Source organism: Pseudomonas sp. GD04015 (assembly GCF_029837675.1).
GTDB classification, from domain to species: domain Bacteria; phylum Pseudomonadota; class Gammaproteobacteria; order Pseudomonadales; family Pseudomonadaceae; genus Aquipseudomonas; species Aquipseudomonas paralcaligenes.
In genome coordinates this window covers 56,055-111,379 of the sequence record NZ_JAOEEE010000009.1, presented here as the reverse complement: position 1 = coordinate 111,379, position 55,325 = coordinate 56,055, and the positions used below count along the sequence as shown (strand labels likewise).

General features: G+C 66.8%; 56 protein-coding genes and 1 pseudogene (2 of these 57 cut by a window edge). 26 read left to right on the top strand and 31 right to left on the bottom strand.

The features are described 5' to 3' along the window. The 5 genes from leuS to N7640_RS10550 all read left to right on the top strand — a co-directional run. A protein-coding gene (gene leuS / locus N7640_RS10570; protein ID WP_279902773.1) for a leucine--tRNA ligase crosses the window boundary here: on the top strand, positions 1–1,015 show its end. The gene continues 1,598 nt to the left of window position 1, outside the view; only the last 1,015 of its 2,613 coding nucleotides appear in the window; its start codon lies off the left edge, out of view; the stop codon is at positions 1,013–1,015. A gap of 59 nt (positions 1,016–1,074) precedes the next feature. Beyond that, a complete protein-coding gene (gene lptE, locus N7640_RS10565; protein WP_220811928.1) occupies positions 1,075–1,686 on the top strand; it encodes an LPS assembly lipoprotein LptE in 612 nt (203 codons plus the stop codon). 44 nt (positions 1,687–1,730) lie between these two features. Then, entirely contained in the window at positions 1,731–2,765 is a 1,035-nt protein-coding gene (gene holA / locus N7640_RS10560; protein ID WP_220811927.1) for a DNA polymerase III subunit delta, read from the top strand. Between the two features lie 138 nt (positions 2,766–2,903). After that, positions 2,904–3,071, top strand: a complete 168-nt coding sequence (gene arfA / locus N7640_RS10555) for an alternative ribosome rescue factor ArfA (protein ID WP_220811926.1) — start codon at positions 2,904–2,906, stop codon at positions 3,069–3,071. A gap of 84 nt (positions 3,072–3,155) precedes the next feature. Next, the gene (locus N7640_RS10550; protein ID WP_279902774.1) at positions 3,156–4,451 is read left to right on the top strand and encodes a lytic murein transglycosylase; all 1,296 of its coding nucleotides are present in this window, start codon (positions 3,156–3,158) and stop codon (positions 4,449–4,451) included. Between the two features lie 75 nt (positions 4,452–4,526). Here the strand turns inward: N7640_RS10550 and N7640_RS10545 are convergent, their stop codons facing one another. Next, the gene (locus N7640_RS10545) at positions 4,527–5,408 is read right to left on the bottom strand and encodes a 3-methyladenine DNA glycosylase 2 (protein WP_279902775.1); all 882 of its coding nucleotides are present in this window, start codon (positions 5,406–5,408) and stop codon (positions 4,527–4,529) included. Positions 5,409–5,530: 122 nt separating this feature from the next. Between N7640_RS10545 and N7640_RS10540 the strand changes: the two genes are divergently transcribed. Both N7640_RS10540 and lipA read left to right on the top strand, forming a co-directional pair. After that, on the top strand, positions 5,531–6,847 hold the full coding sequence (locus N7640_RS10540; RefSeq protein WP_279902776.1) for a PAS domain-containing methyl-accepting chemotaxis protein: 1,317 nt from the start codon (positions 5,531–5,533) through the stop codon (positions 6,845–6,847). A gap of 160 nt (positions 6,848–7,007) precedes the next feature. Next, positions 7,008–8,060: a lipoyl synthase gene (gene lipA / locus N7640_RS10535; RefSeq protein WP_279902777.1), complete on the top strand. Its 1,053-nt coding sequence runs from the start codon at positions 7,008–7,010 to the stop codon at positions 8,058–8,060. A gap of 174 nt (positions 8,061–8,234) precedes the next feature. Here the strand turns inward: lipA and lipB are convergent, their stop codons facing one another. The 11 genes from lipB to N7640_RS10480 all read right to left on the bottom strand — a co-directional run bounded on the left by lipB (position 8,235) and on the right by N7640_RS10480 (position 18,373). Next, a complete protein-coding gene (gene lipB / locus N7640_RS10530; protein ID WP_279902778.1) occupies positions 8,235–8,852 on the bottom strand; it encodes a lipoyl(octanoyl) transferase LipB in 618 nt (205 codons plus the stop codon). Then, entirely contained in the window at positions 8,852–9,130 is a 279-nt protein-coding gene (locus tag N7640_RS10525; RefSeq protein WP_220811914.1) for a DUF493 domain-containing protein, read from the bottom strand. Before N7640_RS10525 ends, lipB begins: the two co-directional genes overlap by 1 nt. Before the next feature lie 130 nt (positions 9,131–9,260). Further along, entirely contained in the window at positions 9,261–10,436 is a 1,176-nt protein-coding gene (locus tag N7640_RS10520) for a D-alanyl-D-alanine carboxypeptidase family protein (RefSeq protein WP_220811912.1), read from the bottom strand. Positions 10,437–10,526: 90 nt separating this feature from the next. After that, positions 10,527–11,531, bottom strand: a complete 1,005-nt coding sequence (locus N7640_RS10515) for a septal ring lytic transglycosylase RlpA family protein (protein ID WP_279902779.1) — start codon at positions 11,529–11,531, stop codon at positions 10,527–10,529. Further along, positions 11,528–12,514, bottom strand: a complete 987-nt coding sequence (mltB, locus tag N7640_RS10510) for a lytic murein transglycosylase B (RefSeq protein ID WP_220811908.1) — start codon at positions 12,512–12,514, stop codon at positions 11,528–11,530. The genes N7640_RS10515 and mltB overlap by 4 nt, the downstream gene beginning before the upstream one ends. A gap of 26 nt (positions 12,515–12,540) precedes the next feature. Beyond that, positions 12,541–13,689 carry a rod shape-determining protein RodA gene (gene rodA / locus N7640_RS10505; RefSeq protein ID WP_279902780.1) on the bottom strand — a complete coding sequence of 383 codons (1,149 nt, stop codon included), beginning with the start codon at positions 13,687–13,689 and terminating at the stop codon, positions 12,541–12,543. Further along, positions 13,686–15,614 carry a penicillin-binding protein 2 gene (mrdA, locus tag N7640_RS10500; protein WP_279902781.1) on the bottom strand — a complete coding sequence of 643 codons (1,929 nt, stop codon included), beginning with the start codon at positions 15,612–15,614 and terminating at the stop codon, positions 13,686–13,688. Before mrdA ends, rodA begins: the two co-directional genes overlap by 4 nt. A gap of 9 nt (positions 15,615–15,623) precedes the next feature. Beyond that, positions 15,624–16,091, bottom strand: coding sequence for a 23S rRNA (pseudouridine(1915)-N(3))-methyltransferase RlmH (rlmH, locus tag N7640_RS10495; RefSeq protein ID WP_279902782.1), 468 nt, complete (start codon positions 16,089–16,091; stop codon positions 15,624–15,626). Beyond that, positions 16,091–16,450, bottom strand: a complete 360-nt coding sequence (gene rsfS / locus N7640_RS10490) for a ribosome silencing factor (RefSeq protein ID WP_192321419.1) — start codon at positions 16,448–16,450, stop codon at positions 16,091–16,093. The genes rlmH and rsfS overlap by 1 nt, the downstream gene beginning before the upstream one ends. 7 nt (positions 16,451–16,457) lie before the next feature. Further along, entirely contained in the window at positions 16,458–17,108 is a 651-nt protein-coding gene (nadD, locus tag N7640_RS10485) for a nicotinate-nucleotide adenylyltransferase (RefSeq protein WP_220811900.1), read from the bottom strand. Beyond that, the gene (locus N7640_RS10480) at positions 17,108–18,373 is read right to left on the bottom strand and encodes a glutamate-5-semialdehyde dehydrogenase (protein WP_279902784.1); all 1,266 of its coding nucleotides are present in this window, start codon (positions 18,371–18,373) and stop codon (positions 17,108–17,110) included. Before N7640_RS10480 ends, nadD begins: the two co-directional genes overlap by 1 nt. Positions 18,374–18,708: 335 nt before the next feature. Here N7640_RS10480 and N7640_RS10475 point away from each other — a divergent pair, with 335 nt between their 5' ends. Next, positions 18,709–19,404 carry a DNA-3-methyladenine glycosylase gene (locus N7640_RS10475; RefSeq protein ID WP_279902785.1) on the top strand — a complete coding sequence of 232 codons (696 nt, stop codon included), beginning with the start codon at positions 18,709–18,711 and terminating at the stop codon, positions 19,402–19,404. Between the two features lie 2 nt (positions 19,405–19,406). Continuing rightward, on the top strand, positions 19,407–20,723 hold the full coding sequence (locus N7640_RS10470; protein ID WP_279902787.1) for a bifunctional DedA family/phosphatase PAP2 family protein: 1,317 nt from the start codon (positions 19,407–19,409) through the stop codon (positions 20,721–20,723). 87 nt (positions 20,724–20,810) lie between these two features. Here N7640_RS10470 and N7640_RS10465 read toward each other — a convergent pair whose 3' ends face one another. The 3 genes from N7640_RS10465 to N7640_RS10455 are packed head-to-tail and all read right to left on the bottom strand — an operon-like array spanning position 20,811 to position 22,487. Beyond that, positions 20,811–21,401 carry an LON peptidase substrate-binding domain-containing protein gene (locus N7640_RS10465; protein ID WP_279902788.1) on the bottom strand — a complete coding sequence of 197 codons (591 nt, stop codon included), beginning with the start codon at positions 21,399–21,401 and terminating at the stop codon, positions 20,811–20,813. A gap of 10 nt (positions 21,402–21,411) precedes the next feature. Then, complete coding sequence (locus N7640_RS10460; RefSeq protein ID WP_279902790.1) at positions 21,412–22,128, bottom strand: LrgB family protein; 717 nt, start codon at positions 22,126–22,128, stop codon at positions 21,412–21,414. Continuing rightward, complete coding sequence (locus tag N7640_RS10455) at positions 22,125–22,487, bottom strand: CidA/LrgA family protein (protein WP_279902791.1); 363 nt, start codon at positions 22,485–22,487, stop codon at positions 22,125–22,127. Before N7640_RS10455 ends, N7640_RS10460 begins: the two co-directional genes overlap by 4 nt. Before the next feature lie 162 nt (positions 22,488–22,649). Here N7640_RS10455 and N7640_RS10450 point away from each other — a divergent pair, with 162 nt between their 5' ends. From N7640_RS10450 to N7640_RS10430, 5 genes are all read left to right on the top strand, one after another. Continuing rightward, a complete protein-coding gene (locus tag N7640_RS10450) occupies positions 22,650–23,105 on the top strand; it encodes a MaoC family dehydratase (protein ID WP_220811886.1) in 456 nt (151 codons plus the stop codon). Between the two features lie 84 nt (positions 23,106–23,189). Beyond that, complete coding sequence (locus N7640_RS10445) at positions 23,190–24,899, top strand: C13 family peptidase (protein ID WP_279902792.1); 1,710 nt, start codon at positions 23,190–23,192, stop codon at positions 24,897–24,899. Between the two features lie 215 nt (positions 24,900–25,114). After that, positions 25,115–25,756 (top strand): oxidoreductase, encoded by a 642-nt coding sequence (locus tag N7640_RS10440; RefSeq protein ID WP_279902793.1) that lies wholly within the window; start codon positions 25,115–25,117, stop codon positions 25,754–25,756. Further along, positions 25,756–26,367, top strand: coding sequence for a class I SAM-dependent methyltransferase (locus N7640_RS10435; RefSeq protein WP_279902794.1), 612 nt, complete (start codon positions 25,756–25,758; stop codon positions 26,365–26,367). Before N7640_RS10440 ends, N7640_RS10435 begins: the two co-directional genes overlap by 1 nt. Positions 26,368–26,434: 67 nt before the next feature. Next, on the top strand, positions 26,435–26,902 hold the full coding sequence (locus N7640_RS10430; protein ID WP_279902796.1) for a YbaK/EbsC family protein: 468 nt from the start codon (positions 26,435–26,437) through the stop codon (positions 26,900–26,902). 12 nt (positions 26,903–26,914) lie between these two features. Here the strand turns inward: N7640_RS10430 and N7640_RS10425 are convergent, their stop codons facing one another. The 3 genes from N7640_RS10425 to mpl all read right to left on the bottom strand — a co-directional run bounded on the left by N7640_RS10425 (position 26,915) and on the right by mpl (position 29,342). Further along, positions 26,915–27,205: a YceK/YidQ family lipoprotein gene (locus tag N7640_RS10425; protein WP_279902798.1), complete on the bottom strand. Its 291-nt coding sequence runs from the start codon at positions 27,203–27,205 to the stop codon at positions 26,915–26,917. Between the two features lie 2 nt (positions 27,206–27,207). Next, positions 27,208–27,840, bottom strand: a complete 633-nt coding sequence (gene ubiX / locus N7640_RS10420; RefSeq protein ID WP_220811875.1) for a flavin prenyltransferase UbiX — start codon at positions 27,838–27,840, stop codon at positions 27,208–27,210. Positions 27,841–27,989: 149 nt separating this feature from the next. Beyond that, positions 27,990–29,342, bottom strand: coding sequence for a UDP-N-acetylmuramate:L-alanyl-gamma-D-glutamyl-meso-diaminopimelate ligase (gene mpl / locus N7640_RS10415; protein ID WP_279902799.1), 1,353 nt, complete (start codon positions 29,340–29,342; stop codon positions 27,990–27,992). Between the two features lie 218 nt (positions 29,343–29,560). Here mpl and N7640_RS10410 point away from each other — a divergent pair, with 218 nt between their 5' ends. The 4 genes from N7640_RS10410 (at position 29,561) to N7640_RS10395 (ending at position 32,884) form a co-directional block, all read left to right on the top strand. After that, the gene (locus N7640_RS10410; protein WP_220811871.1) at positions 29,561–30,013 is read left to right on the top strand and encodes a GNAT family N-acetyltransferase; all 453 of its coding nucleotides are present in this window, start codon (positions 29,561–29,563) and stop codon (positions 30,011–30,013) included. A 42-nt stretch (positions 30,014–30,055) separates the two neighbouring features. Next, complete coding sequence (locus tag N7640_RS10405; RefSeq protein WP_279902800.1) at positions 30,056–30,874, top strand: zinc-dependent peptidase; 819 nt, start codon at positions 30,056–30,058, stop codon at positions 30,872–30,874. A gap of 78 nt (positions 30,875–30,952) precedes the next feature. Further along, positions 30,953–31,480, top strand: coding sequence for an inorganic diphosphatase (ppa, locus tag N7640_RS10400; RefSeq protein ID WP_220811867.1), 528 nt, complete (start codon positions 30,953–30,955; stop codon positions 31,478–31,480). Between the two features lie 201 nt (positions 31,481–31,681). Beyond that, positions 31,682–32,884 (top strand): integrase arm-type DNA-binding domain-containing protein, encoded by a 1,203-nt coding sequence (locus tag N7640_RS10395; RefSeq protein ID WP_279902801.1) that lies wholly within the window; start codon positions 31,682–31,684, stop codon positions 32,882–32,884. A gap of 115 nt (positions 32,885–32,999) precedes the next feature. Here N7640_RS10395 and N7640_RS10390 read toward each other — a convergent pair. Both N7640_RS10390 and N7640_RS10385 read right to left on the bottom strand, forming a co-directional pair. Further along, a pseudogene (locus tag N7640_RS10390) lies at positions 33,000–33,098 on the bottom strand (IS5/IS1182 family transposase); the annotation flags it as partial. A 97-nt stretch (positions 33,099–33,195) separates the two neighbouring features. Beyond that, complete coding sequence (locus N7640_RS10385) at positions 33,196–33,390, bottom strand: hypothetical protein (protein ID WP_279902802.1); 195 nt, start codon at positions 33,388–33,390, stop codon at positions 33,196–33,198. A 33-nt stretch (positions 33,391–33,423) separates the two neighbouring features. Between N7640_RS10385 and N7640_RS10380 the strand changes: the two genes are divergently transcribed. Next, positions 33,424–34,020, top strand: coding sequence for an RNA 2'-phosphotransferase (locus N7640_RS10380; RefSeq protein WP_279902803.1), 597 nt, complete (start codon positions 33,424–33,426; stop codon positions 34,018–34,020). Here the strand turns inward: N7640_RS10380 and N7640_RS10375 are convergent. From N7640_RS10375 to tssI, 4 genes are read right to left on the bottom strand one after another with little or no spacing between them, the layout of a single operon-like run. Beyond that, positions 33,969–34,418 (bottom strand): hypothetical protein, encoded by a 450-nt coding sequence (locus tag N7640_RS10375; RefSeq protein WP_279902804.1) that lies wholly within the window; start codon positions 34,416–34,418, stop codon positions 33,969–33,971. The two genes, N7640_RS10380 and N7640_RS10375, sit on opposite strands and share 52 nt — an antisense overlap. Continuing rightward, a complete protein-coding gene (locus N7640_RS10370) occupies positions 34,415–39,691 on the bottom strand; it encodes an RHS repeat-associated core domain-containing protein (protein WP_279902805.1) in 5,277 nt (1,758 codons plus the stop codon). Before N7640_RS10370 ends, N7640_RS10375 begins: the two co-directional genes overlap by 4 nt. Further along, entirely contained in the window at positions 39,684–40,802 is a 1,119-nt protein-coding gene (locus N7640_RS10365) for a DUF2169 domain-containing protein (protein ID WP_279902806.1), read from the bottom strand. The genes N7640_RS10370 and N7640_RS10365 overlap by 8 nt, the downstream gene beginning before the upstream one ends. Further along, the gene (gene tssI / locus N7640_RS10360) at positions 40,802–43,126 is read right to left on the bottom strand and encodes a type VI secretion system tip protein TssI/VgrG (protein WP_279906193.1); all 2,325 of its coding nucleotides are present in this window, start codon (positions 43,124–43,126) and stop codon (positions 40,802–40,804) included. Before tssI ends, N7640_RS10365 begins: the two co-directional genes overlap by 1 nt. Positions 43,127–43,522: 396 nt before the next feature. Here tssI and N7640_RS10355 point away from each other — a divergent pair, with 396 nt between their 5' ends. The 4 genes from N7640_RS10355 (at position 43,523) to N7640_RS10340 (ending at position 46,573) form a co-directional block, all read left to right on the top strand. Further along, positions 43,523–44,461, top strand: coding sequence for an NAD-dependent epimerase/dehydratase family protein (locus N7640_RS10355; protein ID WP_279905159.1), 939 nt, complete (start codon positions 43,523–43,525; stop codon positions 44,459–44,461). A 214-nt stretch (positions 44,462–44,675) separates the two neighbouring features. Then, on the top strand, positions 44,676–45,131 hold the full coding sequence (locus N7640_RS10350; RefSeq protein ID WP_279905161.1) for a nuclear transport factor 2 family protein: 456 nt from the start codon (positions 44,676–44,678) through the stop codon (positions 45,129–45,131). Continuing rightward, positions 45,124–45,555, top strand: coding sequence for a PaaI family thioesterase (locus N7640_RS10345; RefSeq protein ID WP_279905163.1), 432 nt, complete (start codon positions 45,124–45,126; stop codon positions 45,553–45,555). Before N7640_RS10350 ends, N7640_RS10345 begins: the two co-directional genes overlap by 8 nt. 4 nt (positions 45,556–45,559) lie before the next feature. Continuing rightward, complete coding sequence (locus N7640_RS10340; protein ID WP_279905164.1) at positions 45,560–46,573, top strand: alcohol dehydrogenase catalytic domain-containing protein; 1,014 nt, start codon at positions 45,560–45,562, stop codon at positions 46,571–46,573. Positions 46,574–46,578: 5 nt separating this feature from the next. Here N7640_RS10340 and N7640_RS10335 read toward each other — a convergent pair whose 3' ends face one another. After that, entirely contained in the window at positions 46,579–47,046 is a 468-nt protein-coding gene (locus N7640_RS10335; protein ID WP_279905166.1) for a MarR family transcriptional regulator, read from the bottom strand. Between the two features lie 90 nt (positions 47,047–47,136). Here N7640_RS10335 and N7640_RS10330 point away from each other — a divergent pair, with 90 nt between their 5' ends. The 3 genes from N7640_RS10330 (at position 47,137) to N7640_RS10320 (ending at position 50,224) form a co-directional block, all read left to right on the top strand. Beyond that, positions 47,137–47,745: a glutathione S-transferase N-terminal domain-containing protein gene (locus N7640_RS10330; RefSeq protein WP_279905167.1), complete on the top strand. Its 609-nt coding sequence runs from the start codon at positions 47,137–47,139 to the stop codon at positions 47,743–47,745. Between the two features lie 204 nt (positions 47,746–47,949). Next, positions 47,950–48,861 carry a hypothetical protein gene (locus N7640_RS10325; protein WP_279905168.1) on the top strand — a complete coding sequence of 304 codons (912 nt, stop codon included), beginning with the start codon at positions 47,950–47,952 and terminating at the stop codon, positions 48,859–48,861. A 28-nt stretch (positions 48,862–48,889) separates the two neighbouring features. Continuing rightward, entirely contained in the window at positions 48,890–50,224 is a 1,335-nt protein-coding gene (locus N7640_RS10320; protein ID WP_279905169.1) for an MFS transporter, read from the top strand. 7 nt (positions 50,225–50,231) lie between these two features. Here the strand turns inward: N7640_RS10320 and N7640_RS10315 are convergent, their stop codons facing one another. From N7640_RS10315 to N7640_RS10290, 6 genes are all read right to left on the bottom strand, one after another. Beyond that, on the bottom strand, positions 50,232–51,257 hold the full coding sequence (locus N7640_RS10315; RefSeq protein WP_279905171.1) for an AraC family transcriptional regulator: 1,026 nt from the start codon (positions 51,255–51,257) through the stop codon (positions 50,232–50,234). Positions 51,258–51,386: 129 nt separating this feature from the next. Then, on the bottom strand, positions 51,387–52,325 hold the full coding sequence (locus N7640_RS10310) for an alpha/beta fold hydrolase (RefSeq protein WP_279905172.1): 939 nt from the start codon (positions 52,323–52,325) through the stop codon (positions 51,387–51,389). Continuing rightward, complete coding sequence (locus N7640_RS10305) at positions 52,322–53,821, bottom strand: NAD(P)/FAD-dependent oxidoreductase (RefSeq protein WP_279905173.1); 1,500 nt, start codon at positions 53,819–53,821, stop codon at positions 52,322–52,324. The genes N7640_RS10310 and N7640_RS10305 overlap by 4 nt, the downstream gene beginning before the upstream one ends. A gap of 160 nt (positions 53,822–53,981) precedes the next feature. Then, on the bottom strand, positions 53,982–54,269 hold the full coding sequence (locus N7640_RS10300) for a hypothetical protein (protein WP_279905174.1): 288 nt from the start codon (positions 54,267–54,269) through the stop codon (positions 53,982–53,984). Between the two features lie 35 nt (positions 54,270–54,304). After that, the gene (locus N7640_RS10295; protein ID WP_279905175.1) at positions 54,305–55,144 is read right to left on the bottom strand and encodes an SDR family NAD(P)-dependent oxidoreductase; all 840 of its coding nucleotides are present in this window, start codon (positions 55,142–55,144) and stop codon (positions 54,305–54,307) included. After that, a protein-coding gene (locus tag N7640_RS10290; RefSeq protein WP_279905176.1) for an SDR family NAD(P)-dependent oxidoreductase crosses the window boundary here: on the bottom strand, positions 55,141–55,325 show its end. It continues 709 nt past the right edge of the window; only the last 185 of its 894 coding nucleotides appear in the window; its start codon lies beyond the right edge, outside the window — the gene reads right to left on this strand; it ends in the stop codon at positions 55,141–55,143. The genes N7640_RS10295 and N7640_RS10290 overlap by 4 nt, the downstream gene beginning before the upstream one ends.

Genomic DNA, 55,325 nt, shown 5'->3' with positions numbered 1-55,325 from the left:
GGACCAGTACATCGGCGGCATCGAGCACGCCATCCTCCACCTGCTCTACGCGCGCTTCTTCCACAAGCTGATGCGCGACGAGGGCCTGGTCAGCTCCAACGAGCCGTTCAAGAACCTGCTGACCCAAGGCATGGTGGTCGCCGAGACCTACTACCGCATCCTGGAAAACGGCGGCAAGGACTGGTTCAACCCGGCCGACGTCGAAGTCGAGCGTGACGCCAAGGCCAAGGTTATCGGTGCCAAGCTGAAGGCCGACGGCCTGCCGGTGGAGATCGGCGGCACCGAGAAGATGTCCAAGTCGAAGAACAACGGCGTCGACCCGCAGGACATGATCGACCAGTACGGTGCCGACACCTGCCGCCTGTTCATGATGTTCGCCTCGCCGCCCGACATGAGCTGCGAGTGGTCGGACGCCGGCGTCGAAGGCGCCAACCGCTTCCTGCGCCGCGTCTGGCGTCTGGCCCACGGCCATGTCAGCGCCGGCCTGCCGGGCGCGCTGGACGTGGCCTCGCTGTCCGACGAGCAGAAGGCCGTGCGTCGCGCCATCCACCTGGCCATCAAGCAGGCCAGCAACGACGTGGGCCAGCACCACAAGTTCAACACCGCCATCGCCCAGGTGATGACCCTGATGAACGTGCTGGAGAAGGCCCCGACCGCCAGCGAACAGGACCGCGCCCTGCTGCAGGAAGGCCTGGAGACCGTGGCCCTGCTGCTGGCGCCGATCACCCCGCACATCTGCCATGAGCTGTGGCAACAGCTGGGCAAGACCGGCGCCGTCATCGACGCCGCCTGGCCGGTACTGGACGAGTCGGCCCTGGTGCAGGACAGCCTGATCCTGGTCATCCAGGTCAACGGCAAGCTGCGCGGCCAGATCGAAGTGCCGGCCAGCGCCAGCCGCGAGGAGGTCGAGGCCGCCGCCCGCGCCAACGAGAACGTGCTGCGCTTCACCGAGGGCGTGACCATCCGCAAGGTCATCGTCGTGCCGGGCAAGCTGGTCAACATCGTCGCTAATTGAAACGGTCGCCAACTGATTCAGCCCGGCGCTGCGGCGCCGGTTTCTCAAGGGGAAACACAATGATGAAACGGAACATGCTGGTCATCGGCCTCACCGTCCTGCTCAGCGCCTGCGGCTTCCAGTTGCGCGGCACCGGCGGCGGCGAGTTCGCCCTCGGGGAAATCGACCTGCAGGCGCGCAACGCCTACGGCGAAACCGCCAAGCAACTGAAACAGTACCTCGAGAACAGCGGCGTGAAGGTCCACAACGGCGCCCCCTACCGCCTGTACCTGGCCAACGAGCAGGAAACCCAGCGTACCGCCAGCTTCACCAGCAACGCGCGCAGCGCCGAATACCAGCTGACCACCCGCCTGGATTACGAAGTGCGTGGCGAGAAGAACCTGCTGCTGTTCAAGGACTGGCTGGCCGTGCAGAGCGTCTACGTGCACGACGAGAACAACCTGATCGGCTCCAGCCAGGAGTCCGGCCAGCTGCGCCAGGAAATGCGCCGTGAACTGATCCAGCAGCTGTCCCTGCGCCTGCAGCAGCTGACCCCGGCCCAGCTCGAGCAGCTGCAGCAGGAAGCCGAGGCCCGCGCCGCCGCCGAGGCGGAGGCCGCTGCCGCCGCGCGCCGCGCCCAGCAGGAGTCGGCGCCGCTGCAGTCGCCGATCCAGCTGCCGATCAGCCAGTAGGACGAGAAGGGCCGGGCGACCGGCCCTTTTCACGAGCGCTTCCGATGAAACTGAACGGCGCACAACTCGGCAAACACCTGCAGGGCGGCCTGGCCCCGGTCTACGTGGTCAGTGGAGACGAGCCGCTGCTGTGCCAGGAAGCCGAGGACGCCATCCGCGCCGCCACCCGCCAGCAGGGCTTCGGCGAGCGCCAGGTGTTCCACGCCGAGGCCAGCTTCGACTGGGGCCTGCTCTACGAGGCCGGCGCCAGCCTGTCGCTGTTCGCCGAGAAGCGCCTGATCGAGCTGCGCATCGCCAACGGCAAGCCCGGCGACAAGGGCACCGCCGCCATCCTCGAATACCTGGGACGCCCGCCGGAAGACACGGTGCTGCTGATCAGCCTGCCCAAGCTCGACGGCGCGACGCAGAAGACCAAGTGGGCCAAGGCCCTGATCGATGGGCCGCACAGCCAGTTCGTGCAAATCTGGCCGGTCGAGGTCGCCCAGTTGCCCAACTGGGTCCGCCAGCGCCTGTCCCAGGCCGGCCTGGCGGCCACCCAGGAAGCGGTCGAACTGATCGCCGCGCGGGTGGAAGGCAACCTGCTGGCCGCCGCCCAGGAAATCGAGAAGCTCAAGCTTCTGGCCGAGGGCAACCAGATCGACGCCGGCACCGTGCAGGCGGCGGTGGCCGACAGCGCCCGCTACGACGTGTTCGGCCTGGTAGACGCCGTGCTGAACGGCGAGGCCAGCCACGCCCTGCGCATCCTCGAAGGCTTGCGCGGCGAAGGCGTGGAACCGCTGTTCATCGTCGTCATGCTGTCCCGCGAGTTGCGCCAGCTGGCCGGCCTGGCCCTGCAATTCAGCCAGGGCGTACCGCTGGAGAAGGCCTTCGCCGCGGCCCGCCCGCCGATCTGGGACAAGCGCCGCCCGCTGGTCGGCAAGGCGCTGCAGCGCCATACCGCGGCGCGCTGGAACCAGCTGCTGATCGACGCACAGCGCATCGACGCACAGGTCAAGGGCCAGGCCGCCGGCGATCCCTGGAGCAGCCTGGCGCGCCTGGCCCTGCTGATGGCCGGCCAGCGCCTGGCGCTGAGCGAATAACCCCCCACGAAATACGTGCCCGCCGTAGGGTGCGCCGCGCGCACCGCGTCTCTCCCCTTCCGCCCACTGGACATTTTTCGTACAGCGGCGCATAGTCCGCGCCGCCCGCAGCGTCGCGGGTCAGCTGAGGATCATCCGATGAGCAAGAAAGCCCCCAAGCGGCCGAACAAGGCCAAGTCCATCGTCGCCCAGCCACTGTTCCGCAGCCGCCAGGAACAGCCGAAGAAAGGCAAAGGCAGCTACCGCCGCGAAGCCTCCCACTGGGAGGCTTCCTGCTTTCTGGGCCTGGTGAAATCCGCGGCCTGATCCACCCGCGAGACGCCGACGGGGTTCTGAAAACCGCCCGGCATGGTAAGGTCGCGGTCTGATTGGCAAGACCGAGAGGCCTCGATGTTCCAGCTTTCCGCCAATGGCCGCCTGAGCTGCCTGCTCGCCGGCGCCGCTATCTTCCTGGGCGCCTGCGCCGAGACTCCGAATCCCGCCCCCCAGCTGACCTCCGCCAAGCTCGTCGCGCAGCCGCAGCAGGCCGAGCCGAGCGCGCCCGTGGCCAAGGAAGAAGCCGAACCGGCCCCCGCCCTGAGCTTCGACGACTGGCGCGACCGCTTCCGCCTCAAGGCCCTCGCCAGCGGCATTCCGGAAGACCTGTTCGACCAGGTCTTCGCTGGCGTGACGCCGGACATGAGCGTGGTGACCGCCGACCGTGCCCAGCCGGAGTTCAGCCGGCCGGTGTGGGAGTACCTGGACGGCGCCATCTCGCCGGTGCGGGTGCGCAAGGGCCAGGCTCTGCTGGCCCAGCATGCCGCCACGCTGGACGCCATCGAGGAGCGCTACGGCGTCGACCGCGAAACGCTGGTCGCCATCTGGGGCATGGAGAGCAGCTTCGGCCAGTTCATGGGCGAACAGTCGGTGATCCGCTCCCTGGCCACCCTGGCCTACGAGGGGCGCCGCCCGCAGTTCGCCGAGGACCAGTTGCTGGCCGCCCTGCAGATACTGCAGAGCGGTGACATCACCAGCACCGGCCTGCGCGGTTCCTGGGCGGGGGCCATGGGCCAGACCCAGTTCATCCCCACCACCTACCTGACCCATGCCGTGGACTTCGACGGCGACGGCCGCCGCGACATCTGGAACTCCAGCGCCGACGCCCTGGCCTCGGCCGCCCATTACCTGCAGGCCTCCGGCTGGCAGAAGGGCCACGCCTGGGGCATCCCGGTGGCGCTGCCCAGCGGCTTCGACTACGCCCTGGCCGACACCGAGATCCGCAAGACCTACGCCCAGTGGCAAGCGTTCGGGGTGAAGGGCACGCCCCCCAGCGTCGCCCCGGACGACACCGGCTACCTGCTGCTGCCGGCCGGCCATCGCGGCCCGGCCTTCCTGGTGTTCCGCAACTTCGGCGCCATCCTCAAGTACAACAACTCGTCATCCTATGCCCTGGCCGTGGGCCTGCTCGGCCAGCGCCTGAACGGCGCTGCACCGCTGCAGGCCACCTGGCCGAAGGACGAGCGCCCGCTGGGCCGCAGCGAGCGCATCGAACTGCAGGAAAGCCTGGCCGCCAAGGGCTACGAGCCCGGCGCGGCCGACGGCATCATCGGCGCCAACACCCGCCGTGCCGTGCGCGCCTTCCAGCAGAGCCTGGGCCTGCCGGCCGACGGCTACCCGACCCCGGCGCTGCTGCAACGGCTGCGCTGAGCAAAGGCTGCTGCACGTAGGCCGGGCGCTGTTGGAGAGAGGCCCGGCTCGCGGGCCTTTGCGACTTCCGAGAACTTACGGCATGGCCCAGAGATGGGCCGCCACCAGCGCCCGCCAGGGCGCGAAGGGCAGCAGCCAGTCGCGCACGAAGGGCTGGTCGAGCTTCTCCTCCGCCCCCAGCAGGCGCTGCAGCTGGCGCCGCACCGCCGCATCGCCGTGCAGCGAGCCGTCCAGCCGGGCGAAGCCGCGCAGCAGGGCGTAGTCCACCGTCCACGGGCCGATGCCCTTGAGCGCCAGCAGCCGCTGGCCTATGGCCTCGGCCGGCTCGTCCTGCAGCCATTCGTCCAGGGGCAACCGCCCTTCCACCACCTCGCGGGCGAGCCGCAGCAACGTCCCGCTCTTGGCCCGGGAGAAGCCGGCCTGGCCCAGGGCATCCTCGTCCAGCGCCGCCACCGCCGCCGCGTCCGGATAGCAGAACAACCCGCTGGAATGGCGCAGGCCGGCCAGCTGGATCAGCTTGCGACGCAGGGAGATGGCCACCGCCAGGCTGATCTGCTGTCCGCTGATGGCCCAGCTCAGGGCCTCGAACGGCGAGGCCGACTGCGGCACGCGCAGCCCCCGGTTGGCGGCGATCAGCGCGCCCAGCAGTGGATGCGCACCGTGCTCGGCCTCGAACGCCTGCACCGTCTGAGTCAGGCCAAGCATGTGCTCGGCCAGCCTTCGCAGTACCTGCGGATCGATGGCGACCTCGCCGTCCACCTCCAGGCTCACCCCCGCCCCGCCGTCCTCGAAGCGCAGGGCCAGGCGGGCCGGAATGCCCTGCCAGAGAATGCCCTTGTCCAGGCCGGCGTCCGTCACCCGCTCGGCCAGGCCCTGGGCATCGCGGCGATGGAAGTTCAGCAGGTCGTAGGTCCGGTAGTCGGCCGGCAATTCCAGGGTCAGGTCGAGACGGTTCATGCGGGGCTCGCAAAGCCAGATGGTTTATCGGACGGGCTGCTAATCTGCAAGCGACGAGCACGCTCAAGGATGGCTGAATCCAGCCGAAGCACTGGTACCCCTCAACCCAAAGGGAATCACCGATGTTCAATCAGCGTCTGAAAGAGGAACTGGCCAAGCTGCGCGACGAGCTCGCCAGTACCCGGCAGATCAAGGACTCCCTGTACAGCGAAATGCTGGTGCTGGAGCTGGACCCGGGCGGACGCGTGCGCTACGCCAACGACAATATCCTGCAGGCGCTGCATTATCGACGCGAGCAACTGGTCGGCCAATCCCTCGACGCGCTGATCCCGCCCACCTTCCACAGCCACCCCAACCATCCCGCCCTGCAGGCGGCCCTGCGCAACCGCGAGCACTGGAGCGGCGCCTTCCGCCTGCTCCGTGGCGACGGGCGCGAGGCCTGGCTGCGGGCCATCTGGCAGCCGGTCAACGACGGCAAGGGCCAGCTCCAGTACTTCACCCTGTGCGCCAACGACCTGACCGACACCATCGAGACGGCGAAGGAGCGGGAGGGCCTGATCAACGCGCTGCTGCGCTCCACGGCGGTCATCGAGTTCAACCTGGGCGGCGAAGTGCTGACCGCCAACCAGCGCTTCCTCGATGGCATGGGCTACCGCCTGGAGCAGATCCGCGGCAAGCACCACCGCATGTTCTGCGAGCCGGAGGAATCCAGCTCCCAGGACTACCGCGAGTTCTGGGCGCGGCTGAACCGCGGCGAGTACGTCGCCGGGCGCTTCAAGCGCGTCGACAGCCACGGCCGCCCCGTGTGGCTGGAAGCCTCCTACAACCCGGTGCTGGACGCCCACGACCGCCTGTACAAGGTGGTCAAGTTCGCCACCGTCATCACCGACCAGATCAACCAGGAACAGGCCGTGGCCGAAGCGGCCAACATCGCCTACGGCATCTCCCGGCATACCGACGAGAGCGCCAGCAAGGGAGCGGCGGTGGTGCAGCAGACGGTGGAGGTGATGCGCCAGATCGCCGAGAAGGTGCAGGAGGCGGCCGAAGGCATCGAGGCGCTGGATCGCCAGTCGCTGCTGATCAGTACCATCATGCAGACCATCCGCGGCATCGCCGACCAGACCAACCTGCTGGCCCTCAACGCCGCCATCGAGGCGGCGCGGGCCGGCGACCAGGGCCGCGGCTTCGCGGTGGTGGCCGACGAGGTGCGTCAGCTGGCCGGGCGCACCAGCCAGGCGACCGAGGAGATCGTCGACGTGGTGCAGAAGAACCAGGCCCTGGCCCAAGCCGCCGTGTCGAGCATGGCCAGCAGTCGCCAGCAGGCCGAGCAGGGCCTGCAGCTCGCCAACGAGGCTGGCGCGGTGATCGTCGAGATCCAGGATGGCGCACAGCAGGTGGTCCAGGCCATCGGCCAGTTCGCCAGCCAGCTCAAGACCTGACGCAGCGGCGCAACGAAAAGCCCCGGCATACGGGCCTGGCGGCTGGTCGTACAGGCGACGCTCGCGCCCCCGCCGGCAGCCTCTGGAAGCCCATCCCATGGTAGACTTCACCCCGGCCACAAGCCCCACCACCGAAGCCCCTACCGGAGCCGAGAGTTCGATGTCCGATACCGCCTCGCCCAAGCCCGTATCCAGCGGCGAAAAATTCCGCAATTCCCAGGGAATCACCGCGATCAAGGATGGCCAGAAGCGCCGCGCTTCTGCCGAACCCCAGATCGTCGAGCCCAAGCCGAGCTGGTTGCGGGTCAAGGCGCCGAGCGGCAGCCGCTTCGACGCGGTCAAGCGCAATGTCGGCGAGCATCGCCTCAGCACCGTCTGCCAGGAATCCCACTGCCCGAACATGGGCGAATGCTGGTCCAACGGCACCGCCACCATCATGCTGATGGGCTCGGTCTGCACCCGTGCCTGCCGCTTCTGCGCGGTCGACACCGGCAACCCGAACGGCTGGCTGGACCTGGAAGAGCCGCAGAACACCGCCAAGTCGGTGGAGCTGATGGCCCTGCGCTACATCGTGCTGACCTCGGTAGACCGCGACGACCTGCCCGACGGCGGCGCCGCCCACTATGCGGCCTGCGTCCAGGCGATCAAGGCCAACACGCCGCAGGTGGTGGTGGAAGCCCTGACGCCGGACTTCGACGGCGACCACGAGGCCATCGCCCGCGTGGTGGATTCCGGCCTGGAGGTCTTCGCCCAGAACGTCGAGACGGTCAAACGCCTGACCCATGAGGTGCGCGATCCCCGTGCCGGTTACGAGAAGACCCTCAAGGTGCTGGAGCATGCCAAGCGCCATCGCCCCTCGATCATCACCAAGACCAGCCTGATGCTGGGCCTGGGCGAGACCGACGAGGAAATCCTGCAGACCATGGACGACCTGCGCGCCATCGGCGTGGATATCCTCACCCTCGGCCAGTACCTGCAGCCCACCCGCAACCACCTGCCGGTCAAGCGCTGGGTCAGCCCCGAGGAATTCAACCGCTTCCGCGACATCGGCCTGGAGAAAGGCTTCATGGAAGTCGCCGCCGGCCCGCTGGTGCGCTCCAGCTACCGCGCCGACCGGGTGTTCGAGAAGAACAACCTGGGCCTGGCCGCACCCGCCCCGGTGCCCGGCCAGCAGCAGGACAGCAGCCTGATTCCGGCGCTCAACCTGCACTGACAGCGCCACCCCTCTGTCGGCGCGTCTTGCCTGGCTTAAGCCCTTACTCTCAAACCCGTCACCCCGGCGCAGGCCGGGGCCCAGAAAACCGTCAGGCGACTCGGAGCGGGCGGCTGGATACCGGCCTGCGCCGGTATGACGGGCTTGTTAGCGTGGTGATACTTCGAAAGGCTTTCAGGCGTAACCCAGGCGCTCGCGCAAGGCGCTCTCCAGGCGCTGAGCCACCTCGTCGAGCGAGGGCGGGGTTTCGAGCAGATCCCTGAGCTGGACCATCCTCAGGCCGGCATAACCGCACGGGTTGATGCGCTGGAACGGCGACATGTCCATGTCGACGTTCAGGGCCAGGCCGTGGAACGAGCAGCCATTGCGCACCCGCAGGCCCAGCGAGGCGATCTTGTCGCCGCCGACGTAGACGCCCGGGGCATCGGCCTTCGGCGCCGCCTCGACGCCATAGCTGGCCAGCACATCGACCAGCGCCCGCTCCATGGCGGTGACCAGTTCGCGCACCCCCAGCTTCTGGCGGCGCAGGTTCAGCATCAGGTAGGCCACCAACTGGCCGGGGCCGTGGTAGGTGACCTGGCCACCGCGCTCGACCTGGACCACCGGGATGTCGCCGGGCGCCAGCAGGTGCTCCGGCTTGCCGGCCTGGCCCTGGGTGAACACCCGGGGATGCTGCAGCAGCCAGATTTCGTCGGGAGTCCGCTCGTCGCGCTCGGCGGTGAAGCTGCGCATGGCTTCCAGGGTCGGCAGGTATTCCACCAAGCCCAGGTGCCGCACCACGAGCTCCGCCACTAGAGCACCATGTGTACGCGGCCGGTGGCTTTCAGATCGCCGTGGATCGCCTGCAGTTGCTCGATGCCGGTGGCGGTGATCAGCACCTGCACGGAGAGGAAGCGGCCATTGCGGCTGTCGCGCACCACCAGGGTGTCGACGTCGAAGCCCGGCGCGTGGCGCTGGATGATCTCGACCACCAGATCGGAGAAGCCTTCGCCGGCCTCGCCGATCACCTTGATCGGGTAGCGCTCGCAGGGGAATTCGATTTTCGGGGCTTGTACTTCGGTATCTGTCATCGCGGTCGCTCCGGGTGTGTCACCCGTGAAATGCGAACGCCCCGATTCCGGGGCGTCCTGGTGAGTCTGTCGATTCAGATCCCTGATCTGGGACCCAAACGGCGGCGTTTCAAGGCCGCCAGGCGACTCTTTAGTTGAACAGTCCGTAGAAGAACAGGCGGATGCTATCCCACAGGCGGCGGAAGAAGCCACCCTCCTCCACCGGCTCCAGGGCGATCAGGTTGGCGGTGTGCACCAGCTCCTCGCCCAGCTTGACCTCGACCTTGCCGACCACATCGCCCGGCTTGAGCGGCGCTTCCAGCTGCGGTTCGAGCGCCATGGTGGCCTTGAGCTGCTTGGCCTGGCCCTTGGGCAGGGTCAGGCTGAGGTCCTCGGCCAGGCCGGCCTTGACCTGGCGGGTGGTGCCCTTCCAGACCTGGGCCTGGGCGACTTCCTGGCCCTTCTTGTAGAAGGTCTGGGTCTCGAAGAAGCGGAAGCCGTAGGTCAGCAGCTTCTGGGTCTCGGCGGCGCGGACCTTCTCGCTGTCGGTACCGAACACCGAGGTGATCATCCGTGCGCCGTCGCGCACGGCGGACGCCACCAGGCAGTAGCCGGCTTCCTGGGTGTGGCCGGTCTTCAGGCCGTCCACGGTGCTGTCGCGCCACAGCAGCAGGTTGCGGTTGCCCTGCTTGATGTTGTTCCAGAGGAATTCCTTCTGCGAGTAGATCGCGTAGTGAGCCTGGTCCTCGTGGATGATGGCGCGGGCCAGGATGGCCATGTCGTGGGCGCTGGAGTAGTGCTCCGGGTGCGGCAGGCCGGTGGCGTTCATGAAGTGGGAGTTCTTCATGCCCAGCCGCTCGGCGGCGGCGTTCATCATGTCGGCGAAGGCGTCCTCGCTGCCGGCGATGTACTCGGCGATGGCGATGCTGGCGTCGTTGCCGGACTGGATGATGATGCCGTGCAGCAGGTCGTCCACCGTCACCTGGCTGTTCAGCGGCAGGAACATGGTGGAGCCGCCGGACGCGGCGCCGCCGGTGCGCCAGGCGTGCTCGCTGACGGTCACTAGGTCCTGCTCGCCGATCTTGCCCTTGCGGATTTCCAGGGTGGCGATGTAGGCGGTCATCAGTTTGGTCAGGCTGGCCGGCGGCAGGCGCTGGTCGCCGTTGTTCTCCACCAGCACCTTGCCGCTGGCGGCGTCCATAAGCACGTAGGACTTGGCGGCCAGTTGCGGCGGCGAGGGAATCGCCGAGTCGGCGGAGGCGGCGAGCGGGGCGATCAGCAGGGTGGCAAGCAGGGCAAGGCGTTGGGCAAAGCGGGAGATGTTCATCCGTCTCTCTGAATAGCTGTTCAACAATGGCACAGGCGGACCGGAATCCGCCTGCATTCACCGCCGCCACGGAGGCGACGGACGAAGTTGCTAGTCCGGCCTGACCAGGGCCGGGTCGCCGAGGTTGGCCAGACGCACGCTGTCCTGCAGCTGCTGGGCCTCAGCCTGGGTTTCGACCGGCCCCATGCGCACCCGGTGCAAGATCTGCTGGTTGCGTACCACCGAGCTGATAAACACCTTGGCAGGCACCGTTTGGCTCAACTTGGCCTTGAGTAGTTCCGCAGCGTCCGGATTGGCGAAGGCGCCCACTTGGAGATACAGGCCAGACGCTGCGGGCGAAGCGTTTTTTTTTACGTCGATCTGCACCGGCAGCACGGCGGCCGCGTGCTGCGCGGGCGGCGGCGTGTACTGCTCGATCGGCTGGGCCTGGGCAACCGCCACCGGGGCCGTCGGCGCGGGCTGGGCGGCCATCTTCGGCTGGGCCAGCACCATCGGCACCGGACGCCCCTGGGCCGCCCACCATTCGTGCGGATCGATGCCCTCGACCTTGACCCGGGCGGTGCCGCTCTCGGCATAGCCGAGCTTCTTCGCCGCGGCGAAGGACAGGTCGATGATGCGATCGGAATAGAACGGGCCGCGGTCGTTGACCCGCAGGATCACGCTCTGGCCGTTGTCCAGGTTGGTCACCCGCACGTAGCTCGGCAGCGGCAGGGTCTTGTGCGCGGCGGTCATGCCGTACAGGTCGTAGGCTTCGCCGTTGGCGGTAGCCTGGCCGTGGAACTTGGTGCCATACCAGGAGGCGGTGCCGGTGGCCGCGTAGCGGCGCCCGTCCTGGATCGGGTAGTAGGTCTTGCCCAGCACCGTGTAGGGGTTGGCCTTGTAGTTGCCGTAGTGCGGCATCGGCACCGCGTCGGGGATGCGCGAAACGTCGACGTCCCACCAGGGCGCGCCATCACGGTGCGGACGGTTGTAGGCGGAAGGGCCGGAGATCGGCTGGGAGCCCGGCTCGACGGGTTGCGGGGCGCGGTTGTTGGAGCAGCTGACCAGCGCCAGGCCGAGGCCCGTGGCGGTCAGGATGCGCAGGACGGACTTCAAGGACGACCCCGCTTGGCGACCAGCTCGCCGGACAGTTGGTGGACGGCCATGGCGTACATGGCGCTGCGGTTGTAGCGGGTGATCACGTAGAAGTTGGGCAGGCCCATCCAGTACTCCTGGCCCTCGGCGCCGTCGAAGCGGAAGGCGGTGACCGGGATGTCGTCGCGCAGCACGTCGGCGCTGACCCAGCCCAGGGCGCGCAGCTCGCCGACGTTCTTCACCGGGTCGAGGCCCTGGGTCAGGCCGCTGTCGGCCTGCTCGCCCTTGACCTGGGCGCGGCTGACCACCGGTCCGCCGCTGACCCAGCCGTGGCGCTTGAAGTAGCTGGCGACGCTGCCGATGGCATCGACCGGATTGGTCCAGATGTCGATGTGGCCATCGCCGTCGAAGTCCACGGCGTAGGCGCGGAAGCTGCTCGGCATGAACTGCGGCAGCCCCATGGCACCGGCGTAGGAGCCTTTCAGGGTCAGCGGGTCGACCTGCTGCTCGCGGGTCAGGATGAGGAATTCGCGCAGCTGCTGGCAGAAGAATTCGGCACGCGGCGGGTAGTCGAAGCACAGGGTGGAGAGCGCATCGAGCACCCGCCAGCTGCCGGTGTTGCCGCCGTAGAAGGTTTCCACGCCGATGATCGAGACGATCACTTCGGCCGGCACCCCGTACTCCTGCTCGGCACGGGCCAGGGCCTCGGCGTGCTTGTTCCAGAAGTCCACGCCCTTGCTGATGCGCGCTTCGGTGATGAAGATCGGCCGGTATTCCTTCCACGGCTTGACCTTCTCGGCCGGGCGGGAGATGGCATCGAGGATCGCCTGCTTGCGCTCCACCTGGTCGAACAGCGCGGTCAGCTGCTCGCCGGCGAAGCCATAGTCGCGGGTCATCTCGCCGATGAACTCGGCGACCCTGGGCGAGCCCTGGTATTCCCCGGCGGCCTGGACCTGGCCGGCCAGACCGAGCATCGCCATCGCGGCGACTCCCCAGCTACGCATTGCTTGATTCAAATTCTGCACTCTTGTCATGACTGGGCGATCCACTTGCGGTGCGTCTGGATCGCCATCAAAACCCCAAACCCGGACAACAGCGTCACCAGATGGGTTCCGCCGTAGCTAATGAAGGGCAGGGGCACCCCCACCACCGGCAACAGACCGCTCACCATGCCGATGTTAACGAATACGTAGACGAAGAACGTCATGGTCATGCTGCCGGCCAGCAACTTGCCGAACAGCGTCTGCGCCTGGGCCGTGATCACCAGTCCGCGGGCGATCAGCAGCAGGTAGACCAGCAGCAGGATACACACTCCGACCATGCCGAACTCCTCGCTCAGCACGGCAATGATAAAGTCCGTGTGGCTTTCCGGCAAAAAATCCAGGTGCGACTGGGTGCCGAGCAGCCAGCCCTTGCCGAACACGCCGCCGGAACCGATGGCCGCCTTGGATTGGATGATGTTCCAGCCGGTGCCCAGCGGGTCGCTCTCCGGGTCGAGGAAGGTCAGCACCCGCTGCTTCTGATACTCGCGCAGGACGAAGAACCACATGCCCACCGCGATGGGCGCCACCGCCGCCGCCGCGCCGATGATCCAGCGCCACTGCAGGCCGGCCATGAACAGCACGAAGGCGCCCGAGGCGAGGATCAGCAGGCCGGTGCCCAGGTCCGGCTGCTTCAGGATCAGCACGAAGGGGATCAGAATCAGCACCAGGCTGATGGCGATGTGCTTGAGCTTGGGCGGCAGATTGTGCCGGGCCAGGTACCAGGCGATGGTCGCCGGCATGATGATCTTCATGAATTCCGAGGGCTGGAAGCGGATCACCCCGGGAATGTTGATCCAGCGGGTGGCGCCCATGGCCGTGTGGCCCATCACCTCCACCGCCGTGAGCAGGCCGACGCCGGCCAGGTAGGCCAGCGGCACCCAGCGCGCCATGAAACGCGGCTCGAACTGGGCGATGACGATGGCGGCCACCAGGCCGATGCCGAACGAGGTGCCCTGCTTGATCACCAGGTCCCAGTTCTTGCCGCTGGCCGAATAGAGGACGAACAGGCTGCCGGCGCACAGCACCAGCAGGATCAGCAGCAGCCAGCCGTCGATGTGCAGGCGCTGCAGCAGGCTGGCGCGGCGCTTGAACACGTCCTGGTCGGAAATGGTGCGGTCGAAATCCTGGCGTTTCATCGCTGTACGCTGGCCTCCTGGGTGGCGGCGGGCGCCAGCGGGCGGAACTCGGGTTTGAGCTGGCCGTCCTCGCCCAGCAGCCAGGCGTCCATCACCTGCTTGACCACAGGCGCCGCGACACCGGAGCCGGACTCGCCGTTCTCCACCATCACCGCCACCGCGATCTTCGGGTCCTCCGCCGGCGCGAAGGCGACGAACAGAGCGTGGTCGCGGTGGCGCTCGGCGATCTTGCTGCGGTCGTACTTCTCGCCCTGCTTGATGGCGACCACCTGGGCCGTGCCGCTCTTGCCGGCGATGCGGTACACCGAGGTGGCGCCGACCTTGGCCGCGGTGCCGCGCGGACCGTGCATCACCATTTCCATGCCGTTGCGCCCGTAGTCCCAGAACTTCGGGTCGCGCAGCTGGATGTCCGGCGGAGTCGCCACGTGGGGCATCAGGTCCTGCTCCATCAGCTCGTGGGGGGACATGCCGTCGGCCTGCTTGAGCAGGTGCGGGCGTATCCACTTGCCGCGGGTCGCCATCAGGGTCACCGCCTGGGCCAGCTGCAGCGGCGTGGTCTGCATGTAGCCCTGGCCGATGCCGAGGATCAGCGTCTCGCCCGGGTACCAGGCCTGGCGGTAGCGGGCCCGCTTCCACTCGCGCGACGGCATCAGCCCGGAGGCTTCCTCGAACATGTCCAGCGACACACGCTGGCCGAGGCCGAAGCGCGTCATGTATTCGTGCATGCGGTCCACGCCCATCTTGTGGGCGAGGTCGTAGAAGTAGGTGTCGTTGGACCGCATGATGGCGAACTCCAGGTTCACCGAGCCGTCGCCCGAGCGGTTCCAGTTGCGGTACTTGTGGGTGTTGCCGGGCAGTTGATAGAAACCGGGGTCGTAGACCCGGGTCTGCGGGGTGACGACGCCGGCGTCCAGGCCGGCTACCGCCACCATCGGCTTGATGGTCGAGCCCGGCGGGTACAGGCCGCGCAGCACCCGGTTGTACAGCGGCCGGTCGATGGAGTCGCGCAGGTCGGCATAGGCCTGGAAGCCGATGCCGGTGACGAAGGGGTTGGGGTCGAAGCTGGGCTGACTGACCATGGCCAGCACGTCGCCGGTGGCCGGCTCGATGGCCACCACGGCGCCGCGACGCCCGCCCAGCGCGTCCTCGGCAGCCTCCTGCAGGTTCACGTCGAGGGTCAGGGTCAGGTCCAAGCCGGGCGCCGGATCGGTGCGCTTGAGCACCCGCAGCACACGGCCCCGGGCATTGGTCTCGACTTCCTCGTAGCCCACTTCGCCATGCAACAGATCTTCGTAGAAGCGCTCGACGCCGGTCTTGCCGATGTGGTGGGTACCGGCGTAGTCGGCCGAGTCGAGTTCCTTGAGTTCCTTCTCATTGATGCGCCCGACGTAGCCGACCGAGTGGGCGAAGTGCCCCTTCTGCGGGTAGTGGCGCACCAACTGGGCGCTGACGTCCACACCGGGCAGGCGGAACTGGTTCACCGCGATGCGGGCGATCTGCTCCTCGGTCAGCTCGAACAGCACCGGCACCGGCTCGAACGGCCGCCGCCCCTGGCGCATGCGCTTCTCGAACAGGGCGCGGTCGTCGGCAGTGAGCTGCAGCACCTCGACGATCACGTCCAGCACCTGGTGCCAGTCGCCGGCACGCTCGCGGGTCACGGTCAGGCTGAAGCTGGGCCGGTTGTCGGCGATGATCACTCCGTTGCGGTCGAAGATCAGCCCGCGGGTAGGCGGGATCGGCTGCACGTGGATGCGGTTGTTCTCGGCCAGGGTCGAGTGGTGCTCGTACTGGATCACCTGCAGGTAGTACATGCGGGCGATCAGCACGCAGGTCAGCAACAGCACGGTGATGCCGCCGACGACGACGCGACGACGCACCAAGCGGGCGTCCTTCTCGTGGTCCTTCAGGCGGATCGGTTGCGGCATGGCGACTGCTTATTTGTGGTACGGATGCCCGGACAACACGGTCCAGGCACGGTAGATCTGCTCGCCGACCAGGATGCGCACCAGCGGGTGCGGCAGGGTCAGCGGCGACAGCGACCAGCGCTGCTCGCTGCGCGCACAGACCTCGGGCGCCAGCCCCTCGGGGCCGCCGACCATCAGGTTGACGGTGCGCGCATCCAGGCGCCAGCGGTCCAGCTCGACGGCCAGCTGCTCGGTGCTCCAGGGCTTGCCTGTGACCTCCAGGGTGACGATGCGTTCGCCGGGCTGGACCTTGCCCAGCATGGCCTCGCCTTCCTGGCGGATCAGGCGGGCGACGTCGGCGTTCTTGCCGCGGGTGGTCAGCGGAATCTCCACCAGCTCCAGCGGCAGCTCGGATGGCAGGCGCTTGACGTACTCCTGCCAGCCCTCCTCCACCCAGCGCGGCATGCGCGAGCCGACGGCGATCAGCCTGATACGCACTACTCGGCCGGGTCCTGGTGCTGTGCGCGGCTCTGCTCGGCGCCCTGCCACAGGCGCTCCAGGTCGTAGAACTGGCGGGTGGCGACCTGCATCACGTGGACCACCACGTCACCCAGGTCGAGCAGGGCCCACTCGCCACCGTCCAGACCCTCGTTGCCGATCGGGCGCACGCCCTGCTCCTTGACCTTGTCCAGCACCTCGTTGGCCATCGACTTGACGTGGCGGCTGGAGGTGCCGCTGGCGATCACCATGAAATCGGTGACGCTGGTCTTGCCGCGCACATCGATGGTGGTGATGTCCTGACCTTTCAGGTCTTCCAGGGCCGCGACGGCGACCTTGACCAGTTCTTCGTTTTGCATCGTTACCTCATGAATCGGTTTTCGCACGGTACAGATCGTGCGTATGGATATAGGCCAGCACGGCGTCGGGCACCAGAAAACGCACCGAACGCCCCTGCGCCAGCAACTGGCGAACCAGGGTGGCGGACACCGCGAGCGACGTCTGCCAGATGAAACTGATCTGCCCGCCGGGCCCCGAGAGGCTGTGCGGGTCGGTCACGCTGCGCGCGGCGAGCAGGTCGCGCAGGGCCTCGGGCGGCTCGCTGTCGGCATCCGGCCGCTGCAGCACGAGGATGTGGCAGTGGTTCAGCAACTCCTGCCAGCGATGCCAGGTCGGCAGCCCGCAGAAGGCATCCCAGCCCAGCAGGAGGAACAGCTGGTCGTCCGCCGCCAGCTCGCCGCGCACCGACTCCAGGGTGTCGTAGGTGAACGACGGCTTGTCGCGCCGCAGCTCACGGTCGTCGACCCGCAGCACCGGCTCGCCGGCCACCGCCAGTTCGACCATGGCCAGGCGCTGCTCGGCGGTGGCCTGGGGTGCCTCGCGGTGCGGCGGACGGGCGCTGGGGATCAGCCGCAGTTCGTCCAGCGCCATGTGCTCGGCCACTTCCAGCGCGCCGCGCAGGTGGGCGATGTGCACCGGGTTGAAGGTGCCACCCAGGATTCCGAGGCGACGCGCCATCAGGTACGAATATGCCCGTCGCCGAACACCACGTACTTCTCGCTGGTCAGGCCTTCCAGGCCGACCGGGCCGCGAGCGTGCAGCTTGTCGGTGGAGATGCCGATCTCCGCGCCCAGGCCGTACTCGAAGCCGTCGGCGAAACGGGTCGAGGCGTTGACCATCACCGAGGCGGAATCCACCTCGGTGAGGAAGCGCCGCGCATCGCTGAAGTTCTCGGTGATGATCGCGTCGGTGTGCTGGGAGCCGTAGCGATTGATATGCTCGATGGCCGCATCCAGCGAGTCGACGATGCGGATCGCCAGGATCGGCGCGTTGTACTCGGCGCGCCAGTCGTCCTCGGTCGCCTCCAGCACGTCGCCGCCGAGCAGCGCGCGGGTCGCGGCGTCGCCGCGCAGCTCCACGCCCTTGTCGCGGTAGATGGCGGCCAGCGGCGGCAGCACGCGCGCGGCGATGGCCTCATGTACCAGCAGGGTTTCCATGGCGTTGCACGGCGAGTAGCGCTGGGTCTTGGCGTTGTCGGCGACGCGGATGGCCTTGTCGAGGTCGGCGGCGCTGTCGATGTAGACGTGGCAGACGCCGTCCAGGTGCTTGATCACCGGCACCTTGGCGTCGCGGCTGATGCGTTCGATCAGGCCCTTGCCGCCGCGCGGCACGATGACGTCGACGAACTCCGGCATGGTGATCAGGGCGCCGACGGCGGCGCGGTCGGTGGTCTCCACCACCTGCACGGCGCTGGCCGGCAGGCCGGCTTCGGCCAGGCCGAGCTGGATGCAGCGGGCGATGGCCTGATTGGAATGGATGGCCTCGGAGCCGCCGCGCAGGATGGTGGCGTTGCCGGACTTCAGGCACAGGCTGGCGGCATCGATGGTCACGTTGGGCCGCGACTCGTAGATGATGCCGATCACGCCCAGAGGCACGCGCATCCGGCCGACCTGGATGCCCGACGGCAGGTAGCGCATGTCGCGGATCTCGCCGATCGGGTCCGGCAGGGTGGCGACCTGGCGCAGGCCCTCGATCATGCTGTCGATCACCTTCGGCGTCAGCGCCAGGCGGTCGACCATGGCCGGCTCCAGGCCGCTGGCACGGGCGGCGGCCAGGTCCTGCTCGTTGGCGGCGGCAAGCTCGGCGCGGGCGGCGTCGAGGGCGTTGGCGGCGGCCTGCAGGGCGCTGTTCTTCTGCGCGGTGCTGGCACGGGCGAGCACCCGCGAGGCATCGCGCGCGGCGCGGCCCAGGCGGGTCATGTAGTCGAGCACGGACTCGGTCATGGTCGGCGGAGGTCTGGCAGTTGGAAAAAGTGGCTGATTATAGCGGGCATGCCCAGCCTCGCCCAGCACTGCCGGGCGGATGGTTCGGGCAATAGGGCGAAGGTCCTGTCGGACAAACGCAGGTAGAAGTCCCATCGTTCCCGCGCAGGCGGGTATCCATGGGCAGCCCTTGGGTCCCCGCCTGCGCGGGGATGACGGGGCATGGGATGGGCAGCCGCTGCAACAGCCGATTGCCGTGGGCGGAGGGTGCGCCCATGCAACATCGCGGAACAAGATTCACTGCCGACACCGCCGCTCATTGCTAAGATCGCGCGATTTCCCGCTCCGGAACCGCGATGACCGCACTGCCCTGGCCCGCAGCCGCCGCGCTGCCCGACAGCTTCTTCGACCGCGACGCCCAGCTGCTCGCCCGCGCGCTGCTGGGCAAGATCATCCGCCACCGTCATCGCGGCCACTGGCTGGCCGCGCGGGTCATCGAGACCGAGGCCTACTACCTGGCCGAGAAGGGCAGCCACGCCTCGCTCGGCTACACCGAGAAGCGCCGCGCGCTGTTCATGGATGGCGGCCACATCTACATGTACTACGCCCGCGGCGGCGACTCGCTGAACTTCAGTGCCCACGGCCCGGGCAACGCGGTGCTGATCAAGTCCGCCCTGCCCTGGCTCGACGAGCGCTGCGCCGAGGACGCCCTGCAGCGCATGCAGGCCAACAACCCTTCCGCCGCCGGCGACCATCGCCACCCCGAGCGCCTGTGCGCCGGCCAGACCCTGCTGTGCAAGTCACTCGGCCTGAAAGTGCCGGAGTGGGACGCGCAGCGCTTCGACCCGCAGCGGCTGTTCGTCGAGGACGTCGGCCAGCGCCCGGTGCAGATCATCCAGACCACCCGCCTGGGCATTCCGGCCGGCCGTGACGAGCATCTGCCCTACCGCTTCGTCGACGCCGCCCATGCCCGGCACTGCACACGCAACCCATTGCGCCGCGGACAGGTCGAAGGTCGCGACTACGTTCTGCTGAACCCCGAGGAGCTGTAACCATGAGCGAATGGTTCGCGACCCTGTCGCACTGGCTGGAAGCCAACCCGGAATGGCTGGGCCTCGCCATCTTCCTGGCCGCCTGCCTCGAATGCCTGGCCGTGGCCGGCATCCTGATCCCCGGCACCGTGCTGCTGTTCACCCTGGGTGTGCTGGCCGGCAGCGGCGCCCTGGGCCTGAGCGAGACCCTGCTGCTGGCCTACGCCGGTGGCCTGCTCGGCGACGCGATCTCCTACGGCCTCGGCCGCCGCTTCCACCAGGGCATCCGCGGCCTGCCGGTGTTGCGCGACCACCCCGAGTGGCTGAGCGGCGCGGAGACCTACTTCCAGCGCTACGGCGTGGTCAGCCTGCTGGTGGGGCGCTATATCGGCCCGCTGCGGCCCATGCTGCCGATGGTGGCGGGCATGCTCGACATGCCGCTCATCCGCTTCGCCCTGGTCAGCCTGCTGGCGGCCGCCGGCTGGGCGGTGGCCTACATCCTGCCGGGCTGGGCGACCGGCGCGGCGATCCGCCTGCCGCTGCCGGAAGGCTTCTGGAGCGCGGCGGGCATCATCGGTGGCGGGGTCGGCCTGATGCTGGTGGTGCTGATCTTCAGCAGCCTGCGCGAACAGCGCTGGACCGTGCCGGTGGCGGCCACCAGCTGCGCCGTCCTGCTGCTCGCCCTGCTGATCGGCATCCCCCACCTCGACGCACTGGACCAGGGGTTGATCGCGCTGGTCCAGGAACACCGCAGCGACCACGTCGACAGCCTGGCCATGCTGATCACCGGCATCGGCGACTTCCGCACCCAGGTGGCCGCCGGCGTGCTAGTCACCGTGCTGCTGCTGATCTCGCGGCGCATCCACGCGGCGCTGTTCCTGGCCAGCTGCACGCTGTTCACCGCGCTGGCCACCACCGGCCTCAAGCAGCTGTTCGCCCGCGCCCGCCCCGAGGTGCTGCAACAGCCGCTGGATACCTTCAGCCTGCCCAGCGGCCACAGCTCGGCGGCCTTCGCCTTCTTCCTGGCCCTGGGCGTGCTGGCCGGGCGTGGCGCCTCGGCGCGCACGCGCCTGACCTGGCTGCTGCTGGCCAGCCTGCCGGCGCTGAGCATCGCTGCGTCGCGGGTCTACCTCGGCGTGCACTGGCCGACCGATATCCTCGCCGGCTCGCTGCTCGCCGGCAGCGTGTGCGCGGCGTGCCTGGCCTGGCTGCAGCGGCGCGAGCCGATGCGCCCGCTGGGCGCGCGGGTGTGGTGGCTGGTGCTGCCGGCCACGGTTGCCTTGCTCGGCGGGGCGAGCGCCTGGGCGTTGCCGACGGCGATGCAGCTGTACCGTTACTAGGGGTTCAGGGGCTTGGTCGGTATTCCGATTGGCCGCGATGATCCACAGAGGGCTTCGCGGCCAAGGCCGCTCCCACGGTAGTTGTTCCTAGGCGGTCATCTCGCCCTGCAGGCGGTCGAGGAACGTCTGGATCAGTTGCAGGCGCTGCAACGGTTGGTCTTCCGCCAGCACCTGCAGCTTCTGCTCGGTGGAGAACGGCAGCAGGTAGGCGAGCTGGTTGGCCAGGGCCTGCTGTCCGCCGACCACGCCGCCCATGCCCAGCGCCGCCACCATCGGATGCTCGGCCAGAGCGCCGAGCAGGGCCGACAGGTCGGCGTGCTCCGCCAGCAGCGGCGCGTCCTCGCACTCCTCCAGCCAATCCACCTCGGCCAGGGTCAGCTGGTCCGGGCGCACCGCGACCGCGCCCACCCGCAGGCGCCGGACACCCTCGACCCGGATGCCGAGCAGGCCATTGGAGCGCTGCTGGAAGTCGCGGATCACCGCCTCGCAGCCCAGCGCCGAGAAGCGCGAAGCCGCCTCGCCGACTTCCCGCCCTTCGAGGATGGCGACCACGCCGAAGCCTTCGCCGCGACGCATGCAGGCGCTGACCATGTCCAGGTAGCGCGCCTCGAAGATCTGCAGGTCGAGCACGCAGCCGGGGAACAGCACGGTGTCGAGGGGGAACAGCGGATAGTCCATGACAGTCGCCTCAGGCCACGGCCGCGACGACGAGGGGCAACGCCACCGCCGTCAGCATGCCCATCAGGCTCATGGCCAGGGCGGCGAAGGCGCCGCTCTCCTCGCCTTCCTGCAGCGCCCGCGCGGTGCCCACCGCGTGGGCGGTGATGCCGAGGGCCAGGCCCTGGGCCGCCGGATGATGCACGCCGATGCGGCGCAGCAGCTCGGGGCCGCACATGGCGCCGAGTACCCCGGTGATCAGCACGAACACCGCGGCCAGCGCCGCTACGCCGCCGATCTGCTCGGCCACCAGCATGGCGATGGGCGAGGTCACCGACTTCGGCGCCATGGTCATCAGCATCATGCGCTCGGCGCCGAAGGCCCAGGCCAGCGCCACGCCCAGCACGGTGGCGAACGTCCCCGCCACCAGCAGAGTGATCAGGGTCGGCCAGAACAGCTGGCGGATGCGCTTGAGGTTGAGGAACAGCGGCACCGCCAGGGCCACGGTGGTCGGGCCGAGCAGCACACTGAGCAGGAAGGTGCTCTCGCGGTATTCCTCGTAGGTCAGGCCGGCGGCCAGCAGGATGCCAATCAGCACCGCCATGGACACCAGCACCGGCTGCAGGAACACCCAGCGGGTGCGCTCGTAGGCGGCCAGCGCCAGCTGGTAGACGGCCAGGGTGATGCCGACGCCGAACAGCGGGTGGTGCAGCACCGCCTGCAGCGCACCGTGCCAGTCCGCGCTCATGGCCGCTCCCCGCGCCGCGCCTGGCGGTCGATCAGCTTCTGCATCAGCCAGCCGGCGAACAGCAGGGAAATCAGCAGCGACAGGCCCAGCGCGCCGGCCAGGGCCCAGAAGTCGGCGGCGATCTGCTCGGCGTAGACCATCATGCCCACCGCCGGCGGCACCAGCAGCAGCGGCAGGTAGCGCAGCAGGCCCGAGGCAGCCTCGGACATGGGCTCGCCGACCTCGCCGCGCACCAGCAGGAACACGAACAGCAGCAGCATGCCGATGATCGGGCCCGGCAGCATGGGCAGCAACAGGACGTTGAGGGCGGTGCCGAGCAACTGGAACAGCACCAGCCAGGTCAGGCCGCGGAGCAGCATGCATGAGCCTCCGGCTAGGGAAAGGCGGCCATTATAGACACGACGAAGGGCGCGCCATAAACCGCGACTTTCGGCTTGACCCGTCCCGCCGCGCCATGCTGTTCTAGGGCCAGCTTGGCTTACCAAAAACAACAACTGACCTCGCATCCTCAAGGAGGATCTATGCCGCTCGTTCCCGTCGCTCAGCTGCAAGACTATGTAGGCAAGGAACTCGGACGTTCCGAATGGCTGACCATCGATCAGCAGCGCATCAACCAGTTCGCCGAGTGCACCGGCGACCACCAGTTCATCCACGTCGACCCGGAGAAGGCCAAGCGCACCCCGTTCGGCACCACCATCGCCCACGGCTTCCTCAGCCTGTCGCTGATCCCGGTGCTGATGGAAAAGCTCATGCTCGCCCCGGAAGGCCTGAAGATGGCCGTCAACTACGGCCTCGACAGCGTGCGCTTCATCCAGCCGGTCAAGGTGAACTCCCGCGTGCGCCTGGCCGCCAAGGTGCTCGACATCACTGAGAAGCGTCCCGGCCAGTGGCTGTTCAAGGTCGAGGCCACCCTGGAGATCGAAGGCGAGGAGAAGCCCGCCTACATCGCCGAATCGCTGTCGCTCTGCTTCGTCTGAAGCGGCACGCACCGCACGAAACGGGGCGCTTGGGCGCCCCGTTTGCATTCGGCGCTGGCATACTCGCGGCATGAACCGACCAGGATGTCCGCCATGCCCCGCCGCCTAGCCCCGCTCGCCCTCGCCCTGCTGCTCGCCGCCTGTGGCGACGGCGAACCGCTACTGCCGCCGGACGCCGTGCTGCCGGACGGCGCCCGCTATCGCGGCGAGGTGGTGGACGGGCTGCTGCAGGGCGAAGGCCGCCTCGACTACGCCAACGGCGTCTACTACACCGGCCGCTTCAAGGACGGGCTGTTCGAAGGCCCCGGCGAGTGGCACGGCGCCAGCGGCGAGAGCTACAAGGGTGGCTTCCACCTCGGCCTGTTCGAGGGCCAGGGCGAACTGGTCTACGGCGACGGCAGCCGCTACCAGGGCGGCTTCAAGCAGGGTCGCCTGCACGGCGAGGGCCACCTGCAACAAGGTGCCATGAGCTACCGGGGCGAGTTCCGCGACGACCGCTACCACGGCCTCGGCACCCTGGAGTGGCCGGATGGCAGCCACCAGGGGCGCTTCGTGCGCGGCGAGGCGGAAGGCGAGGGCGTGCGCAGCACGTCGGAAGGCCAGTACAGCGGCACCTTCAAGAAAGGCCTGCTGGAAGGGGAAGGCAGCTACCAGGGCGAAGACGAGAAGCGCTACACCGGCCACTTCCGCAATGACCTGTTCCACGGCAAGGGCCGCTACCAGAACGGCGACGGCGAAGTCTGGAGCGGCCGCTTCGAGAACGGCGCGCTGAACGGCAAGGGCGAATTCCGCGGCGCCGACGGCCGTCACTACGAAGGCGAGTTCCGCTACTGGCGCTTCCATGGCCAGGGCCGGCTGAGCCTGGCCGACGGCAGCGTCTACGAGGGGCGCTTCGTCAACGGCGAGTATGGCGGCGAAGGCACCCTCGTCGCGCTCGACGGCAGCCGTCTTCAGGGCACCTGGAACGATGGCCGGCTGCTGCGCCAGGAGGACGGCTCGGCGAGCCCCGACCCGCTCGAACTCGGCCTCCTGCAACAGGGCCAGCTGCTGCAACAGGCGCTGGACGCCCTGCCTGCCTCCACCCCTGCGGTCGAGCTGTACAGCCTGACCCTGGCCGGCGACGGCAAGCAGAGCGTGTTCCTGCGCGAGGCGGACTACGTCAGCAAGCTGCTGCGCGAACGCTTCGGCGCGCGCGGCAACGTCACCCTGACCAACCACCGCGACCACCTGGCCGACCGCCCGCTGGCCACCCGCGAGAGCCTGACCCGCGCCGTGCAGGCACTGGCCCAACGCAGCGGCCCCGAAGACCTGATCTTCCTCTACCTGACCAGCCACGGCTCGCGCGACCACGCACTGAGCATCGACCAGCCGCGCCTGCAACTGGCCGACCTGCCGGCCGCGGAACTGACCGCCCTGCTCGAACCGCTCAAGGACCGGCACAAGGTGGTGGTGATCTCGGCCTGCTATTCCGGCGGCTTCATCCCGCCGCTGAAGGACGACAAGACCCTGGTGATGACCGCCGCGCGCGCCGACCGGGTGTCCTTCGGCTGCTCCGAGGAGAACGACTTCACCTACTTCGGCCGCGCCCTGTTCGCCGAAGCCTTCAACGAGACCGACGACCTGACGCGCGCCTTCGAGCTGGCCAAGGCCAAGGTCGCCGAGCGCGAGCAGGCCGAGGAATTCGAGGCCTCCGAACCCCAGTTGTGGGCGCCCCGACCGGTCATCGAACACTGGAAGCGGCTGCGCCAGCAGCAGGCGCAACAGGCGCTCACGGCCGCGGCGAAGGCACCTTGAACGGCGAGCCACTTCCGCCACTTCGCCCAGCAGGCCGTTGAAAAACGTAGGCGAGGCAGCCAGCGCAAGGCAAAAACAGGCGAAAAAGCGCAATTTACGAGCTGTAAATGAGCATTTTGAGACCCCGCGTCCCGGCCTGTTTTTAACGCAGCGATGGCAACGCAGGTAGTTTTTCAACAGCCTGCTAGGATGAGCCGTATCAGCGGAGACCATGCATGTACCTGACCCCACAGCGCATCCTGCTCGCAGGCGCCACCGGCCTTACCGGCGAACACCTGCTCGACCGCCTGCTCAGCGAGCCGACGATCAGCCGCGTGCTGGCGCCCAGTCGCGCTCCGCTGGCCGAGCACCCGCACCTGGACAACCCGGTGGGCGCGCTGGCCGAGCTGTTGCCGAGCCTCCAAGGCCCGATCGACTCGGCCTTCTGCTGCCTGGGCACCACCATCAGGCAGGCCGGCTCCCAGGACGCCTTTCGCGCGGTGGACCACGACCTGGTACTGGCCTTCGCCCGCCGCGCCCACGAGCTGGGCGCGCGCCATTTCCTGGTGATCAGCGCGATGGGCGCCAACCCGGGCTCGTCGGTGTTCTACAACCGGGTCAAGGGCGAGACGGAGGCAGCGCTCAGGGCGATGGACTGGCCGCAGCTGACCATCGCCCGCCCCTCCCTGCTGCTCGGCCCGCGCCGCGAGTTCCGCCTCGGCGAGCGCCTGGCCGCACCGCTGCTGCGCTGGATTCCCGGCAAGTACCGCGGTATCGAGGCCGCCGTGCTGGCCCGCGCGCTGTGGCGCCTGGCCCTGGAGGAAGGCGAGGGCGTGCGGGTGGTGGAGTCCGACGAGCTGCGCCGGCTGGGCCGCTGATGAAGTTCTACGACGAGAAGATATTGCCGCGCCTGATCGACTTCGCCTGCGGCATGGGCCAGGTGATGAAGACCCGTTCCCAGGTGGTGCCGCTCGCCGAGGGGCGGGTGCTGGAGATCGGCATCGGCACCGGCCTCAACCTGGGCTTCTACGATGCAGGCAAGGTCAGCGCCATCGTCGGCGTCGACCCGGCCGCGCAGATGCAGCCCCTGGCCCGCCAGCGCGCCGAGGGCATCGGCATCCCACTGGAGATGGTCGCCCTGGAGCTGGGGCAGATCCAGGCCACCGAGGCCAGTTTCGACAGCATCGTCTGCACCTTCACCCTGTGCACCATCCCCGACCCGCTGGCCGCGCTGAAGGAAATGCGCCGGGTGCTGAAGCCCGGCGGCAAGTTCCTGTTCAGCGAGCACGGCCGCGCCCCGGACGCCGGCGTGCGCCTCTGGCAGGACCGCATCACACCGCTGTGGAAACCGCTGGCCGGCGGCTGCCACCTCAACCGCGACATCCCCGCCCTGCTCGCCGCCGGCGGCTTCCGCATCCGGGAAGTGCAGAGCAGCTACCTGCAGGGCCCACGGCCGATGACCTGGGTCTGGCGCGGCTGGGCCGAGTGACCGCCTGCGGGTTGACTGACCCGGTGCGAACGACAAGCATGGTGCTTTTGCCGGAAGGAAAACCCGCATGAGCCTGGAGTCGGTCCGCCGCTTCTTCGCCGAGAAGGCGCCCCACATCGATATCATCGAACTCGAGACCAGCACCGCCACCGTGGCCCTCGCCGCCGAGGCCCACGGCGTGGAGCCGGGGCGCATCGCCAAGACCCTGGCCTTCCGCGTCGGCGAACGCAACGTGCTGGTGGTCGCCCGCGGTGATGCGCGGCTGGACAACCGCAAACTCAAGGAAGCCTTCGGCGCCAAGGCCAAGATGCTCGATGCGCAGACAGTCGAGGCGCTGACCAGTCACCCGGTCGGCGGCGTCTGCCCCTTCGGCCTGGCCACCGACCTGCCGGTCTACTGCGACCTGTCGCTGCAGGCCTTCGACGAGGTGCTGCCAGCCGCCGGCGCCCTGCACAGCGCCGTGCGCATCTGCCCACGGCAGATGGCCGAACTGGTCGACGGCGAGTGGGTGGACGTCTGCCAGGCGCTCGACTGAGCGCCGCCTGATTCAGTTGCCGCCGCTGACGCCCAGCCCCACACCCAGCTCGGCGGCCACGGAGAACGGCAGCAACAGGGTCTCCAGCAACGCGGCGAACGGCAGGTCGAGGGCGGCGTAACGGGGCGCTTCGGCGCCGAAGCGGTCCACCGGGCAACAACCGCCTTGCAGCGTGTACCAGTCCAGGCGCGTGCCGGAGTAGATGATCGGCGCGCCGGACTTGGCCGCATCCAAAGTCCGCACACTGGCGCAGCCGGGCAGCAGCGCCCAGACCAGCAGGCAGCCATATAAGGAAGCTTTCATGCTCAGTCGTCGCCGCTGATCAGGTGATGCTCGCCCCAGCGCGGCAGCATGTCCTGGGGAATGCCCAGGCAGTTGAGGATGCGCGCCACAACGAAATCGATCAGGTCGTCCAGGGTCTGCGGCTGATGATAGAAGCCGGGCGACGCCGGCAGGATGGTCACACCCAGGTTGGACAGCCTGAGCATGTTCTCCAGGTGGATGCTGGAGTACGGCGCCTCGCGCGGCACCAGGATCAGCTGGCGGCGCTCCTTGAGCACCACGTCGGCGGCGCGCTCGATCAGGTTGTTGCAGGCGCCGGTGGCGATGGCCGACAGGGTGCCGGTGCTGCAGGGCACCACCACCATGGCGCTCGGCGCGCCGGAGCCGGAGGCCGGCGGCGCCATCCAGTCCTCCTTGCCATACACGCGGATCTGCCCCGGCGCCGCGCCGGTGTACTCGCTGAGGAACTGCTGCATGGCCTGGGGCTTGGCCGGCAGGGTCACGTCGGTCTCGGTGGCCATCACCAGTTGCGCCGCCTTGGAGATCAGGAAATGCACCTCGCGGTCCTCCTGCACCAGGCAGTCGAGCAGGCGCAGGCCGTACTGGGCGCCGGAAGCGCCGGTCATGGCCAGGGTGACGCGTTCAGGGCCGCTCATGGGAAATTCCTCGGAGTGTTTGTTCCCCCTCTCCCCTTGGGAGAGGGGCCAGGGGTGAGGGCCTTCCAGGCAACGCCGAGCTGCCCACGACACCCTCACCCTACGCGGGCCGCCCCAACCCTCTCCCGGCGGGAGAGGGAGACGACTCTCTATTCAGCCAGCGCTTGCGCCAGCTTGCCGTGCAGACCGCCGAAACCGCCGTTGCTCATGATCACCACCTGGGTGCCGGGCACGGCCACGGCTTTCACCCCTTCGATGATGGCCTCCAGCGACTCGCAGACCCGGGTCGGCACCCTGGAGCCGGCCACGGTGGCCGCCAGGTCCCAGCCCAGGTTCGGCGGCGCGTACCAGAACACCCGGTCGGCCTGCGCCACGGACTCCGGCAGGCCGTCGCGGTGGGCACCGAGCTTCATGGAGTTGGAACGTGGCTCGATCACCGCGATCACCGGCGCATCGCCGACGCGCTTGCGCAAGCCGTCCAGGGTGGTGGCGATGGCGGTCGGGTGGTGGGCGAAGTCGTCGTAGACGGTCACGCCGTTCACCTCGGCGACCTTCTCCATCCGCCGCTTGACACTCTTGAAGGTCGACAGGCCGGCGATGCCCAGTTCCGGCACCACACCGACATGGCGGGCCGCGGCCAGGGTGGCCAGGGCGTTGGCCACGTTGTGCTGGCCGGTCAGCTCCCACGCCACGGTGCCTTCGACCTTGCCGTCGAACAGCACCTCGAAGCGCGAGCCATCCTCGCTGAGCAGGCGCGCCTGCCACTGGCCGCCCGCACCGGTGGTCTGTACCGGGGTCCAGCAGCCCATCTCGATCACGCGGACCAGGGCCTCTTCGGTCTGCTGATGAATGATCAGCCCCTCGCCCGGCACGGTGCGCACCAAGTGATGGAACTGCCGCTCGATGGCGGCCAGGTCCGGGAAGATGTCGGCGTGGTCGAATTCCAGGTTGTTCAGGATCGCCGTGCGCGGGCGGTAGTGGACGAACTTGCTGCGCTTATCGAAGAAGGCGCTGTCGTACTCGTCGGCCTCGACCACGAAGAACGGCGTGCCGCCCAGCCGTGCCGAGATGCCGAAGTTCTGCGGCACGCCGCCGATCAAAAAGCCCGGGCTCATGCCGGCATGCTCCAGCACCCAGGCCAGCATACTGGTGGTGGTGGTCTTGCCGTGGGTGCCGGCCACGCCCAGCACCCAGCGGCCCTGCAGCACATGATCGGCCAGCCACTGCGGGCCGGAGACATAGGGCAGGCCCTGGTTGAGCACGTATTCGACCGCCGGATTGCCGCGCGACAGGGCGTTGCCGATCACCACCAGATCGGGGGCCGGCTGCAGGTGCTCGGGCAGGTAGCCCTGCATCAGCTCGATGCCCTGGGCTTCGAGCTGGGTGCTCATGGGCGGGTAGACGCTGGCGTCGGAACCGGTGACCCGGTGCCCCAGCTCCTTGGCCAGCACCGCCAGGGAGCCCATGAAGGTGCCGCAGATACCGAGAATGTGGATGTGCATCGATGACCTCGAAAAGAACCGGGAAGCCCCGGCAGAACTGGGCGCAGGGTAGCACAGGGCGTGCCGCCGGGCAGGCCGCGAGAAGCGTTCGCCATGGTCTCGGACGCAATCAAACGCTTGCTTGGATTGCGCTTTCCATCCGCTTTCGGCAGCATCGACCCGACCCACTGGCACAACACCCGCATCGCCATCCCACTCCCAAGACGCCGAGGCCCGCCATGCGCATTGTCCAAGCCACCCTGGAACACCTGGACCTGCTGACCCCGCTGTTCATCAAGTACCGTGAGTTCTATGGCGAGCTGCCATTTCCCGACTCCTCACGCAAATTCCTCGAGACCCGCCTCAAGCGCAAGGAATCAGTGATCTACCTGGCGCTGGCCGACGACGAGGACAAGCTGCTCGGCTACTGCCAGCTTTTCCCCAGCTATTCGTCGCTGTCGCTCAAGCGCGTGTGGATACTCAACGACATCTTCGTCGCCGAGGACGCCCGCCGCATGCTGGTCGCCGACCGTCTGCTGCAGACCGCCAAGCAGATGGCCAAGGAAACCAACGCCGTGCGCATGCGCGTGGCCACCAGCGTGGACAACGAAGTGGCGCAGAAGGTCTACGAGTCCATCGGCTTCCGCGAAGACACCAAGTTCAAGAACTACATCCTGGAACTGGGCGACTGATCGACGGCGGGCCTCGCCCGCCCTGCCCCACCGAGACATTCCATGTGGTCGTTCCGCGCCTGGCGCCGCCAGCGCATTCTCTCCCGTTCGCCGTTCACCACCCTGCACTGGCGGGAGGTACGGGAGCGCCTGCCCATCCTCGACGGGCTGGGCGATGACGAGGAACAACGCCTGTTCCAGCGGGCCGTGCTGTTCCTCCACCACAAGCGCGTGACCGCCATGCCCGGCGTCGAACTGGACGAAGTCGACCGCCTCACCCTCGCCGCCCAGGCCGAACTGCCCCTGCTGCACCTGGCGGAACTGGACTGGTATCAGGGCTTCCACGAGATCGTCCTGTACCCCGACGACTTCGTCAGCCCGCAGCGCCATCGCGACGCCAGCGGCGTCGAGCACGAATGGGACGACGAGCGCAGCGGCGAGGCCTGGCAGCAGGGCCCGGTGATTCTCGCCTGGCCCGGCGTGCAGGCCGGCGGCGGCTGGGACGCCTACAACCTGGTGATCCACGAGCTTTCCCACAAGCTGGACATGCTCAACGGTGGTGCCAACGGCCTGCCGCCACTGCACCGCGACATGCGCATCCAGGCCTGGGCCGAGGCCATGCAAAGCGCCTACGACGGCATGAACGCGGCGCTCGACGCCAACCCCGACGCCGAAACCGCCATCGACCCCTATGCCGCGGAAAACCCGGCCGAATTCTTCGCCGTGACCAGCGAATACTTCTTCACCGCCCCCGACCTGCTGACGGAAGCCTTCCCCGCCGTGTACGCCCAGCTCGCGGCCTTCTACCGGCAGGACCCGCTGGCCCGCCTGCGGGCGCTCCGGGAAACCCACCCGGACTACCGCGACACGACCAATGGATGAACACGGGGGCGTAGTATCGCCACCGGAATGTGCCTATAATCCGCCCACTTTTTTTGGACCACCCCCAGGGAGTCGCCCATGAGCTACAGCAAAGTCCCGGCCGGCAAGGACGTGCCCAACGACATCTACGTCGCCATCGAGATCCCGGCCAACCACGCGCCGATCAAGTACGAAATCGATCACGACACCGACTGCCTGTTCGTCGACCGCTTCATGGCCACCCCGATGTTCTATCCGGCCAACTACGGCTTCATCCCGAATACCCTGGCCGACGACGGCGACCCCCTGGACGTGCTGGTCGTGACCCCCTACCCGGTGGCTCCGGGCTCCGTCATCCGCTGCCGCCCGGTCGGCGTGCTGAACATGACCGACGAAGCTGGCGGCGACGCCAAGCTGGTCGCCGTCCCGCACGACAAGCTGAGCGTGCTCTACAAGGACGTACAGGAATACACCGACCTGCCGGCTCTGCTGCTGGAGCAGATCAAGCACTTCTTCGAGAACTACAAGGATCTGGAGAAGGGCAAGTGGGTCAAGGTCGAGGGCTGGGGCAATGCCGACGCCGCTCGCGAAGCCATTCTGAAGGCGGTTGCGGCTTACCAGAAGTAAGCCAATACCACCCCCTGAAAGGCCGGCCACAAGTCGGCCTTTTTTATTTCTCAAGAAATCCCAAAACATCTACGAGACCTAGATAAATAGGCGCCTCCAGCCTATCATCCATCCACAAGCATCCACGACCAACCAGCAGAATCCCGCACCAAGGTGTGGGTCAGAGTGTGGGTCCATGGGTGTGGTTCGGATGGAGGAACCATGGGCAAGCTGACGAGCAAGACAGTGGAGTCGCTGGCTAAAGCCGGCTCTCCAGGAAAGACCAATGACGGCGATGGGCTTTATTTTCAGATCTCAAAAAGTGGAGGTCTGAGCTGGATCTTTCGCTACAAGCTGGATGGTCGAAGTCGTGAAATGGGCCTTGGCCCTTTTCCAGCCGTAACGCTTGGGCAGGCTCGGCAACTAGCCGCTGATCAGCGCAAGACTCTCGCTACAGGTGCCGACCCTCTAGCCACACGCGATGCTGAAAGAGAAGCAAAACGCGAAGCGGAGCGTCAGGCCGCAGCACGTCTCACTACATTCGAGGACCTTGCGCGCCAGTACCAAAAAACGCACGGGACAGGCTGGTCTGAGAAATGGCGCAAAGGTTGGCTGAGCAAGCTTGATCGGTATGCTTTTCCCCTCATTGGCAAGCTATCTGCAGACGCGATCCAAACCGAGGATGTACTCGCTGTACTACGTCCAATATGGGGGACAAAAACCCGAACCGCTGATGAGATACGCGGCCAGATCGAACAGATACTGGATGCGGCCAAAACGCTTCGCCTACGGCAGGGAGACAATCCCGCTCGGTGGCGTGGTCACTTGGATAATCTTCTCAGCAAGGCAGAAAAGAAAAAGGCCCGGCAAAGCCAGCATTTCCCTGCGATACACTGGCGCAAACTGCCGAAGCTGATGGACGAACTCGCTCAGGACTCCAGTCGAGACGCACTGGCGGCCCGCCTCCTGATCCTTACGGGAGCCAGAACGCATATGGTGCGACTCGCTCAATGGTCCGAGTTTGACCTTGAAACGGGTGTGTGGTCCCTCGCAGCATCCCGCATGAAGATGCGGAAGCCGTTCGCTGTTCCCCTATCAGCTCACACAACCGAAATGCTGAAAGGCTTGGCTCGAACCGGCTCGTTGTATCTCTTTCCCGGGCAGGGTAGAAGCGGCGTTATGCATGCTAACGCCATACGCAACGTGCTCCATACGCGTGGCTATTCGGATATAACCGCACATGGCTTTCGCTCCACATTCAGAGACTGGGCAAATGAGTGCACCCACTATCCTAGAGAAGTATGTGAACTTGCCCTCGCCCACGATGAGCGCAGCCAGACAGAAGCGGCCTATTCGCGCTCAGACTTTCTAGAAAAGCGAAGAGCATTGATGGCTGACTGGGCGGAATACTGCTTTAGCTTTTGAGAGCATTAGTAGATCTTTCTGGAAGCAGTAGGTTACGCGTCTCTCATCGCACCTGCCTGCGTCCATGGGCGAGAACGTATGCTCACTCAAGGCATTCCTGCGGGACTGCATCAAGCCGGTCATCACTGCGAGGTCGCTCCATCTTCTGTCCGGGGGAAACCAGATCGGCAATCAGCTCCCACGCCGAACCGGTGAGTTTGTAGCGCCTTGCCATGCGAGCTTCGAGCCAGTCATGGCAGCGACTCTACCCCCACCGACTTTTCGTACAGGGCCTAGCAACACCGGCAACCAGCAGTAGCCCGCCCCTCTCTTCAAATACCGTGGATGACCACCGTGCGATAGAGCACCGGATGGTCCCCGGCATCAAGCTGCGCGGCCTCTGGCTGCAACAGGCCCGATTCCAGGTCAACGAGAAGATACGGATTCGCGTCATGCAGGGTTGTTTGATGATTACGGCGGAGTGAAACAAGTAGCCCCAGCAATGCCGGGGCTACTTTTATATTCAAGTGAAGTCTATCTTGCGAATACACAGGACAGTCATGACTACTAAACGACTCAACGAAACCAGCAAATTTCTTAGCTATATTCTTAGGCATGAGCCACACGCTATCGGATTGCAGCTAGACAGCGAGGGCTGGGCAGATATCGAATCCTTGATAGCCGGTGCGGCTAAGGACGGACGAACTTTAGATATTGCACTCATTCAAGCAGTCGTCAGTAGCAGCGATAAAAAGCGCTTCAGTATCTCGGATGATGGTCTGCGCATTCGCGCCGTGCAGGGCCACTCGACTACCAACGTGAGCATTCAGCATGTAGAGAAAGAACCGCCAGAGTTTCTCTACCATGGCACCGCCACACGCTTCCTGGAATCGATCAGGCAACAAGGATTGATCGCAGGCTCTCGCCACCATGTGCATCTGTCGCAAGATATACCAACGGCTATTGCTGTAGGGCAGCGCTATGGAAAGCCTGTGGTGCTAATAATCGAAGCCCTACTGATGCACCAACAGGGCTTCAAATTCTTTCATGCAGAGAATGGAGTCTGGTTAACAAACAATGTGCCAGCCGCTTTCGTAAAGAAAGATCAGCTAATTAACTGCTCTCCCGATAAAATTACGTCTTCGGCCAACACATGAAACGCAACATTTTCAGATAGAAACTGAATACTAAAATGCCTTATTCCTGATAGCTCGCCACTTGACACAGAATGCGAGGACTCCAAGCTACTCCTAACAAATTCTGAGTCTACAAATTCTGTCAACTCACCCAGCCCAAATTTACTTGAGTCACCTTCGAACTCAAAAAAGGTACTTCCTGGAAAAGGAGTTCGCACAAAATCACGCACAAACTTAAAAACAATCTCTCTCCTTAAGCCAAGTACAACGTCAACTCCATCAATATCCGAAGCATCTCTCTCGTATTCGACATCAAGTATCACATCCGCCCCTACAGAGCGGAATGATACTTTTGACTCACCATACCCTGGCAACCACTCATACGGATTCAAGATTAACTTTGGCTGACCAATCTTCATGGACGCACCGACTTAAGCTGCTCTGCCCCTGTCAGTGGAAGCTTATTATTCTTCAACTGATCAGCTGCTAAGTCATTGAATGTCTTGCCCGGATAAGCCTCAACACCCGTCTGATTTCGCCCAAACCACTGGCTACGCGGAATCCCGGCCTGTTCCAGTGCTGTTGAGGTTCGCGTATTCAAAATTAGGCGAGTTCCATTCATATCGACATAGTCAACGGGAAGCTGGCTCGGCTTAATGGAACCGGCCTTTAAAGCGTCAGCCAGATCATCAACCGTCTTAATCGGCCTACCAGCCAACTCTGAATATATCTTTTGCCCGTCCAAGCTAAAGGAACGGTCAGACTTAATTCTGTTCTGAGCAAAATTGGCCTCTCCCAGAACTCCTCTCTCGGCATTACCAACGGCACCAGTTGCTTTTGCCCCATCTCCTGGACATCTACATAGCCCTAGCGGATCAATCCATCCTACCGGATTGGGCGCGTACTGATAGTTATTTAAACCACCTAGCAGCCCAATCGGATCCTGACTCACGAATCGCCCACAGTCCGGATCGTAATACCTAAACCGATTGTAGTGCAGTCCCGTCTCCTGATCGAAATACTGCCCCTGGAATCTCAGGTTCTGCTCTACAGGGTTTTCCTGTTCCTCCCAGCGTTGGATCTGGACGTTGCCTTGGGTACCGGTGATCAGCCCTCTGGGCCTCTCGATCTTCGCCGTGTTGCCCCATGCCTTGTAAGTGGCAGCCCAGACGATACAGCCGTCGCGGTCCGTCAACTCCCTCGGCGTACCGAGATGGTCAGTGTGGTAGTAGAGGACTTCTACCGAATTCTTGTTGGGGCTTTTCGGCTGTTCCAACTGCCGGATCGTTGCGGCAATCTTTCGAGGCAACCTCGCCATGGCCGCTTGCCATTCTTCCGGATGTTGCTCCTTGAGTGTCCGGTATTCCGGCAGCAGGCGTTGTGATTCATCCACCGGGCCGGCGGTGCACACCGTCGCCAGTGGAACAAAACTACGCGGCTGATAGATGTAGAGCTGCTGCCTGTCGCCCTGCCGCTCCAGCAGAAGGCGGTTGCCGTCCCAGCCGTAGTGGGTGGTTTCCTCGTCCAACCAGGGACGACTGCGCTTTTCGTTGTGTGGATCGAGTCGGTATTTGGCGATGCGTCGTCCGAACGGGTCGTAGTCGTAGCCCCAGTGCTCGGTATGGATGAAGCGCCCCTGTCGGCGGGTAACGCTGACCCGGCTCAACTGGTGCTCGGCATCCCACTGGAACTGTCGCTCGGTATGCGGACCGGACTTCTTCTCGATGCAGTTACCCCAGGCGTCGTAGGCGTAGCGATGTTCTTCCCACACCCGCAAGCGGTTGGGTTTGTTTTCGCCCCAGGTGCTGGGATCGGCCTGGGCCTCTGCCGGTGTAAGCAGCGGATTGAAGTCGGGATTGTCCAGGTTGGCTTTGACATAGGCCGACCACTCCTCCTCGCTCCAAGTGGTCTGCTTGAGTCGTGTCTCTTGCCGCTGGGCTTCCTCGGGCTGCATCAGGTTGTGGGCCGGGTCGAAGGCAAACACTTCGCTGGCCTGGGGCGCCTGGGCGCTGAGCAGGCGCCCCAGAGCGTCGTAGCCGTAGCGGGTCGAGCCGTTGCGGCGGTCGTCGATGCCCAGCAGCTGCCCGGCCAGGTCGTACTGGTAGCGGCGGGCGATGTGCTGGCCCTGGCTCGGCTCGCTTGTATCGAGCCCTGGGCCAACCTGTGGATTGGCGGCCTGCCGCTGCAGACTGGCCTGGCTGCGTAGCAGGCGGCCCAACGGGTCGAGTTCGAAGTGCGTATACAAGGCGCCCTGGGTACGGCCCGTTTCGCGGTGCAGGGCGTCGCGCTCGAAGTCGCAGATCACCTCGAAGTCGAGGTTGATCTGGTGTACGTGACCGCTGCCGTAGGTCAGGGTGTTGAGCTGGCGGCCATCGGGAAGTGTGGTGGTTTCCCGGTTGCTCAGCAGGTCATAGGCATGGCTCAGCTCGCTGCGTTGCCCGCCCCGGCTGTAGAGCACCTCACGGGCCAGTTGGCCGGCCTGGTTGTAGAACAGCTCCACCCGGGCCTGGCGATTGCGGGCACGGACCAGTTGCCCGGCTGCATCGTAGTGGTAGCGGCTGTGAGCCAGCTGAGGTTTGCCATCGGTCCCCGGCTTGTAGCTGAACTTGTCCAGCAGGCGGCCCATGGCGTCGCGCTGGTAGCGGGTGCGTAGCAGCGCCCCCGTGCTTCTGCCGAGATGAGCACTGCTCGCCGGCACGCCATCGACACTTTCCAGCAGTTGCCCGGTGGCATCGTAGCGATAGTCGATGCGTCGCCCGTCGAAACCCTGCTCGGCCACCAGTCGGTCCAGAGCATCCCAGGCGAAGCGGTAGATCGCATTGTTCTCGTTGTGCAGACGGACCAGCCGGCCATGCACATCGTATTCATAGCGGAGGCTGTGGCCGAGGGCATCGATGCGCTGCAGCGGCCGGCCTTCGGTATCCAGCTGATAGCGCGTCACCCGCCCCAGCGGGTCATGGTGGGCGATGAGGCGGCCCAGCGGGTCGTAGGCGAAGCGTTCGATGGCCCCGTCGGCATGGCGGATGCTGTTCAGCCGGTCGCGGCGGTTGATGCGCGCATAGCCGTACTGGGTGTTGTGGCCTAGGGCGTCGGTCACACTGGCCAGACGGCCTTGGGCGTCGTAGCTGTATTGGGTGCGGTTGCCGGAGCAGTCGGTGTAGGCCAGCAGAAGGCCCTGCGCATCGTGCTCCAGGTGCTTGCGGCCGCCACGCGCATCGAGGATGGTCGTGGGCAGGCCACGCCCGTCCAACTCGTATTCGGTAACCGCGCCGTTGGGCTCGGTCACGGCGATCAGGTTGCCGCGCTCGTCGTAACGATAATGGGTGGTGCGCCCCAAGGGGTCGCTGACGGCCACCGGTTTGCGCCAGCGCTCGTGCCAACGCAGTTGGTAGCGTGCGCCGTCGGGCTGGGTGATGCCGAGCAGATTGCCGCGATCGTCATACTGGCGACGAGTGACCCTGCCGGCCGGGTCGATAAGTGCGATCAGGTTGCCATAGGCATCACGCTCGTAATGTGTTTTGCCACCCGCTGCGTCGACCAGGCCGATCAGCTTCTTGTCCTTGTCGTACAAGAAGCGCTCTTCTCTTCCGCTGGCGTCGGTGACACGGGTACAGCCGGCGACCTCATCGTAGTCGAAGGTCCAGGACTGCCCCTGTGCCGTGGAACTGCGCAATACTCGGCCCTTGGGGTCGAACTGGTCCCACTGGTATCGCGCGACCAGGCCGCCCGGCTCGGTGTGCTCGATCATCATGTGGTTGCGCCAGGCGAAGGTACGACCAAGCTGGCCGTCACCATCGCGGACCTCGATCAGATCGCCTTCGGCGCTGTAGCGATACTCGACCAGCCACTGCTGCTGCTCGCGCGAGTAATGGCCTCTTCCGTCGGGTTCGCCAAGCAGCTCCACCACATGGGTCAGGCGTGGCTCGGTGTGGGTACGGTCGAAGATGAAGCCCACCCGCCGGCCACTGCTGGTATCGATGTGGCGTGGCAGCCCATCGTCGCTGTAATGCAGTCGCAGATGGTTATGGTTGGGGTCGATCATCCCCAGCAGGTAAAGGGTCTGGGCCTGCGGCGGCAGGTTTCCGTGTACGTCCTCCTCGACCTCATGACGGGCTCGATCGAGCGGACCCAGGCCGAAGATCAGGCGCAAACCATCCGGCTCAACCACTTCGTACTGGTTGCGCTGGTTGCGTTGCAGGGTGGAATGTTCGTATTTGGAGAAGAAGTGCTCGCCCACCGCCAGCGTCGGAAAGTGGGTGCGGCGCCCGTACATGTCGACGAAGTCGATACGCTCTTCCTGAACCTCCAGACGAAAGTCGATAGGCAGGCTCCATCCCTGTCCCAACCAACCGACATGAGCATTGCTGGACAGGTAGGAGCGCTGCCAGACCAGAGGCAGAGGTGCTTCAAGCACGAAGTCGAGATCGCTCGCGCCGTTGAGCACCTTGGCGCCTGTCAGCACGTAAACGGGCGGTCCCACCTGGAGAGGGATACAGGTAGGGCATGGTCCATCGGACTTGCCGTTGGCCTTGTTGGCTGGCGCCTCCTGCTTGACCTTCACCCCCAGGGACGACGATGGCTGTTCGGGTACGCGCGGCGGCGGAGTAGGCTCTGGCATGGCAGCCGGTGGTGGCGGCTCCGGCACCTTCGGGGGAATGGGCTCCACCTTCGGCGTTCTGCGCAGCAGACCACCAGCACTCTTCGCCAGACCGCCCACCAATGTGCCGACATTGAGCACGGTATGCACCGCGGCTTCGGTCGTGGCGCCTTTCTGCCAGGCCTCCTGGGCCTCCGGCGGCACGATGATCGCCTTGCCCGTTTCCAGCGCCTGGCTGCCGATACTGCCTGCCGTGACATTGCCCAGGCGCATGTTCTCCGCCAGGACCGCGCCATCGACGAAGTTCTGCAGAGGACTGCGCTGTATCAGTTTCCCGCCCAGCTTGACCAGCTCGTAGGCACCTTCGCCAATGCCCGTACCGAACTTGAGCACGCCCCGCGTGCCCTGGGCCAGGTAGTCCGTCCAGGTTCCCTCGGTGCCCTGGATGCCATCGATGATGTCGTTCAGCTCACCGAACTGGACGTATTCGTCCAGCTTGTCGAGATCGAACTGGCCGCGCCCCAGCTTCTCCTGCAGCCCTTTCAGCTGCTCCAGCCGCGCACTGCTGCTCGGCCCCGTCGGTACGGACGATGTACCGGGAATGCTGATCTCGGTGAGTAACCGACCCGGCGTGCCCCCCATGCCCATGGCATTGGTGTTGATCATGCACGGGCCGTCATGGCAGGCCACCGGGATGTTGTTGACCTTGACCTTGTTGTGTCCTTCGAGGATCAGCACGTGGCCGTCCCCCAGGGAGGTCTCGCTGACCACATGGGCGCCGGCATCGCCCAGCACGCCCTTGAACATATCGCCCTGGCGGTATACGCAGTTGCCACGTGCCTTCACATCCGGTGAGGCCAGAACTTGCTGGTCGAGCAAGGCGCAGCTGTCGAACGGCACCACCTTGTCGCCGACCATGCAGCTGTCGGGGTAGCTGCACACGGCCAGCCACTCCGTGGTTTCCTCGGCGACGTGTTTTTCCGGACCGACCGGAGCCAAAGGTGTGGGTTCTCCCTCAGGAAGCTCGTAGTCGGTGATGTAAAGAGGTCCTAGCTCGACGACCCCCGAGCCGCCGGTTGAGGATGAGTCAGACATGTGGGGCCTCCTGCCCTATCGTGCGCCGCCAGGCATCCATGCCGATGGCCGCGATACCGATGCGCCGGACCGGGTTGTCCCGCCCGAATGGCAAGCGCCAAGTCAGGCTGGCCCGGCGCTTATCGAGGTCGAGCGCCAGGGTGTCCAGCCTCGGCCAGGTCAGCGTGATGGGGCCATCGCGCTTGGCCACGGCCAGCAGGATACCGAGCGCCGGCAGGCGCATGTGGGTCCGCCCTTCGGCCAGGCAGCCCAGAAGCGCGAGTTCTTCGTCGCCTTCGAGGTAGCCGGGATAGATCAGGTCGGGATGGGCGCTCTGGTAGAAGCGCATGTCGAAGTCGTCGGGTATCGCGGGATGCTGCTGCGCCCGCCAGTCGGCGTCGAGGGTGCCCGCCAAGGCCAGGCGGGGCTCCCACCAGCGTGCGATAGGGCCGGTGCCCTCTACCGGATGGCGGCTGTACGGACTGGCAATGGGCTTCTGAGCATCTCCGATCTGAGGCGCGGGCAGGGATCGTATGTGGCCGATCTGCTTCTCCATCGCTCGGCGCTCGGTCTTTTCCAAGCGCTCCAGGTCCGTATCATCGGGCAGCCAGCCACAGCCGACCGGATTGTCCGGCTTGTAGAGATGCTGCCAGCGGTCATTCGCATCCTTGACCGAGAAGACGCCGCCGAAAGCCTGGCGGTAGTCGAGGGCAACACGGTCGGTGCGTTCGGAGGTGCTCGACCGCCAGCCAAGCGGTGTTTTTTCGAAGCGCCGGGGCCCGAGCAGGTGCAGGAATTTCTCGGTCCGCCCGATCCGCAAGCCCATGACCCAGTCCCGCAGGGTCTTCCCCTCCTCGCAACAGGCCTGGCCGGTCATGTGGATGTCGGTTGCCGGTTTGCCCAGCAGCAGGTCGCCGTCGGTCTTGAGCAAGGCCCGGATGGGGTCGTGCGCAGCCGGGCCGATCAAGCTGTCACCGTACTGGATCGGCTTCTGCCTGGCCGCCCTGGGCATGGGATTGCCGTTGCTGGAGAAATCGAAGGTGCCACGGATCACCAGCACATCGAATGGCTTGCCGCGGTAACCTCTCTTCTCGAACAACAAGTGCGGAAAGCCGCTCTGGTTGTCGACCATCAGAAGCAGCTCCCGGGCTTCATGATGCTGTCGAGCGGGCTGCTCTCCGCCTCGACCATGTCCGGCGCACTGCTGGCCGTTCCGCTGTTGAGGTGGATGTCGTCCGGCGCATCGGCATTGAAGGTCTTGGCCGCCTTGAAGTGAAGCTCCGGGCCATCGACGAAGATGCCCTTGGCGGTGATCACCACCTTGGAAGGCCCCACCTGCAAGGTGATGCTGTCGCCATTCATGGTGAGGCTGGAACCGCCCTGAGCGGCTGCCGGCGATGAGGGGGCGACGATGTTCATGGGCATTGCCGCCATGCCGGCAATGCCGGACGAGCCGCCCCCCACTTTCACGCTGTACTGCTTGCCGACGCTGGTGCTCTTGTCCTTGCCGATCCGGCTGCTCTCGCTCATCCCGACCAGGGTGTTCATCATCATGCCCACGTTCAGGCTGTACCCCAGCCCGACGTTCTCCATGCGCCCCAGCCCGACGTTCTGCAGGTAGGCCATGCCGATGGTCTCGGTCTTGTTCTTGCCGACTCTCGTCGACCAGTTCTTGCCGATACGATCGCTCTCGTTCTTGTCCACCTTCTTCGTGCGGTTCTTGTGGATCGTCACCTTCTCGTTGCCATCCACCGTCTCCGTCCGGTTCTGGTGGATGTCGATGGTCTCGTTGCCGTCCACTTCTTCCTTGCGGTTGCCGTGCACCGTGATCGTCTCGTCACGGTCCACCGTCTCCGTACGGTCGCGCTTGATGTGGCTGGTCTCGTCGCGGTCGATGGTCTTGCTGCGGTCGTTGCCTACCCAGTGCGTCTCGTCGTTCTCGACTTCGATGTCCTGGTTCTTCTCGGCATGGATCCACAGCTGTTCCTCGCCCTTGCGGTCCTCGAAGCGCAGTGCGTTGGCGTTCTCGTAGCCCCCGCCCAGGCTCGAACGGGTCAGGATGCCCGACTGGGTGGCGTTGGCCGGCAGTTGCCACGGCGGCATCTGGAAGGCGTTGTACAGCCGGCTGGTGATCACCGGTCGGTCCGGGTCGCCGTTCAGGTAGTCGACCAGCACTTCCTGGCCGATCCGCGGCAGGTGGATGCCACCGAAGCTCGAGCCCGCCCACGGGTGCGACACGCGTATCCAGCAAGAGCTGTTCTCGTCCTTGCTGCAGTAGCGGTTCCACGGGAACGACACTTTCACCCGGCCGTATTCGTCGGTGTAGATCTCCTGGCCCTTCGGCCCCGTCACTGTCGCCGTGTCCGGACCCATGGTCTGCGGCCGGGGTGTCAGCCGCTGGGCGCGGAACGGCTGGTCCGACGGGTGCGTCTCGACCCGGATGCGCAGCACGTGGCTGCTCGAACCGCTGGCCGCCTCGTAGTCGTTGTCGCTGAACTGGTAGTGCGCCGCCACCACCAGGTATTCCCGGTTCTGGCTCGCGCTGGGGTGGCGCTCCAGGGTGAACAGGTAGCCCGGCGCCAGTCCCCGCGCCCTCCCCGTCGCCTGGCCGCGCAGGTGTGCGCTCTGCAGTTCCTCGACCCGCACCCGGGCGTAGGCCTCACCCTCACCCAGGTTGGTGTAGCCACCCGGGTAGTCGAAGATCTCGTAGCTGCCGTGGGCATGCCCGGGCGACTGGTCGCGGCGCACCGCCAGGTCCGAGCGCGGCATGGTGAAGTTGTAGTCGTGGGACATGTACTGCCCCGGCTTGACCGAACCACCGGAGGACCAGGTGTCGATGTGGTCCTCGTCCGGGTAGGTCACGTCCGGGTCGAAGTAGGGAATGCTGGCGTAGCCGGGATACGGGTTGCACAGCCCGATGTCGTCGGTGATGACCATCACGTGCTCGCCGGCGCTGTGCTCGAACCAGAACCAGATGCCTTCGTTCTCCAGCATGCGCATCACGAACTGGGTGTCGCTCTCGCGGTACTGCACGCAGTATTCCCACACGCGATAGCTGCGGGTGAGCATGAAGCGGGTCGGGAACGGGTAGTTGCCCAGCACCTGCTTGACCATGTCCGGCGCGGTCATGTTCTGGAAGATGCGGTAGTCGCTGCGGCGCGTGCCGTACCACAGCCAGGGCTTGAGCCGGGCCTGGTAGAGGTAGTGGCGGCCTTCCTTGCCGACCAGGGCGAATTGCTCGCACTGGCCGTTGATGTGGCGCCGCGCACCGCCGGCCAGCTCGATCTCCACCGTCACCGGGGTGCCCAGGATGGCCTGGGGGTCCAGGCCCTTCTGCTCGCTCTTCATGACCAGCGTCATGTCGAACAGCCGGGAGATTTCCTCGTGGCCGTTCAGGGTCGAAAAGCGCAGCGCATCGTCACCGAATACCGTGGTGACATTGAGGACTCGATTCATCTGCCCGCCTCCCTGCAAGCTACAACTGGCCGTCGCATCCCGCTAGAGCCATATCCAAGTTCGCGGATTTCACCCGAACGGACCAGCCGCAACAATTCGGCTTGCCGTAAACGACGAATGGGTCTCAGTTTGGTCCGCTGCGGCAGAGGCTTGATCGCCCCTTCGAGACATACCGGTCCGGCTTTCATGACCCGAAGCAGCCGACGGCGATTCCAGAAACGCTCTTGACCTTAAAGTGTCCTTCATAGTTAGGGTTATGCCGCTATCGCTCGAATCCACCCTGGGATGTCCGCCCGATGCGAATGTCGTTTGGGGTGGTGACTGAAATAGTCTGTTGATGAGTTTCTAGACTCTGAAGATCAGCACACAGGCGAAGTACGAATTCAAGGAGTCAGCATGCAAACCATCTTGGGAGCCACCGGCCAGATCGCCGTGGAACTGGCGCGAGAGCTGTGCCGCACTTACACGAAGGATCTGCGGCTCGTCAGCCGCACACCCCGCAAGGTGAACGACTCCGACACCCTCGTGCCGGCGGACCTGCTGGACGCCGATCAGGCAGCCAACGCGGTCAAGGGCAGCAGCATCGTCTATTTCACCGCCGGCCTGCCGCCGGACACGGAACTGTGGGAAACCCAATTCCCGGTGATGCTGGAGAACGCTCTCAACGCGACTCGCGCGGCCAATGCCAAGTTCGTCTATTTCGACAACACCTACATGTACCCGCAGGATGACCGCGTTCTCACAGAAGATGCACCGTTCGAACCGGTCGGCCGCAAGGGCAAGGTGCGCGCAGCGATGGCGTCCAGGGTGCTGCAGGAGATGGCGCGGGGCGATATCCCCGTGGTCATCGGCCGGGCACCCGAGTTCTATGGTCCCGACAAGACGCAGAGCATCACCAACACGTTGATCATCGACAAGATCAAGGCTGGCGAAACCCCGCGCGTGCCGGTTCGGGACGATACCCGGCGCACGCTGATCTGGACGCCCGACGCGAGCCGCGCGCTGGCGGACCTGGGGAATGCACCGGACACGTTCGGGCAAACCTGGCACCTCCCCTGCGACGATGACCGCCTGACCTACAGGCAGTTCGTGGCCCTGGCCTCCGAGCTCTTCGGCCGGGAGCCGTCCTACAAGGTCCTTGGCAAGTGGACCTTGACGGCTGCAGGCCTGGTATCCAAACAGGTGCGCGAGCTGCGGGAACTGCTGCCGCGGTACGAGCACGACAACCTGTTCGACTCCGCGAAGTTCAAGCAGCGTTTCCCTCGGTTCGAAGTGACGACCTACCGCCAGGGACTCCATCAGATTCTGGCCGAGTCGAGCCGTAGTCATGGTTGAAGAGGATCACCACCGACCACCGCATCCCGTGCGAGGCATCGAATGCAGCCCCTTCGACAATCCAGCCGCCGAGCCCACGGGGCCTGCCCCTATATATCCCTGGAATGACGGAAACGCCCTTTACATTGTCAGATCAACAATGTTGATTTGATATTCCAACCCCGCATAGGCTAGCCGGAGTCGCATTCCGTCCACCGCTACCTTGCGAGGTCACATGTCAGATCGCCAAGCCCTGATCGGGATCGTCGAGGCCGCCTATGCGGCCTTCGCCGCCCGTCGTTCGCAGGACCTCCTGCCGCTCTGCGCCGCCGGCTGCCTCTGGCAGGCGCCGGGTCTGCCCAACCTCATGCCCTGGGCCGGCAGGCACCATGGTCATGCGGGCGTGCTCGAATTCCTCGGCCAGCTGGACGAACACCTCGACTTCCTCGCCTTCGAGGCGCGGTCGCTGGTGGTGGATGTCGAGCAGGGCCAGGTCATGGCGCTGGGCGTGGGCCGCTGCCGGGTGAAGTCCACCGGCCGGCTGTACGTCAACCACTGGGCCCACCTGTTCACCCTGCGCGACGGCCTGATCACGGCCTTCCGCGAATACCCCGACACCGCGGCGCAGCTGGTGGCGATCCACCCGGCCCTGGCCGACCTCGACCCGCAGCAGGAGAGCCTGCATGACTGACACCGAGACTTCGGGGCTACAGGCCCTGCGCGCGCTGATCCGGGGCGACCTGCCCGCGCCCTCCATCGGCCAGACCATGGGCCTGACCGCCGTGGCGGTGGAGCCCGGGCGCATCGCCCTGGAGGCCCGCCCGGACGGCCGCCATCTCAACCCCGCGGGCGCCGTGCACGGCGGCTTCGCCGCCACCTGCCTGGACGGCGCGGCGGCACTGGCCCTGTTCTCGACGCTGGAGGCGACCACCGCCCACTCCACCGTGGACCTCAACGTGAAGTACCTGCGGCCGCTGACCGCCGGCGAGACCTACCGGGTCGAGGGCTGGCTGGTGGAGCGCACCCGCAGCCTGGCGATCTGCGATGCCCAGGTGGTGGACGCCGCCGGCAAGCTCTACGCCAGGGCCACCACCACCTTCGCGGTCAGGGGATAGCGCCATGCAGGAACTCATCGTGCGTGGCCCCGGGCAACTGGCCTGGGTGGAGAAACCCGCGCCGGCACTCGCCGGCCCCAGCAGCGCGCTGGTACGGCCGATCGCCTCCGCGTCCTGCGATCTCGATCGCCGGCTGATCGCCGGAGCCACACCCTTCAAGCCGCCATTCGCCCTCGGCCACGAATGCGTGGCCGAGGTGCTCGAGGTCGGCGAAGAGGTCACCGGCGTGCGGCGCGGCGACCTGGTGTCGGTGCCCTGGAAGATCGCCTGCGGCAACTGCCGCCAGTGTCTCGCGGGCAGGGCCACCGCCTGCACCGCGGTGCCGCGCCACGCCGCCTATGGCGTGCCGGCCGGTGGCCACTGGGGCGGCCTGTTCTCGGAGGTGGTCCTGGTGCCGTTCGCCGACGCCATGCTGGTGCCGCTGCCGCCCGGACTCAATCCGCTGGCGGTGGCCAGCGCCAGCGACAACCTGACCGACGCCTGGGTGGCCGCCAGCCGCCCCATCGCCGCGCGCGAGGAGGCCCGCGTGCTGGTGGTCGGCGGCACCGAGAGCCTGGGCGTGCTGGCCGTGCAGATGGCGGTCGCGGCCGGCGCGGCCAGCGTCGACTACCTGGACGACAGCGACTACCGGCGCGAGCTGGCCCTGCGCAGCGGCGCCAATGTCGAGCTGGCCGACGCGCTCGACGAACGCTACGACGTGGTGGTCTCCGCCACGCGCGACCCGCAGGCGCTGCACCGCGGATTGCTGGCCCTGGCCCCGGGCGGGCACTGCTCGTGCATCGGCATCATTTTCGAGGACCCGAAGATTCCGCTGTTCGGCATGTACCTGCGCGACGTGACCCTATCGGTGGGCGCCTGCAACGTGCGCCCGCACATCCCAAAGGTGTTCGAGCTGGTCGGCGGCGGCCATTGCGATCCGCTGCTGGTGAGCCCGACCGTGGTGGGCTGCGAGGAGGCGACCGAGGCGCTGGTCCAGCCCCTGGCCAAGTGCATCGTGGTGCGCGAGCGGATCACGTGAGCACGTCAGTTAAGGCGCTCGGCCAGCGCCAGCATCACTGCTTCCCAGGCCTCGCGCCCGCGGGCGTCGGTGCAGGCGAACGCCTCGCGCAGGGTGCGGCGCTCCAACTCGGAGGCCTCCCGCTCCACCGCCTCGCCCTGCGCGGTGAGGGCCAGCAGCTTGAAGCGATGGCGCTCCGGCTGGCGGGTGTAGCAGACCAGCTCGCGCTCGAACAGCTGGGTCAGGGTGCGGTGCAGCGCCTGCTTGCTGATGCCGAGGGTAGCCGCCAGGTCGCCGACGTTGATCTCGTCGGCGCGGGCGATGACGTAGAGGATGCGGTGGTGCACGCGGGACAGCCCCTGGGTCTCGAGGAACCGGTCCGCCGCCACCGTCAGCCCGCGAAAGCCGAAGTGCAGCAGTTCGAGGGAGTGATCGAGCGGGTCCAGCGACTGCATGCGCACGGAGGCGGTATTGATCTTTCTGTCTATGACCATGGTGCGTCCATCCGACCGAATTGCGGCGAAGCCTAAGGCCTGCACCACCCCCGGAACAACCCGAACCACCCGCCAGAGGAAACCTTCATCATGCAACTGATCCACGCACCGGCCTCCCCCTTCGCCCGCAAGGTACGGGTACTGGCCCTGGAGACCGGCCTGGCACCACGCATCGAGGCGCTCGACACCGCCGTGCTGCCGGTGACCCTCAACGAGCGGGTCAACGCACTCAACCCGCTCGGCAAGGTGCCCGTCCTGCTGACCGACGACGGCGAGGCGCTGTACGACAGCCGGGTGATCTGCGAATACCTCGACAGCCTGCACGACCGCTCCCGGCTGTTCCCCGCCGAGCCCGCCGCGCGCTGGCGCACCCTGCGTCTGGCAGCGCTGGCCGACGGCCTGATGGAAGCCGCGCTGCTGGTGCGTTACGAGCGCGCCGTGCGCCCCGCCGAGCGGCAGTGGGACGACTGGGCCGAAGGCCAGCTGGGCAAGGTGCGCCGCGCCCTGGCGGAGCTGGAGCGGCAGGCCGGGCAGTTGCAGGACCCGCTGGACGTAGCGCAGATCGCCGTGGCCTGCGCCCTGGGCTACCTGGACTTCCGCTTCGCCGAACTGGACTGGAGAAGCGCCTGCCCCGCGCTGGCGACGTTCCAGGCGGGCTTCGCCGCCAGGGACTCCATGCGCGACACCGCGCCGGTCTAGCCCAGGTGCGGACGGGACAGAACTCACCAGCCATTGGCCTCGAATAACCTGTGCTGCGGCGGACCGATCCCGCAAGATCGGCATCCACCGAATAACAACAAAGGCAACGGGTCTTCCGCGGCGCCAGCGCGCGCCCACCGGAAGGTACCGTGAACGAGAAGGCGGCTCCGCGGCCCTCCTCGGCCCGCGCACAGGAGCCCGACCGTGAGCGCCCCCTCTGACCGCATCATCCTGCTCAACCTGGGCCGTGAGTCGCGCATCCTCTCCGTCGCCAGCGACGGCGGCGACCTGCGGGTCCTGGTGGACGGCCTGGCGTCGAAGCCGGACGGTGTGGCGATCGACCCGGCGAACCAGCACCTGTTCTGCACCTTCATGGGCGTGGCGCGCGACGGCGAGGACTTCTGGGAGGCCGACGGCCACATCGAGCGTACCGACCTCGACGGCGGCGAGCGCCGGGTGATCGTGCCGCCCGGCGAGATCGTCACCGGCAAGCAGATCACCTTCGAGCCCGGCCGCAATCGGCTCTACTGGTGCGACCGCGAGGGCCTGCGGGTGATGAGCTGCCGTCCCGACGGCTCGGACCTGGCCGTCCACGTCCTCACCGGCACCCGCGCCTCCGACCGCCATGACCGCCGCCGCCACCCGGTCGGCGTCGCGGTGGATGGCGCCGGCGGCTTCCTCTACTGGAGCCAGAAGGGCCGCCCCGACGGCGGCGAGGGCATGATCCTGCGCGCGCCGCTGGACGTGGTGCCACACGATCCCGCCGCGCGCGACGACATCGAGGTCCTGCTGGACGGCCTGCCCGAGCCGATCGACCTCGACTGGGACGGCGACGAAGACACCCTCTACTGGACCGACCGCGGCGCCCCACCCCACGGCAACACCCTGAACCGCGCCCGCATCCGCGACGGCCGGGCCGTCGACCACCAGATTCTGCTCACGGGCCTGACAGAAGGCATCGGCCTGGCCCGAGACCCCGCCGGCCGCCGCGCCTTCGTCAGCGACCTGGGCGGCCACCTGCGGGTGGTCAGCCTGGACCCGCCCTACCCGAGCCGGATCATCTTCCAGGGCCAGGGGCCGCTGACCGGCATCGCCTACCTCGGCGCCACCCACTGAAACCCGCCCGCCATCCAAGGAGAACCCAATGACCGCGATTTCCCTGCGCAAGGGCGAGGCGCTCATCGAGAGCGATGCCGAGAAGGCCCTGTTCTCGAAGATCAACTGGCGCATCCTGCCGCTGCTGCTGATCGCCTACTGCTTCGCCTACATCGACCGCATCAACGTCGGCTTCGCCCAGCTGCAGATGAAGACCGACCTGCAGTTCAGCGACCACATCTTCGCCCTCGGCGCCGGGCTGTTCTTCGTCGGCTACTTCCTGTTCGAGGTGCCCAGCAACCTGATGCTGGAGAAGATCGGCGCGCGCAAGACCATCCTGCGCATCATGCTGTGCTGGGGCGCCTGCGCCACGGCCATGGCCTGGGTCACCACGCCCTGGCAGTTCTACGTGCTGCGCTTCCTGCTGGGGGCGTTCGAGGCCGGCTTCTTCCCCGGCGCGATCCTCTATTTCACCTTCTGGTACCCGCCGGCGCGGCGCGGCCGGGTGATCGCCACGTTCATGACCGCCACCGCCATCGCCGGCATCCTGGTCGGGCCACTCAACGGCGCGCTGATGAAGTTCGGCCAGGGCGTCATGGGCTATCACGGCTGGCAGTGGATGTTCATCGCCAACGGCGCGCCCTGCCTGCTGATCGGCGTGCTGGCCTACCTGCTGCTGAGCGACGGCCCGGAGAAGGCCTCCTGGCTGACCGAGCAGGAGAAACGCATCCTCGCCGAGCGCCTGCAGCGCGACCGCATCCCGCCGAAGCCCGGCGGCCATGGCGCGTGGCGCACCCTGCTGAGCGACCCGAAGATCTACGTCCTCTCCAGCGTGTATTTCCTGATGAGCGGCGCGGTGTACGCGCTGCTGTTCTGGGCACCGTCGATGATCGCCAGCTGGGGGGTCAAGGACGTGTTCCACGTCGGCCTGCTCAAGGCCCTGCCGAGCATCGTCGGCGTCATCGGCATGGTGCTGATCGGGCGCAGCTCGGATCGGCTGAACGACCGGCGCTGGCACTACGTGTGTTGCGTGGCGCTGATCGCCGTGAGCTTCGTGTCCATGGCCTTCGCCAACGACGACCTGGTGTGGTCCATGGTCCTCTACTGCATCGGCTCGATCGGCATCGCCTCGCTCACCCCGCTGTTCTTCGCCTTCGTCAGCGAATACCTGTCCAAGGAAACGGCGGCCGGCGGCATCGCCCTGATCAGTTCGCTGGGCAATCTCGGGCCGGCCGTCGCCCCGTCCATCAGCACCTGGATACTCACGTCCACCGGGCAGAACCGCTACAGCCTGCTCTTCATCGTCTCGCTGTACGTGCTGGCGGCCATCATCATGGCCTCCGCGGCGCAGCACCGGAGGCAGACCACGGCGACCACCGCCTGATCCTGTATCAGCGCCGGCGGTAGTCCTGCGGGTTTTGCCCGGTCCAGCGGTGGAAGGCGTGGCGGAAGTTGGAGGCGTCGCTGTAGCCCAGGCGGGTGGCGATCTCCTCGGTGGTCATGCGGGTCTCGCGCAGGTACTCGATGGCCAGGCCCCGGCGCACGTTGAGCAGGATGTCCTTGTAGCCGGTGCCCTCGCTCTCCAGCCGCCGGCGCAGCGTGCGCGGGTGCATGTCGAGGTGCCGGGCCATGGCCTCGACGGTGGGGAAGCGCCAGGGCATGTGCTCGACCAGGGTGCTGCGCACCACGGAGCTGAGGCCGTCCAGGTAGGGCATGCGCGCCAGCACCGGCTGGCACATCTCGCACACCATGGCGTGGGTCGAGGGCTCGGGCATGCCCGAGGGTAGGTCCGGCCAGTGCAGCGCGGTGTGCAGTTCGTTGCCGGGCTGGTCGAAGCGCACTGGGCAGCCGAGCAGCTCGTCGTACGGCTGCGCGGGGGGCGGGCAGGCGAAGCCCAGCAGGGAGAAGCCGAAGCCGTCGCCGTACAGGTCGCGGCCCACGGTGAGGTGCGCAGCGTAGGCAAATTCGAGGGCGAAGCGGTAGAGCGGGTCGAGGGGGTCGGCGGTGACGAATACCTCGTAGGTGTAGATCGCCACCCTCTCGCCGCGCACGTAGGCGACGGGCGCCGCCACCGGTCCCATGACGCGCTTGTACTTGAGCGCGAAGTCGATGCGCTCGGCGTGCGTCGGGCTGCTCAGCAGCCCGTAGCCGTACATGCCGTAGGCGGTCAGGCGCATGCGGGCGCCGGCGCGCACGGCGGTGCCGGGGTCGGTCGCCAGGCGCACGGCGTTGCGGAACACGGTCACGATCTGGGCGAAGGAGACGCGGGCCGACAACGTGCGCAGCGTGTCCTCGCTGATGCCGCTGTTGGCCAGCACGCTGGCCGGGGCGATGCCGTCCTCGGCCAGCGTATCGACGACGGCGCTGATCTTCTGGGTTCCGTGGATGCGTGATTCGAGATCGGACGAAAGACTCATGATCGGCTCTTGCTGGCTGCACGGCGCCGCGCGCGCCGGGAGTTCAAGGCGTCGATTATGGGGGAATTGCGCCGGCCGGGAACGGCCGCCGTGGTTTCCGTCTATGTCCTCGCCGTGGCGACCACGGCGCTAGCGGGCCGCGCGCTGCGCGCTGCGCGCCAGGTGCGGCACGATGTGGCCCATGAGTTCGGGCACCCGGGCCTCGTCGATCTGGTGACGCAGGCGCGGCAACGACACCAGACGGGCGCCGGGGATGGCCGCCGCCGTGGCCCGGCCACCGCTCGGCGCGACCATCAGGTCCACCTCGCCGTGCAGCACCAGGGTGCTGGCGCTGATGCGGCGCAGCTGGTGGCTGCGGTCGCCCGACTTGAGGATCGCGCCGATCTGCCGCCCGATGCCGCCGGCGTTGGCGCGGTTGCCGTTGCGCCGCCAGGCCTCCAGCGCGTAGCGCTCCCATTCGGCGGCGATGCCGGTCACGCCGGGGTCGCCGATGTGGCGCATCATCGCGGCGAAGCCGGCCACCGCCTCCGTCTCGTCGCGCGGCGCGGCCCGGGCCATCCGCAGCAGGGTGGAGAACGCCGGCCTGCCGACCCGCCGCGCCCCGGTGGTCGAGAAGATCGAGGTCAGGGAGCGGGCCCGGGCCGGGTAACGGGCGGCCATGCTCTGGGCGATCATGCCGCCCATGGACATGCCGATGAGGTGAGCATCGTCGGCCTGCAGGTGGTCGAGCAGCAGGGCCATGTCGTCAGCCATGTCCTCCAGGCCGTAGCTGCCGGCGGGCGCCCAGCCGAGCAGCTGGCGGAGCTTGCCCGGCGGCGCCAGGCGCACCGTGGACGAGCGACCCGCGTCGCGGTTGTCCGGGGCGATCACGTAGTAGCCGGCGTCCACCAGGGTGTCGATGAACGACGCGGGCCAGGAGGTCAGCTGCAGGCCCAGCCCGGCGATCAGCAGGGCCGGCGGGTGGCCGGCGTTGCCGTAGGTCCGGTAGCACAGGCGCAGGCCGCCTGCGGCTTCGAGGAAGCAGTCCTGCGGGTCGCCCTCGCCCGGCGGCTGGCGGAAGGCACTCATGCGGAGACCTCCCGCGCCGGGGCGGGCTCGGCCTGCGGCGCCGGGCGCCCCTCGAAGCGCAGGTGGCGGTCGGCCACCTCGCCGTGGCGGAACATCTTCTCGTCGGCGAAGTAGTTCCACGACATGGCCCAGGGGAAGCGCGCGCCCTGGCGCGGCAGGCTGCCGAGCGAGCGCTGCACGTAACCGGCGCCGAAGTTGAGCAGCGGCAGCGTCTCCATGCCCGGGTCGGCCACCGGCGTGCAGACCTCCAGGCCGTTGGCGTCCATGTGCGCCAGCAGGCGGCAGAAGTGCTCGCAGACCAGGCCGACCTTCAGCGTCCACGAGGAGCCGGTGTAGCCGATGGCGAACGCCAGGTTGGGAATGCCGCTCAGCATCATGCCCTTGAAGGCGACGGTGTCGCTGGCGTCGATCAGCGTCCCGTCGATGGCCAGTTCGATACCGCCGAACGGCAGCAGGTTGAGCCCGGTGGCGGTGACGATCAGGTCCGCGTCCAGGTGGTCGCCCGACTCAAGCTGGATGCCGCTCGCGGTGAAACGCGCGATGCGGTCCGTGACCACCGAGGCGCGACCCGCGGAGATCTCTCGGTAGAGGTCGCCGCCCGGCACGGCGCAGAGGCGCTGGTCCCAGGGGTTGTAGGGCGGGTTGAAGTGCACGTCGACCGGGTAGCCCTCGGGCAGCATCTTGCGGTTGATGCCGCGGATCAGCTTCCTCGCCAGCTTGGGGAAGCGCTGGGCGAAGGTGAAGAACCACTTCTGCTTGGCGATGTTGAAGCGGCGCGCGATGGCGTGGGCCACCCGGTCGCCCAGCAGCGGGCGCAGGCGCCGGGCGATGGGGTCGCGCGAGGGGATCGGCAGGATGTAGGTCGGCGTGCGCTGCAACATGGTCACGTGCGCCGCACTCGGCGCCATCGACGGCACCAGAGTCACCGCCGTGGCGCCGCTGCCGATCACCACCACCTTCTGCCCGCGCCAGTCGAGGTCCTCGGGCCAGTGCTGGGGGTGGACGATGCGCCCGGCGAAGTCCTCGCGCCCCTCGAAGTGGGGAGTGAAGCCCTCGTCGTAGCGGTAGTAGCCGGTGCCGGAGAAAATCCAGCGGGTGCGCAGCAGCGAGCGCTCCCCGGTGTCCGTGCGCTCCACCTGCACGTTCCACAGCCGCTCGCGGGAGGACCAGTCCACCCGGAGCACCCGGTGGTGGTAGCGGATGTGCGCGTCGATGCCGTTCTCGCGGGCGGTCTCGGCGATGTACGCCTTGATCGCCGGGCCGTCGGCCAGGGCGTTGTCGCTGGTCCAGGGCTTGAAGTCGTAGCCGAAGGTGAAGAAGTCGGAGTCGGAGCGGATGCCCGGATAGCGGAACAGGTCCCAGGTCCCGCCCAGGTCGCCCCGCGCCTCCAGGATCGCGTAGCGGGTGCCGGGCCGCTGGTTCTGCAGGTAGTAGGCGGCGCCGATACCGGAGATGCCCGCTCCGATGATGAGGACGTCGTAGTGCTGAAGGCTCATGGCTGTCTCCGATCTGTGGCGGGGCCGCTTGCCGAGCGTGCCACCCGCGGGCCGGTTTTGCACACCGGGATGGCACCATTCTCGACCACCGGCGGCCGGGCGGCTTGACCCTACCCGACCATGCGCTTGATATTTCGCGCCAGAACCGCGCGCCGCCGCGTCAGGCGGCGGCGCGGATCGTCATCCGGCCGTAGCCGATCAGGGCGAAGCCGAAGGCGTACATGAGCAGGCCGTAGAGGGCCGCCGGCACGGCCATCTCCGGGGAGTTCAGCATGCCGATGGCGATCAGCATGCCGATGGCCACGTTGCGCACGCTCATGCCCACCACCACGGTGATGGTCTCCTCGGCGCCGATGCCGAGCAGGCGCGAGCCGGCGAAGCCGAGCAGGATGCCGCACACGCTCAGGGCGATCACCGCCGGCCCGCGCTGGCGAGAATCCTCAGCCACTGGTCGGATTCGGAGGGAGACTGCCGGCCGCTCCGTCACGAGGCCTTGCCTCCGTTGGCGAGCCTCACCGCCTGCGCAACCCGCCCGGCGTCGAAGCCGATCAGCTCAATCAGCCGGCGCAGCAGGCCCGGTGCCTTGGCGACCAGCCCGTTGCGGCGCGGCACTGTCACCAACTCGCGACGCCGCTCGATGCACTCGACCAGGGCCGCCACCACCTCGTCCAGTGCGACGAAGCGCCAGAGGCCCCGGTGCCGGTTCCACACCAGGGTGGAGCATGGGCCGTCGACCACCGCGTCCATCATCGGCGTCTGGAAGAAGGTCGGGTGGAACGAGCCGACGCCCACCCCGTCATGCCTCAGCTCCAGGCGCAGGCTGTTGCACAGGGCCCAGACCCCGGCCTTGCTGGCGGTGTAGTGGGCGTTCAGCGGCGAATGGACGAAGGCCGCCATCGACGAGATCGCCAGCAGGTAGCCGCGGCGCTTCTTCACGTAGGGCAGCGCCGCGCGGAAGGTGCGCCACACACCGCCGAGGTTGATGTCGATGACCCGCTCGAAACCGGCCGGGTCCATGCTCTCCAGGGTTTCCGGCGCGCCGATGCCGGCGCCGGCGATCACCACGTCGATCCCGCCGAAGTGGCGCGCGGCCTCGTCCAGCACGGCCTCCAGGCTCGCCAGCGAGCGCACGTCGACCACCCAGCCGGCGGCGACCTCGGGCCCGCCCAGGGCGGCCGCCTGGGCGTCCAGCGCCGCCCGGTCGAGGTCGAGCAGGACCAGCCGCGCGCCCCGCATGCGCAGGGCCTGGGCGGCGGCGATGCCGAGGCCGCCGGTGGCGCCGGTGATGGCGATGACGCGGTCTTCCAGCGCATAGCGCGTCATGGACGTACCTCCGGTGGATCGCCTCGATCCTGGGCCTGGCTGCGCACGGCCTCGTCCTCCAGTTGCAGGAGCAGCCGCTGCAAGCGCTCATCGCGCGGCAGGCGCCAGTCCACCAGCACATTCAGCAGGCCGCGCATCAGGGCGATGGGCGCCCAGCGCGCGGGGACGACGATGCGCGGCC

Coding starts and splice junctions, on each gene's coding strand:
- ppa (WP_220811867.1), top strand. CDS start 30,953: ATGAGCTACAGCAAAGTCCCGGCCGGCAAGGACGTGCCCAACGACATC.
- N7640_RS10410 (WP_220811871.1), top strand. CDS start 29,561: ATGCGCATTGTCCAAGCCACCCTGGAACACCTGGACCTGCTGACCCCG.
- N7640_RS10435 (WP_279902794.1), top strand. CDS start 25,756: ATGAAGTTCTACGACGAGAAGATATTGCCGCGCCTGATCGACTTCGCC.
- N7640_RS10475 (WP_279902785.1), top strand. CDS start 18,709: ATGACCGCACTGCCCTGGCCCGCAGCCGCCGCGCTGCCCGACAGCTTC.
- N7640_RS10465 (WP_279902788.1), bottom strand. CDS start 21,401: ATGGACTATCCGCTGTTCCCCCTCGACACCGTGCTGTTCCCCGGCTGC.
- N7640_RS10305 (WP_279905173.1), bottom strand. CDS start 53,821: ATGAGCCTTCAGCACTACGACGTCCTCATCATCGGAGCGGGCATCTCC.
- tssI (WP_279906193.1), bottom strand. CDS start 43,126: ATGAATCGAGTCCTCAATGTCACCACGGTATTCGGTGACGATGCGCTG.
- N7640_RS10525 (WP_220811914.1), bottom strand. CDS start 9,130: ATGACAGATACCGAAGTACAAGCCCCGAAAATCGAATTCCCCTGCGAG.
- N7640_RS10380 (WP_279902803.1), top strand. CDS start 33,424: ATGACTACTAAACGACTCAACGAAACCAGCAAATTTCTTAGCTATATT.
- N7640_RS10340 (WP_279905164.1), top strand. CDS start 45,560: ATGCAGGAACTCATCGTGCGTGGCCCCGGGCAACTGGCCTGGGTGGAG.
- lipA (WP_279902777.1), top strand. CDS start 7,008: ATGTCCGATACCGCCTCGCCCAAGCCCGTATCCAGCGGCGAAAAATTC.
- N7640_RS10295 (WP_279905175.1), bottom strand. CDS start 55,144: ATGACGCGCTATGCGCTGGAAGACCGCGTCATCGCCATCACCGGCGCC.
- N7640_RS10395 (WP_279902801.1), top strand. CDS start 31,682: ATGGGCAAGCTGACGAGCAAGACAGTGGAGTCGCTGGCTAAAGCCGGC.
- rodA (WP_279902780.1), bottom strand. CDS start 13,689: ATGAAACGCCAGGATTTCGACCGCACCATTTCCGACCAGGACGTGTTC.
- N7640_RS10545 (WP_279902775.1), bottom strand. CDS start 5,408: ATGAACCGTCTCGACCTGACCCTGGAATTGCCGGCCGACTACCGGACC.
- N7640_RS10370 (WP_279902805.1), bottom strand. CDS start 39,691: ATGTCTGACTCATCCTCAACCGGCGGCTCGGGGGTCGTCGAGCTAGGA.
- N7640_RS10480 (WP_279902784.1), bottom strand. CDS start 18,373: ATGACCGAGTCCGTGCTCGACTACATGACCCGCCTGGGCCGCGCCGCG.
- mltB (WP_220811908.1), bottom strand. CDS start 12,514: ATGCGTAGCTGGGGAGTCGCCGCGATGGCGATGCTCGGTCTGGCCGGC.
- rsfS (WP_192321419.1), bottom strand. CDS start 16,450: ATGCAAAACGAAGAACTGGTCAAGGTCGCCGTCGCGGCCCTGGAAGAC.
- N7640_RS10310 (WP_279905172.1), bottom strand. CDS start 52,325: ATGAGTGCCTTCCGCCAGCCGCCGGGCGAGGGCGACCCGCAGGACTGC.
- N7640_RS10335 (WP_279905166.1), bottom strand. CDS start 47,046: ATGGTCATAGACAGAAAGATCAATACCGCCTCCGTGCGCATGCAGTCG.
- N7640_RS10445 (WP_279902792.1), top strand. CDS start 23,190: ATGTCCGCCATGCCCCGCCGCCTAGCCCCGCTCGCCCTCGCCCTGCTG.
- N7640_RS10355 (WP_279905159.1), top strand. CDS start 43,523: ATGCAAACCATCTTGGGAGCCACCGGCCAGATCGCCGTGGAACTGGCG.
- mrdA (WP_279902781.1), bottom strand. CDS start 15,614: ATGCCGCAACCGATCCGCCTGAAGGACCACGAGAAGGACGCCCGCTTG.
- N7640_RS10470 (WP_279902787.1), top strand. CDS start 19,407: ATGAGCGAATGGTTCGCGACCCTGTCGCACTGGCTGGAAGCCAACCCG.
- holA (WP_220811927.1), top strand. CDS start 1,731: ATGAAACTGAACGGCGCACAACTCGGCAAACACCTGCAGGGCGGCCTG.
- N7640_RS10365 (WP_279902806.1), bottom strand. CDS start 40,802: ATGGTCGACAACCAGAGCGGCTTTCCGCACTTGTTGTTCGAGAAGAGA.
- arfA (WP_220811926.1), top strand. CDS start 2,904: ATGAGCAAGAAAGCCCCCAAGCGGCCGAACAAGGCCAAGTCCATCGTC.
- lptE (WP_220811928.1), top strand. CDS start 1,075: ATGATGAAACGGAACATGCTGGTCATCGGCCTCACCGTCCTGCTCAGC.
- N7640_RS10430 (WP_279902796.1), top strand. CDS start 26,435: ATGAGCCTGGAGTCGGTCCGCCGCTTCTTCGCCGAGAAGGCGCCCCAC.
- N7640_RS10455 (WP_279902791.1), bottom strand. CDS start 22,487: ATGCTGCTCCGCGGCCTGACCTGGCTGGTGCTGTTCCAGTTGCTCGGC.
- N7640_RS10330 (WP_279905167.1), top strand. CDS start 47,137: ATGCAACTGATCCACGCACCGGCCTCCCCCTTCGCCCGCAAGGTACGG.
- N7640_RS10320 (WP_279905169.1), top strand. CDS start 48,890: ATGACCGCGATTTCCCTGCGCAAGGGCGAGGCGCTCATCGAGAGCGAT.
- N7640_RS10540 (WP_279902776.1), top strand. CDS start 5,531: ATGTTCAATCAGCGTCTGAAAGAGGAACTGGCCAAGCTGCGCGACGAG.
- N7640_RS10440 (WP_279902793.1), top strand. CDS start 25,115: ATGTACCTGACCCCACAGCGCATCCTGCTCGCAGGCGCCACCGGCCTT.
- ubiX (WP_220811875.1), bottom strand. CDS start 27,840: ATGAGCGGCCCTGAACGCGTCACCCTGGCCATGACCGGCGCTTCCGGC.
- mpl (WP_279902799.1), bottom strand. CDS start 29,342: ATGCACATCCACATTCTCGGTATCTGCGGCACCTTCATGGGCTCCCTG.
- N7640_RS10350 (WP_279905161.1), top strand. CDS start 44,676: ATGTCAGATCGCCAAGCCCTGATCGGGATCGTCGAGGCCGCCTATGCG.
- N7640_RS10315 (WP_279905171.1), bottom strand. CDS start 51,257: ATGAGTCTTTCGTCCGATCTCGAATCACGCATCCACGGAACCCAGAAG.
- N7640_RS10450 (WP_220811886.1), top strand. CDS start 22,650: ATGCCGCTCGTTCCCGTCGCTCAGCTGCAAGACTATGTAGGCAAGGAA.
- nadD (WP_220811900.1), bottom strand. CDS start 17,108: ATGGCGCGTCGCCTCGGAATCCTGGGTGGCACCTTCAACCCGGTGCAC.
- N7640_RS10405 (WP_279902800.1), top strand. CDS start 30,056: ATGTGGTCGTTCCGCGCCTGGCGCCGCCAGCGCATTCTCTCCCGTTCG.
- N7640_RS10460 (WP_279902790.1), bottom strand. CDS start 22,128: ATGAGCGCGGACTGGCACGGTGCGCTGCAGGCGGTGCTGCACCACCCG.
- N7640_RS10345 (WP_279905163.1), top strand. CDS start 45,124: ATGACTGACACCGAGACTTCGGGGCTACAGGCCCTGCGCGCGCTGATC.
- N7640_RS10550 (WP_279902774.1), top strand. CDS start 3,156: ATGTTCCAGCTTTCCGCCAATGGCCGCCTGAGCTGCCTGCTCGCCGGC.
- N7640_RS10520 (WP_220811912.1), bottom strand. CDS start 10,436: ATGAACATCTCCCGCTTTGCCCAACGCCTTGCCCTGCTTGCCACCCTG.
- N7640_RS10425 (WP_279902798.1), bottom strand. CDS start 27,205: ATGAAAGCTTCCTTATATGGCTGCCTGCTGGTCTGGGCGCTGCTGCCC.
- N7640_RS10375 (WP_279902804.1), bottom strand. CDS start 34,418: ATGAAGATTGGTCAGCCAAAGTTAATCTTGAATCCGTATGAGTGGTTG.